Origin of the sequence: Bradyrhizobium sp. Ghvi (assembly GCF_900115265.1) — a bacterium.
GTDB lineage: Bacteria > Pseudomonadota > Alphaproteobacteria > Rhizobiales > Xanthobacteraceae > Bradyrhizobium.
Map to the genome: position 1 here is coordinate 55,386 of NZ_FOVU01000009.1, position 55,803 is coordinate 111,188.

General features: G+C 62.3%; 58 protein-coding genes (2 of these 58 running past the window's edge). 37 read left to right on the forward strand and 21 right to left on the reverse strand.

Annotation, left to right across the window (positions count from 1 at the left end):
• Positions 1-36, reverse strand: the 5' portion of a protein-coding gene (locus BM374_RS28350) for a mandelate racemase/muconate lactonizing enzyme family protein (protein WP_092300087.1). It extends 1,179 nt beyond the left edge of the window; 36 of the gene's 1,215 nt are visible here — the first part of the coding sequence; its start codon is at positions 34-36; the stop codon falls past the left edge of the window.
• A gap of 168 nt (positions 37-204) precedes the next feature.
• Here BM374_RS28350 and BM374_RS28355 point away from each other — a divergent pair, with 168 nt between their 5' ends.
• Positions 205-393 carry a hypothetical protein gene (locus BM374_RS28355; RefSeq protein WP_092300547.1) on the forward strand — a complete coding sequence of 63 codons (189 nt, stop codon included), beginning with the start codon at positions 205-207 and terminating at the stop codon, positions 391-393.
• Positions 394-530: 137 nt separating this feature from the next.
• Here the strand turns inward: BM374_RS28355 and BM374_RS28360 are convergent, their stop codons facing one another.
• Positions 531-1,778 (reverse strand): NRAMP family divalent metal transporter, encoded by a 1,248-nt coding sequence (locus BM374_RS28360; RefSeq protein WP_092300550.1) that lies wholly within the window; start codon positions 1,776-1,778, stop codon positions 531-533.
• 212 nt (positions 1,779-1,990) lie between these two features.
• Here BM374_RS28360 and BM374_RS28365 point away from each other — a divergent pair, with 212 nt between their 5' ends.
• Positions 1,991-2,164, forward strand: coding sequence for a DUF3606 domain-containing protein (locus tag BM374_RS28365; protein ID WP_092300553.1), 174 nt, complete (start codon positions 1,991-1,993; stop codon positions 2,162-2,164).
• Between the two features lie 50 nt (positions 2,165-2,214).
• Here BM374_RS28365 and BM374_RS28370 read toward each other — a convergent pair whose 3' ends face one another.
• Complete coding sequence (locus tag BM374_RS28370) at positions 2,215-2,400, reverse strand: hypothetical protein (RefSeq protein WP_092300090.1); 186 nt, start codon at positions 2,398-2,400, stop codon at positions 2,215-2,217.
• 334 nt (positions 2,401-2,734) lie between these two features.
• On the opposite strand from BM374_RS28370, the gene BM374_RS28375 reads away from it, so the two are divergent.
• Both BM374_RS28375 and BM374_RS28380 read left to right on the forward strand, forming a co-directional pair.
• Complete coding sequence (locus tag BM374_RS28375; RefSeq protein ID WP_092300093.1) at positions 2,735-2,983, forward strand: hypothetical protein; 249 nt, start codon at positions 2,735-2,737, stop codon at positions 2,981-2,983.
• Between the two features lie 108 nt (positions 2,984-3,091).
• Positions 3,092-3,349, forward strand: a complete 258-nt coding sequence (locus tag BM374_RS28380; protein WP_092300096.1) for a hypothetical protein — start codon at positions 3,092-3,094, stop codon at positions 3,347-3,349.
• A gap of 25 nt (positions 3,350-3,374) precedes the next feature.
• Here BM374_RS28380 and BM374_RS28385 read toward each other — a convergent pair whose 3' ends face one another.
• Both BM374_RS28385 and BM374_RS28390 read right to left on the reverse strand, forming a co-directional pair.
• Positions 3,375-3,566: a hypothetical protein gene (locus BM374_RS28385; protein ID WP_092300099.1), complete on the reverse strand. Its 192-nt coding sequence runs from the start codon at positions 3,564-3,566 to the stop codon at positions 3,375-3,377.
• Positions 3,563-3,763 (reverse strand): hypothetical protein, encoded by a 201-nt coding sequence (locus BM374_RS28390; protein WP_092300102.1) that lies wholly within the window; start codon positions 3,761-3,763, stop codon positions 3,563-3,565. The genes BM374_RS28385 and BM374_RS28390 overlap by 4 nt, the downstream gene beginning before the upstream one ends.
• A 343-nt stretch (positions 3,764-4,106) precedes the next feature.
• Between BM374_RS28390 and BM374_RS28395 the strand changes: the two genes are divergently transcribed.
• On the forward strand, positions 4,107-4,292 hold the full coding sequence (locus tag BM374_RS28395) for a hypothetical protein (protein ID WP_092300104.1): 186 nt from the start codon (positions 4,107-4,109) through the stop codon (positions 4,290-4,292).
• A gap of 144 nt (positions 4,293-4,436) precedes the next feature.
• Here the strand turns inward: BM374_RS28395 and BM374_RS28400 are convergent, their stop codons facing one another.
• Both BM374_RS28400 and BM374_RS28405 read right to left on the reverse strand, forming a co-directional pair.
• On the reverse strand, positions 4,437-5,954 hold the full coding sequence (locus BM374_RS28400; RefSeq protein ID WP_092300107.1) for an FAD-dependent monooxygenase: 1,518 nt from the start codon (positions 5,952-5,954) through the stop codon (positions 4,437-4,439).
• A gap of 171 nt (positions 5,955-6,125) precedes the next feature.
• A complete protein-coding gene (locus tag BM374_RS28405; protein ID WP_092300110.1) occupies positions 6,126-6,326 on the reverse strand; it encodes a hypothetical protein in 201 nt (66 codons plus the stop codon).
• 386 nt (positions 6,327-6,712) lie between these two features.
• Between BM374_RS28405 and BM374_RS28410 the strand changes: the two genes are divergently transcribed.
• The 13 genes from BM374_RS28410 (at position 6,713) to BM374_RS28470 (ending at position 18,564) form a co-directional block, all read left to right on the forward strand.
• Positions 6,713-6,973: a DUF6894 family protein gene (locus BM374_RS28410; protein WP_092300113.1), complete on the forward strand. Its 261-nt coding sequence runs from the start codon at positions 6,713-6,715 to the stop codon at positions 6,971-6,973.
• Between the two features lie 510 nt (positions 6,974-7,483).
• On the forward strand, positions 7,484-7,726 hold the full coding sequence (locus BM374_RS28415; protein WP_092300116.1) for a DUF6894 family protein: 243 nt from the start codon (positions 7,484-7,486) through the stop codon (positions 7,724-7,726).
• A 120-nt stretch (positions 7,727-7,846) separates the two neighbouring features.
• On the forward strand, positions 7,847-7,981 hold the full coding sequence (locus BM374_RS40000; protein ID WP_283807092.1) for a hypothetical protein: 135 nt from the start codon (positions 7,847-7,849) through the stop codon (positions 7,979-7,981).
• A gap of 1,005 nt (positions 7,982-8,986) precedes the next feature.
• The gene (locus BM374_RS28425) at positions 8,987-9,364 is read left to right on the forward strand and encodes a VOC family protein (protein WP_092300557.1); all 378 of its coding nucleotides are present in this window, start codon (positions 8,987-8,989) and stop codon (positions 9,362-9,364) included.
• A 298-nt stretch (positions 9,365-9,662) separates the two neighbouring features.
• A complete protein-coding gene (locus tag BM374_RS28430; RefSeq protein WP_244552713.1) occupies positions 9,663-10,388 on the forward strand; it encodes a DUF4261 domain-containing protein in 726 nt (241 codons plus the stop codon).
• A 76-nt stretch (positions 10,389-10,464) separates the two neighbouring features.
• Positions 10,465-11,088: an imm11 family protein gene (locus tag BM374_RS28435; RefSeq protein WP_092300124.1), complete on the forward strand. Its 624-nt coding sequence runs from the start codon at positions 10,465-10,467 to the stop codon at positions 11,086-11,088.
• 408 nt (positions 11,089-11,496) lie between these two features.
• Entirely contained in the window at positions 11,497-13,092 is a 1,596-nt protein-coding gene (locus BM374_RS28440; protein WP_244552714.1) for a hypothetical protein, read from the forward strand.
• A 440-nt stretch (positions 13,093-13,532) separates the two neighbouring features.
• Complete coding sequence (locus BM374_RS28445; protein ID WP_092300129.1) at positions 13,533-13,871, forward strand: hypothetical protein; 339 nt, start codon at positions 13,533-13,535, stop codon at positions 13,869-13,871.
• A gap of 458 nt (positions 13,872-14,329) precedes the next feature.
• Positions 14,330-14,656 (forward strand): hypothetical protein, encoded by a 327-nt coding sequence (locus BM374_RS28450; protein ID WP_092300132.1) that lies wholly within the window; start codon positions 14,330-14,332, stop codon positions 14,654-14,656.
• Between the two features lie 28 nt (positions 14,657-14,684).
• Positions 14,685-15,212: a phage terminase large subunit gene (locus BM374_RS39525; protein ID WP_092300135.1), complete on the forward strand. Its 528-nt coding sequence runs from the start codon at positions 14,685-14,687 to the stop codon at positions 15,210-15,212.
• A 219-nt stretch (positions 15,213-15,431) separates the two neighbouring features.
• Complete coding sequence (locus BM374_RS28460; protein ID WP_092300138.1) at positions 15,432-16,700, forward strand: CaiB/BaiF CoA transferase family protein; 1,269 nt, start codon at positions 15,432-15,434, stop codon at positions 16,698-16,700.
• A 61-nt stretch (positions 16,701-16,761) separates the two neighbouring features.
• The gene (locus BM374_RS28465) at positions 16,762-17,991 is read left to right on the forward strand and encodes an acyl-CoA dehydrogenase family protein (protein ID WP_092300141.1); all 1,230 of its coding nucleotides are present in this window, start codon (positions 16,762-16,764) and stop codon (positions 17,989-17,991) included.
• Positions 17,992-18,000: 9 nt separating this feature from the next.
• Positions 18,001-18,564, forward strand: coding sequence for a flavin reductase family protein (locus BM374_RS28470; protein WP_092300144.1), 564 nt, complete (start codon positions 18,001-18,003; stop codon positions 18,562-18,564).
• 20 nt (positions 18,565-18,584) lie between these two features.
• Here the strand turns inward: BM374_RS28470 and BM374_RS28475 are convergent, their stop codons facing one another.
• On the reverse strand, positions 18,585-19,493 hold the full coding sequence (locus BM374_RS28475; protein ID WP_177248584.1) for an NAD(P)-dependent oxidoreductase: 909 nt from the start codon (positions 19,491-19,493) through the stop codon (positions 18,585-18,587).
• Positions 19,494-19,714: 221 nt separating this feature from the next.
• Here BM374_RS28475 and BM374_RS28480 point away from each other — a divergent pair, with 221 nt between their 5' ends.
• From BM374_RS28480 to BM374_RS28505, 6 genes are all read left to right on the forward strand, one after another.
• Positions 19,715-20,650, forward strand: coding sequence for an ABC transporter substrate-binding protein (locus tag BM374_RS28480; protein ID WP_244552723.1), 936 nt, complete (start codon positions 19,715-19,717; stop codon positions 20,648-20,650).
• A 76-nt stretch (positions 20,651-20,726) separates the two neighbouring features.
• Positions 20,727-22,421 carry a dihydroxy-acid dehydratase gene (gene ilvD, locus BM374_RS28485; protein ID WP_092300153.1) on the forward strand — a complete coding sequence of 565 codons (1,695 nt, stop codon included), beginning with the start codon at positions 20,727-20,729 and terminating at the stop codon, positions 22,419-22,421.
• A gap of 124 nt (positions 22,422-22,545) precedes the next feature.
• The gene (locus BM374_RS28490; RefSeq protein ID WP_092300156.1) at positions 22,546-23,391 is read left to right on the forward strand and encodes an ABC transporter ATP-binding protein; all 846 of its coding nucleotides are present in this window, start codon (positions 22,546-22,548) and stop codon (positions 23,389-23,391) included.
• Positions 23,392-23,405: 14 nt separating this feature from the next.
• Positions 23,406-24,173, forward strand: coding sequence for an ABC transporter permease (locus BM374_RS28495; RefSeq protein ID WP_092300159.1), 768 nt, complete (start codon positions 23,406-23,408; stop codon positions 24,171-24,173).
• The gene (locus tag BM374_RS28500) at positions 24,170-24,937 is read left to right on the forward strand and encodes an ABC transporter permease (RefSeq protein ID WP_092300162.1); all 768 of its coding nucleotides are present in this window, start codon (positions 24,170-24,172) and stop codon (positions 24,935-24,937) included. Before BM374_RS28495 ends, BM374_RS28500 begins: the two co-directional genes overlap by 4 nt.
• 37 nt (positions 24,938-24,974) lie before the next feature.
• Positions 24,975-26,021 carry a 2,5-dihydroxypyridine 5,6-dioxygenase NicX family protein gene (locus BM374_RS28505; RefSeq protein WP_092300166.1) on the forward strand — a complete coding sequence of 349 codons (1,047 nt, stop codon included), beginning with the start codon at positions 24,975-24,977 and terminating at the stop codon, positions 26,019-26,021.
• On the opposite strand, the gene BM374_RS28510 is transcribed toward BM374_RS28505, so the two are convergent.
• The 5 genes from BM374_RS28510 to BM374_RS28530 are packed head-to-tail and all read right to left on the reverse strand — an operon-like array spanning position 26,018 to position 31,725.
• Positions 26,018-27,010, reverse strand: coding sequence for a 3-hydroxybutyryl-CoA dehydrogenase (locus BM374_RS28510; protein WP_092300169.1), 993 nt, complete (start codon positions 27,008-27,010; stop codon positions 26,018-26,020). The genes BM374_RS28505 and BM374_RS28510 overlap by 4 nt on opposite strands.
• A 3-nt stretch (positions 27,011-27,013) precedes the next feature.
• Positions 27,014-28,102: an NAD/NADP-dependent octopine/nopaline dehydrogenase family protein gene (locus BM374_RS28515; RefSeq protein WP_092300172.1), complete on the reverse strand. Its 1,089-nt coding sequence runs from the start codon at positions 28,100-28,102 to the stop codon at positions 27,014-27,016.
• Complete coding sequence (locus BM374_RS28520; RefSeq protein ID WP_092300175.1) at positions 28,099-29,625, reverse strand: class I adenylate-forming enzyme family protein; 1,527 nt, start codon at positions 29,623-29,625, stop codon at positions 28,099-28,101. The genes BM374_RS28515 and BM374_RS28520 overlap by 4 nt, the downstream gene beginning before the upstream one ends.
• Before the next feature lie 2 nt (positions 29,626-29,627).
• Positions 29,628-30,917, reverse strand: coding sequence for an acyl-CoA dehydrogenase family protein (locus BM374_RS28525; RefSeq protein ID WP_092300178.1), 1,290 nt, complete (start codon positions 30,915-30,917; stop codon positions 29,628-29,630).
• 7 nt (positions 30,918-30,924) lie between these two features.
• Positions 30,925-31,725: an alpha/beta fold hydrolase gene (locus BM374_RS28530; RefSeq protein ID WP_244552715.1), complete on the reverse strand. Its 801-nt coding sequence runs from the start codon at positions 31,723-31,725 to the stop codon at positions 30,925-30,927.
• Between the two features lie 212 nt (positions 31,726-31,937).
• Here BM374_RS28530 and BM374_RS28535 point away from each other — a divergent pair, with 212 nt between their 5' ends.
• From BM374_RS28535 to BM374_RS28550, 4 genes are all read left to right on the forward strand, one after another.
• The gene (locus BM374_RS28535) at positions 31,938-32,699 is read left to right on the forward strand and encodes an SDR family NAD(P)-dependent oxidoreductase (RefSeq protein ID WP_092300184.1); all 762 of its coding nucleotides are present in this window, start codon (positions 31,938-31,940) and stop codon (positions 32,697-32,699) included.
• 41 nt (positions 32,700-32,740) lie between these two features.
• Complete coding sequence (locus BM374_RS28540) at positions 32,741-33,577, forward strand: enoyl-CoA hydratase family protein (RefSeq protein ID WP_092300188.1); 837 nt, start codon at positions 32,741-32,743, stop codon at positions 33,575-33,577.
• 100 nt (positions 33,578-33,677) lie between these two features.
• Positions 33,678-36,029 carry a bifunctional salicylyl-CoA 5-hydroxylase/oxidoreductase gene (locus BM374_RS28545; RefSeq protein WP_092300192.1) on the forward strand — a complete coding sequence of 784 codons (2,352 nt, stop codon included), beginning with the start codon at positions 33,678-33,680 and terminating at the stop codon, positions 36,027-36,029.
• A 56-nt stretch (positions 36,030-36,085) separates the two neighbouring features.
• Complete coding sequence (locus BM374_RS28550; protein ID WP_092300195.1) at positions 36,086-37,336, forward strand: flavin-dependent oxidoreductase; 1,251 nt, start codon at positions 36,086-36,088, stop codon at positions 37,334-37,336.
• A 7-nt stretch (positions 37,337-37,343) separates the two neighbouring features.
• On the opposite strand, the gene BM374_RS28555 is transcribed toward BM374_RS28550, so the two are convergent.
• Both BM374_RS28555 and BM374_RS28560 read right to left on the reverse strand, forming a co-directional pair.
• On the reverse strand, positions 37,344-37,802 hold the full coding sequence (locus tag BM374_RS28555) for a cupin domain-containing protein (protein ID WP_092300198.1): 459 nt from the start codon (positions 37,800-37,802) through the stop codon (positions 37,344-37,346).
• Between the two features lie 30 nt (positions 37,803-37,832).
• Positions 37,833-39,005, reverse strand: coding sequence for an ABC transporter substrate-binding protein (locus BM374_RS28560; RefSeq protein ID WP_092300201.1), 1,173 nt, complete (start codon positions 39,003-39,005; stop codon positions 37,833-37,835).
• Positions 39,006-39,281: 276 nt separating this feature from the next.
• Here BM374_RS28560 and BM374_RS28565 point away from each other — a divergent pair, with 276 nt between their 5' ends.
• The 3 genes from BM374_RS28565 (at position 39,282) to BM374_RS28575 (ending at position 42,089) form a co-directional block, all read left to right on the forward strand.
• Positions 39,282-39,773 (forward strand): MarR family winged helix-turn-helix transcriptional regulator, encoded by a 492-nt coding sequence (locus BM374_RS28565; protein ID WP_092300560.1) that lies wholly within the window; start codon positions 39,282-39,284, stop codon positions 39,771-39,773.
• Positions 39,774-39,917: 144 nt separating this feature from the next.
• A complete protein-coding gene (locus BM374_RS28570) occupies positions 39,918-41,609 on the forward strand; it encodes a benzoate-CoA ligase family protein (RefSeq protein WP_092300205.1) in 1,692 nt (563 codons plus the stop codon).
• 21 nt (positions 41,610-41,630) lie between these two features.
• The gene (locus tag BM374_RS28575; RefSeq protein ID WP_092300563.1) at positions 41,631-42,089 is read left to right on the forward strand and encodes a RidA family protein; all 459 of its coding nucleotides are present in this window, start codon (positions 41,631-41,633) and stop codon (positions 42,087-42,089) included.
• A gap of 14 nt (positions 42,090-42,103) precedes the next feature.
• On the opposite strand, the gene BM374_RS28580 is transcribed toward BM374_RS28575, so the two are convergent.
• Positions 42,104-42,832, reverse strand: coding sequence for a CBS domain-containing protein (locus tag BM374_RS28580; RefSeq protein ID WP_092300208.1), 729 nt, complete (start codon positions 42,830-42,832; stop codon positions 42,104-42,106).
• Between the two features lie 202 nt (positions 42,833-43,034).
• Here BM374_RS28580 and BM374_RS28585 point away from each other — a divergent pair, with 202 nt between their 5' ends.
• On the forward strand, positions 43,035-44,867 hold the full coding sequence (locus tag BM374_RS28585) for a PHA/PHB synthase family protein (RefSeq protein WP_092300211.1): 1,833 nt from the start codon (positions 43,035-43,037) through the stop codon (positions 44,865-44,867).
• Here the strand turns inward: BM374_RS28585 and BM374_RS28590 are convergent.
• From BM374_RS28590 to BM374_RS28600, 3 genes are read right to left on the reverse strand one after another with little or no spacing between them, the layout of a single operon-like run.
• Entirely contained in the window at positions 44,864-45,838 is a 975-nt protein-coding gene (locus tag BM374_RS28590; protein WP_092300214.1) for a CHAD domain-containing protein, read from the reverse strand. The two genes, BM374_RS28585 and BM374_RS28590, sit on opposite strands and share 4 nt — an antisense overlap.
• A 25-nt stretch (positions 45,839-45,863) precedes the next feature.
• On the reverse strand, positions 45,864-47,399 hold the full coding sequence (locus tag BM374_RS28595; protein ID WP_092300217.1) for a bifunctional aminoglycoside phosphotransferase/ATP-binding protein: 1,536 nt from the start codon (positions 47,397-47,399) through the stop codon (positions 45,864-45,866).
• 10 nt (positions 47,400-47,409) lie between these two features.
• The gene (locus BM374_RS28600; protein ID WP_092300219.1) at positions 47,410-48,393 is read right to left on the reverse strand and encodes a zinc-dependent alcohol dehydrogenase family protein; all 984 of its coding nucleotides are present in this window, start codon (positions 48,391-48,393) and stop codon (positions 47,410-47,412) included.
• A gap of 172 nt (positions 48,394-48,565) precedes the next feature.
• Here BM374_RS28600 and BM374_RS28605 point away from each other — a divergent pair, with 172 nt between their 5' ends.
• Both BM374_RS28605 and BM374_RS28610 read left to right on the forward strand, forming a co-directional pair.
• Positions 48,566-49,405 (forward strand): universal stress protein, encoded by an 840-nt coding sequence (locus tag BM374_RS28605; protein WP_092300222.1) that lies wholly within the window; start codon positions 48,566-48,568, stop codon positions 49,403-49,405.
• Positions 49,406-49,472: 67 nt separating this feature from the next.
• Entirely contained in the window at positions 49,473-52,163 is a 2,691-nt protein-coding gene (locus BM374_RS28610; protein ID WP_092300225.1) for a bifunctional acetate--CoA ligase family protein/GNAT family N-acetyltransferase, read from the forward strand.
• A gap of 9 nt (positions 52,164-52,172) precedes the next feature.
• Here BM374_RS28610 and BM374_RS28615 read toward each other — a convergent pair whose 3' ends face one another.
• The gene (locus BM374_RS28615) at positions 52,173-52,661 is read right to left on the reverse strand and encodes a phage holin family protein (protein WP_092300228.1); all 489 of its coding nucleotides are present in this window, start codon (positions 52,659-52,661) and stop codon (positions 52,173-52,175) included.
• On the reverse strand, positions 52,662-52,937 hold the full coding sequence (locus BM374_RS28620; protein ID WP_092300231.1) for a hypothetical protein: 276 nt from the start codon (positions 52,935-52,937) through the stop codon (positions 52,662-52,664).
• Positions 52,938-53,070: 133 nt separating this feature from the next.
• Between BM374_RS28620 and BM374_RS28625 the strand changes: the two genes are divergently transcribed.
• The 3 genes in view from BM374_RS28625 to BM374_RS28635 are tightly spaced (at most 3 nt apart) and all read left to right on the forward strand, a layout consistent with a single transcriptional unit that may run on beyond the window.
• Positions 53,071-54,207, forward strand: coding sequence for an ABC transporter permease (locus tag BM374_RS28625; protein ID WP_092300566.1), 1,137 nt, complete (start codon positions 53,071-53,073; stop codon positions 54,205-54,207).
• Between the two features lie 2 nt (positions 54,208-54,209).
• Positions 54,210-54,980 carry an ABC transporter ATP-binding protein gene (locus BM374_RS28630; RefSeq protein ID WP_177248587.1) on the forward strand — a complete coding sequence of 257 codons (771 nt, stop codon included), beginning with the start codon at positions 54,210-54,212 and terminating at the stop codon, positions 54,978-54,980.
• A gap of 3 nt (positions 54,981-54,983) precedes the next feature.
• A protein-coding gene (locus tag BM374_RS28635; protein WP_092300237.1) for an ABC-type transport auxiliary lipoprotein family protein crosses the window boundary here: on the forward strand, positions 54,984-55,803 show its 5' portion. It continues 284 nt past the right edge of the window; the window shows 820 of its 1,104 coding nt (coding positions 1-820); the start codon lies at positions 54,984-54,986; its stop codon lies beyond the right edge, outside the window.

Below are 55,803 nucleotides of genomic sequence, written 5' to 3' on the forward strand. Positions count from 1 at the left end.
CATCTCCAGACTTGTTGCTTTTGATGATTTTGCCATGTCGCTCCCCTGTCGGCCCACGGCGCTTATTGATTTGTTTCCCGATCGCAAGCCTGGGCCCAGCCACAATTGTTAGGCTAACGACTGCGTAGCGTGAAGCCCGCAAACGTTTGGGCAGGCATCGATTTTTGGCTGTGCCGCCGAAGGCTCCGCAGAAGTCCGGGGATCATGATGTTTCTTGGGATCGTCCCGAAATCGCGCCAGGCCCAGACGTTTTTGGCCACAATCGGAACCGATCCTCCGCGCATGAAATTCATGGCAATCGTTTGGATTCTGGCGCTGCTCACGATGAGCGGGGCTGCCATTTCCGATCAGATTCTGACGGCCGATCAGCACGTCGCGCAAGGGGTGGAGTAGCGCGGCGGGCGAGGGCGCTTTGTCTTTGGGGAGACGACGATGCCTTCAGTAGATCAGTTCTTGCGGTTCATCAGCGTGCCCGCCGTGTTCGCGGCCTTCATCATCGCCTCGCAGATATCGGCGGCGCTGTCGCCGGTTTAGCCGAATACCGACGAGCCGAGCAAAGCGAGCACGGCCAGCGCCATCAGCGCAGTGCCGAGCCAACCGAGCACGATCAGCCATTGGCGGGCCCTGAAGCGGCCCATGATGGCGCGGCTCGAGACGATCAACATCATCATCACCATGATCGGAACGGCCACGACACCGTTGAGCACCGCGCTCCACACCAGCATGTGGATGGAATCGATCCCGGTGAAGCCGAGCCCGAAGCCGATGATGGTTGCGGCAGCGATGATAGTGTAGAAGCCGACTGCCTTCTCGGGCTTCGCCTCCAGCGTCGCGCGCCAGCCAAAGATCTCCGCGACACCGTAAGCCGCCGACCCCGCCAGCACCGGGATTGCCAGAAGGCCCGTGCCGATGATGCCGAGGGCGAACAGCGCGAAGGTGAAGTCGCCCGCGAGCGGCCGCAGCGCCTCGGCCGCTTGCGTCGCCGAACTGATGTTGGTGATGCCGTTGGCATTCAGCACTGAGGCCGTGGTCAGGATGATGAAGAACGCGATGCCGTTCGACAGCAGCATGCCGGAGGTCGTATCGACCCTGATGCGCGTGAGTTCGGGATCGGCGCCGCGCTTGCTCTCGTCGCGCAGCGGCTTGTCGCGCCTGCCGAGGTTCATTTCCTCGACTTCCTGGGAGGCCTGCCAGAAGAAGAGATAAGGGCTGATCGTGGTACCGAGCACCGCGACCACCATCATGAAATAGTCGGCGCTGATGTCAGCCTTCGGCCACACCGCCGCGAGCAGCGCAGTGCTCCACGGAATCTTCACGGTGAAGGCGGTCGCGACATAGGCAAACAGCGTCAATGTCAGGAATTTCAGCACCGGTGAGTAGCGGCGATAGGGTAGGAAGACCTGGAGCAGGGTCGAGCCGGCCGCGAAGATCAGTGCATGCTCGTGGTTGAGCCCGCCGATGACCAGTGAGAGTGCCTCCGCCATCGCGGCGATGTCGGCGGCGATGTTGAAAGTGTTCGCGACAACGAGCAGCGTCACCAGCCCCAGCACCAGCCATCGGGGCGCGAGCTCCATCACATTGGCGGCCAGCCCTTTGCCGGTGACCCGGCCGATCTGTGCACTGACGAGCTGAATCGCAATCATGAACGGCGTGGTCAGGAACACCGTCCAGAGCAGCCCGTAGCCGAACTGCGCCCCGGCCTGGGAATAGGTCGCGATGCCCGAGGGATCGTCGTCGGCCGCGCCCGTGATCAGGCCCGGCCCGAGCCGCCGCAACAGCGTCGATGCCGGCTCGGTGGGCGCAGCGACGCCGTCGCGCTTGGAGGCTTCAGGTTTGGATCGGTTCGACAGGGCTGGCCTTCGGGAAATTGTGAATTGAAGGCTTAAGCCTGAACATGGCCGGAAAGTTCCCAAGGCGAGGCCAGTGGCGGAGGCGCTTCGGAACGGCTCGCGCGATGCTGGCGTTCTCAAGCCGTGAGGAGGACGCCACGATGGACCATCTGACGAAGCGCGAACAACCGGACCGCAGCAAGATCAACATGAACGAGGCCTGGGAGGTCAAATACTGGACCCACGAGCTCGGTGTTTCCAGGGAGGAGCTGCAACAGGCTGTCGACAAGGTCGGCAATTCGGCGGCGGCTGTTCGCAAACAGCTGGCGATGTGAGCTGGCGATGCCATCTCGGTGCCGGTCGCGCTCGCCGCGTCTTGTGCGTCCTATTTGACGCTGACGAACATGCCCCAGGCCGCCGCGAGCGCGGCGCCGGTGAAGACGATCGCCGGGCTGTCGCAGAAGGCGCCGCCATAACTGCACACGTCGGAGCCGAACGAGCCAAGCTCGTGATGGCCCGCCGAATAGAACAGTCCCGAAAGCCCGAGCAGTGCGGCGGCGACGTAATACATTGGCTCTCTCGCGTGAAGACGGACATGTACCAGCATGGGGCGGAGAGATTTCATTCCGCCGAATCCGATGGGGTGCGTTCGATTAAAGTTTGATCCGATCTGCTCGATCGCCTGCTTGCGAGCCGCCATGACGAAACAGCTTTGAAACAGTCCTGAAACCAGATCGTCCTGAACTCGCACGCCGTTGGAACCGACCAACGGAGCGAAAAGGAGACAATCATGATCCAGATCGGTTCGAAGGAAGAAGTCGCGTTGCTGCTGGCACTGTTCGGGACGCATACCCAAGCCGTCCGGAAGCCGAAGCCGAGATCGCAGCAAGGCTGAGAGACCAACCATGGCGGGTTTGGCCGATTGCCTGAGCTTTCTGCGCTTGCTGATCGCGAGAGGGGATCCGAAAGGTATCCCGCTGGCGATGGGCGCCATCGACGACTATCTGGCGATGGCGCCGGTCAGCGCGCGCAGCCGCGGCTTGCGCGTGCTCCAGCAGGACGCGCTCGAGCTGCATGTCGCCTCAGTCGGCGTGCAGCGCTCATTCGCCGAGACAGTGGACGCCTACATCGAGCGGAAGCTGGCCCAGGAGTGAGGCGCTCAGGCTCGTTTTTCAGTTTTTCAAACAGCTGGCATCTGTCTTGCTAAATCACGTCTCAATCCCCACCAGGCCCATCGGGCCGTTTCAGATTGAGGCGATCACATGCCGTCACCGTCCCGTTTCGAAGCGACCGCGTCCTTGCAGCTCCACGCTTTGATCTCCGACCTTAACTGGCGGATCCAGATGCTGGAGAGCGACATTGCCGAGGAAGAGCGCAAGGCCGGCAATGCCGATCCCGGCAGCCCCACCTATCCCATGCTGGCGTTGACCTTGCGTGGGCGCCGCGACAATCTGCGGACCTCGGTCGCCTTGCTGGAAGCTCAGGTCGAGCGAGGGGCGGTGGTGTCGCGAGCAGCGTAGTCGCGCACTCGCTCTCGCGGGGCCGTCAGGCTTCGGGCGGCCGTGCGCTCTTCAACAAGCCGATCTTCCGGCCGAGCTGCCAGACCTCGACGTCGCCGCGGCGCACGAACTGCTGCGCATGAGCGAGGGCGGACGTATCGGACGGCGCCTCGAACGCTTCGGCGGAGCGGAAGACGCCGTTTTCTCCGACCAGATAGGCGCGATATTGCTGCGTCATGTCGGCGCCCTCAGGCCGGGCGAATGCAGCCAGGCGTCGATCTGCATCGCCAGCTCGTCCTGCCGGGCGCGGCGCAGCAGTATCTCGCGGCGGCGTCCCGGCGCGAGCGCGCGCGCCTGCTCACGCAATTGCGCGGCTTCCTCCTCGAGCCGTTGGTGAAGTGTCTTGGTCTGCTTGAAACGACGCCGCTTCAACATGGACCTGCTCCCTTTGTTCGAGGAGGGCGGGAGCGCAACTGGCGTTCTCATCACCGATGAATGCCGCGGGCCTTGCGGTGACGGTTAAGTGTACTACTCGTCTCGAAGAGAGTCTTCATCATTTGATATGTCGGCGCAGAAATTTCCGCGGTCTTTTCAATGAGATGGTTGCGCTTCCTGAGCCGCTTACTCACTTTGCGCACCGGGGCTTGTCTAAAGTTCACTATTGAACAAAGGTGCCTTCAGCTAGTTTATCTTCCATCACCGGCCAAGGCTCTGTCCGTAGGCGTCGGTGGCTGAGAGACCGAGCGTGCTCCCGCCTGCAAAGTCAGGGAGCATGTCCATGCCGGACGATCGCACGCCGATCCGTCGCGTCCACAATGAAGCATCCGCAATCGCCCAACAGAACGCGCACATGCGCGAGCAGATCGCAAAGGCGCTCGAGCTCTTGAAGGCGGCAGTGCCGGACACGTTTCTCGGCCGCAGGACGTACGAGCCGTTTCCCAGCGAGGGTGACGAGGAGTGCTGACGGCGACCGTCGCCGGGTTAGGAACTCCCGTCCCGAAGCCGAATTTGTCAGACGGCCGGTCTGCCGCCGATTGACTGGCCTGGAATGACGGCCCCGGCGCGCGTGCCCCCCGTCTGCGCCGGGGCCGTTGTCGTGACGATCCCTTCACGCCGCGCCGAACCAGGTCGTCAGCGCCTCCCCAACTCCGCTCGCGCGCTCATCACCCACCCAGGCCACGTGGCCGTCGGGCCGCACCAGCACGGCTCTCGGCGCCGGGACCCCGCCGACGGACGGAAGCTCCCATGCGCCATCGTAAACGGCATCGATGCGCGTGACCCGATCGGCGAAGGGCGAGATGTCGAACGTCTCGAGCCCGCCGAGATCGAGCAGCACGCCGCGCGCCTGATGCAGCAGCGTGAACAGCAGCAAGGGGCGGCCCGCAACCGTCAATGCAAGATCGGGCACGCGGCGGCCGAGCAGGGGGTGCCCGTCGCCGAGATCATAGTGGATGTCGAGCCCGCTCATCATCGCGCCATAGCGCCTCCGCGGCTCCTCCATCGAAAGCAGCTCGGACATCACTTCGCGCGCGGCCTTGCGGCCGTGGTCATCGCGGCGAAGCAGGGCGATCTGCGCACGCGTGTTGCGCAAGACGCGCGCGGCCACGCCATGCCGTTCGGCGTGATAGCTGTCGAGCAGGCTGTCGGGCGCAACGCCCCTTGCCACCAGCGCCAGCTTCCAGCCGAGATTGACGGCATCCTGCAGGCCGGTGTTGAGGCCCTGGCCGCCGACGGAGTGATGGATATGCGCGGCATCGCCGGCGAGCAGCACGCGCCCCTTGCGATAGGCGACGGCCTGCCGCGCCGCATCGGTGAAGCGGGAGATCCAGGCCGCACCGTGGACACCGAAATCGGTGCCGTACACCGCGATGAGCGCTTCGCTGAGATCGCTCAAATCCGGCTCGCCGCTGCGATCGAGCGTGGCTTCCGTCATCACCACCAGCACGCGCCCGCTCTCGGTCTTGCTGAGGCCGTGAAAGCCGAGCGCATCGTGACGCAGGCCCCATGCGGGCGTCTGCCGCATCTCGACCTCGGCCATGAGATTGCTGAGCGTCGGATCGGTGCCGGCGAAGTCGATGCCGGCCGCCTTGCGCACCCGGCTGCGGCCGCCGTCGCAGCCGACCAGGTACTCCGCGCGCATCTTCTTGCCGCCGGCGAGCGTCACGTCGACGCCGGTCTCGTCCTGCGCGATATCGCTTACCTCGTGGCCGCGATAGACGGGGACGCCGAGCTCGGCGACCCAGTCGCTCAGGATGCGTTCGATGTGGCTCTGCCGCAGCGCCAGCCCGTAGGGGTGACGGGTCGGCAGATCGCCGATGTCGAGCCGCGTCCAGGCGAAGCCCGCGAGCTGGGTGACCTTGCCTTCGCGCAGGAAGCGATCCGCGACGCCGCGCTGATCGAGGACCTCGATGCTGCGCGCGTGCAGGCCGCCGGCCCGCGTGCCCGTGAGATCCTGGCTGGCGCGGCGCTCGAGAACCGCGACATCGCAGTGTCCGAGCGCCAGCTCCGCCGCCAGCATCAACCCGGTCGGCCCGCCGCCGGCGATGATGACGGCATGGTCGACGTGCGCAGGCCGCGTCGGGAGGTTGCGGGCGCGCGCGCGCGAGTTCGGAAGCAGGACAGGCATGTGGTGACCCCTATCAGGTGATGTGAGGCGCGGGGGTGTACACCGAGGGCGGGCGCTTGAAGCAAGGGCGTTGCGCACCACATATTGAGCTGGGAGGAGGGGCTTTGTCCTTCTTGGGCGGCCTCTTCGAGGTGTCGGGCCAAAATCCGCGATGCGCGCCGTCAGTGGTGCCTAGTCGTCCTTCGAGAGATCGCCGCGCTTGGCCGGAACGTCAATCGTTCCACCCTCGCCGTGCACGAGATCGCGGCTGTTGTCTTCAGTCTCGCCCGCATCTGCGATCACAGCCTCTTGCGTCTCGCGCGCCTTGTCGATGCGGGGCTTTCGCCCTGGCAGGTCGCGCGACGTCTTGGGGGCAGTCGTCTTTGAAGTCATGGCCAATCCTCCTGATCGACCAACGCCCGAGGCGATCGGATCGTTCGTTTGACACGTCGGGCAAAACAGGGGCACGATGGCGTCATCGAAATTTTCGTTCAGCCCGCGCGGGAAACACCCGCCGCGGGCATTTGTTTGTCCAAAGTCATGATGGCAGCTCAAGACTCAAACCGGACCTCGTCAAAATTTCAATGCCGGCGGCGGCGGGTCTCCGATACGACATGGGATATAGTTACATTTCTTGATTGAGCTGCTTAACTCTAACCGACTAATGAATATTTCAAAAAAAATCGTAGGAGCCGCAATGTCCTCCCCGGAAGAAGACGATCGGCCCGAGTTTTGCCCCGCGTGCAACGAGACGAACGCGCTGCACTGAGCTGACTGCCATGCGGTTCTATTTCGACTATCAAGATCTCGCGCATACTTTTGTCGACGGTCAGGGAGAGGAGCTTCCGGGTCTCGTAGCCGCCCGCGATGCTGCGATGAGATATCTAGCCAAAGGTATTCGGGACCATAGCCCTTCCGGACTGATCGAAAAAATTTCGGTCCACGCAAGGACGAAAGATGCGTCGATCCTGACGGTATCCGCCACGATCGAAGTGGTCGTCGGAGCGATGCCCTCGGGTAAGAGGAGCTTTCTCTACTGAGGAAGTACGCGTGCGAGAGCCCTGAGAAACCACAAGTGCCAGAGCACGCTCTCATCTTGCGCCCCACCCTGATCGGCGGCGAGACTGCCGAGGGCGATTGCTCGTCCTCCGCGATGGCCGGCTGATCGGTCGCACCAGGCGCACCGAGGACCATGCTGAGTTCGGTATCCTGAAAGGAGTGAAAGCCAGTGAATGTCGGCTTGTGCCAGAACCGGTCTTGATGCTGCCTTCATACGCCGGCGAATTCATTGCTTTGACACGTCGGGCAAAACAGGGGCATCATGACATCGTCGAAATTTCGTTCAGCCCGCGCGGGAAACATCCGCCGCGGGCTTTTGTCTGTCCAAAGTCATGGCAGCTCATGAGCCGTCAGCAGACGTTTCACGGTCGGGAGCTTGAGTGCAGGTCTTGACCCGCAGCCGACCTGTTTCGAATTTCGGCAGTGTCCCAATTAGCTTAGGAACGAACGTAACATGGGCTAATTGACGGTCTAAAGCTTGGGCCGACCAAATGGCGCGCTATTACTTCGATCTGGTGGATCAAGACGGCCTTGTAGTTGACGAGGAGGGTTTAGAATTCGGGGACATGGAAGGCGTAGAGCGGGAGGCCACGCAAGCTATGGCCGATGCCGCTCGAGAAAGCTTGCAACGCCCTATTAAGCCCGGAGAAGCTGCCATTGAAGTCCGGGACGATGCCGGGCCTGTCATGCGAGTGCGGTTCACAGTTGAGATTGAGTACCTGAGGAAGCAGTAGGGGCCACTTAGGAACACTTGGACCGCAGGTCCATTAACCGGCATGAGGACGCCGCAGAATAGATCATTCCTCCCATGGTCTAGCGCAAGCGGCTGTCGGTTCGTGGAAGCCCATGGTGTCGTGACCGAGACCGAGAAACAGATGGAAGCAAAGGCACCCAAGCCGTCCCGGCTGGAGGAGGCGCGACGCATTGTCGAGGAATATGCGGCCGACCTCCGGGAGATCATCCGGCAGCTACGGTGCAAGATGAACTAAGGAACCCAAGGTCAACTTTGGGATTTGGGAACTCGATCATGTCGAGGATCGAGTTATGGAAGCAACGGAAGCCGAGCTGCCTCAGCAACAGCTGCAAGATCATGGGCCACGCTGCCCGACCTGCGCAGCGTTGTCCCGCCTGACTCAATCCTACTAGACACCCGGACCGGCAACACCGTCCGCCTCTACCAATGCCCTTGCGGCGAACGCATCTGGGACAATTGAGGTGTATGGTGTGGCATGGACCGCGCTACCCTTCGAGAGCACTTGAACCAAGCCCGACGACATGCCGCGTTGGGTAAGCACCATCTCGCGCGACAAGAAGCCCTGGTCGCGGAGCTGGACCGGAACGGCCATGACACTACCGCCGCCATGGGCGTGCTCGCTACTATGAGACGCACGCAAGAACTACATGAGCTGGATGTTGAGCGCCTGCTAAGTGAATTGGCAAAGTAAGACAGCCTCATTGATGGCCCTTTCAGATCGCTTATCCGCTTGCGGTACATGGCGGGCAAGCCGGGCTCGACCGGACAACGTCTGCTTCTGCGCCAGAACCGGCTTCGATGCTGCCTTCATACGCCCGCGAATTCATTGCTTTGACACGTCGGGCAAAACAGGGGCATGATGGCATCATCGAAATTTTCGTTCAGCCCGCGCGGGAAACACCTGCCGCGGGCTTTTCATCCAGATGTCATCTTCATGTAGATGTCACCAACGCGATGGCGCCTGCAGATCCATGACAATGCTTGCGCCTCCTGCAGAACCATCCGCGGGCCTATGGGTTGTGTCCGCATGAACAGGATCTGGTACGCAGCCGCTTTCATCGCCGTCACCGGCATCGTCTTCGGCGCTCTCGTCGGCTTCGACAGGCTGATCGGCGGCGCCGGCTGACAGGGCCTGGTCGGCACCCGTCGATCGTCTCGCGCTCCCGACCTTAAAGCTGACAAAGTCTCGGACCCCAAGAAGAGGCATTGTCGCCCGCTGCTTCCAATCGGAGTGAACGAGATGAGCCCGTCCGGTGCCCTGGTCGCGATCCTGCCATGTAACGATCTCGATGCGTCCGAGCGGTTCTACAACAGGCTCGGCTTTGCGCGCCCGGACAGCGAACGGCCGGCGCCGGGAGAGGCGGACACCTATCGCATGCTGTCGAACGGCAAGGGCGGCTCTCTGCATCTGACCGACGCGGTCGAGGGCTGGCTGATTCCGGGCAAAAATCCGTTCGCCCTCTATCTCTACCTCGAGGACGTCGACGCCGCCGCGCGCGAATTCGGGCAAACGCCCGAGGACAAGCCGTGGGGGATGTACGAATTCGCGCTGTCGGATCCGGATGAGACGCTGGTGCGGGTGGGGTGGGCGACGCGGCTGCATGGTGCGGCGAAATAATTGTTCGGCGACCGACGTTGCGGAGAATTCGGTTTAGCCAAAATGAAGCTTGACCCGTCGGGCAAAACACTGGCAGAATGGCATCATCGAAAAATTAGTTCAGCCCGCGCGGAGTAAATCCGGCGCGGGTTTTCTGTTTTCGGGGTTAGAGTCCTCATCTTGACTTTGTTCTTGTTATGTTCGAAAACAACCTCAGGGCGAGCGGAAATGGACATGGTTATGCTTGGTTCGTCGCGAGGCAGCAATGAGTGAATCGTTTCTTGGGCTTGTCTTGCTGGAGAGACCAGCAACGCCGAACATGGCCGCGCTTGCCGAGGCGCTTCGCACCCGGCACCCCGAGCTGGCGACGGAGATGGAGGCCGGTGCGGCTTCTATCCGCGAGGGTTCCGCGGGTGGATCGGTGCTCCGCTGCGGCGATCAACTCGTTGTGGTGATGTCAATGCCGACGCCCATTCCACGGGATCAAGGGTTGTGGTCGCGCGCGACGATGGCCTGGCCCGAGGCGAACACCGTCGCAGCGCGACACCGCGGTCATTTGATCGTCTCGGTGATCGGACAAGACCAGCCACTATTGCCCAAGGCTCGTCTGCTGACAGCTGTTATCGGCGCGTTGATAGCGACTGTTCCGGAATGCTGCGGCGTGGTCTGGGATGGCAAGGTCGCGCGACCGGCTGATCTTTGGCTGCAGCTGTCCAGGCAATCCTATGCGCCGTTCCCCGACTATCCTTTCCCGCTCTGGGTCGATGTCCTGCCTTTCCGCTCGCAAAAAGGCATCGGTGCGGTGACGATGGGGCTGACCGCTTTTGTCGATCGCGAGATTCAATTCGAGACCTCAAGCCTGCCGCTCGATGCGTTGATCGAGAAGGTGGCAGGCCTTGTCGTCTACCTCATCGAGCACGGACGCGTGCTCAAAGACGCCGATACCTTTGGCGGCGATGCGAACGAGCGCATCGCTGTGCGCTACAAGAATTCTGATCAATTCAATGGCATGCCGGTGTTTCTTTGTACGGACGGCTCGTCGTAACAGACTAATTAGTATTGCTCAGCGATCATGCACGAGAAAGCTGGGAAGCGGGACGCCCTCAGAGAGCAAACAAGTCATGACGGCATCATCTATCGACAAGCGTTTGCGCAAGCCAAAGCCGAAAAAATTCTATGACGTAGGTCCCGATTTTAGGTTTCAGACTACACCGGGTTGGCAAATGGAAAATATCCCCCTTCTGAACGGGCGGCGCATTCTGCTGTCGCCGCGGTACAGACGAAGCTTCCCGGCACTCTCTGAGCCGCTGCGGCTGCTCATCGACCGGTCTCTCGGTCGCGCCCCCGTCGATTGGGAGCTTTTTCACGATTTCTGGCTGGTCTCCGATCAGATGAAAGGCGTTCTCGAAGCCGTTGATCGAGAAAGCGTGGCGTTCCTGAAATGTGAAACGCGGTCTCCAGGGCAGAAGCCTGCGCCGCAGTACTGGCTTTGCGATGTCACTCGCATCCTCGATGCCATCGATGAGGAAAGGTCGTGTGGCGAAATCCTCGGTGATGGGACCGAGAATAGACGATATGACATTATGCGAACGTCCAGCCTTGTCTTCAAGGAAGAGGCCGTAGGTTCGACCCATATCTTCAGGCCGCGATTTTGGGGACAGATTATCTGTGATCAAGTCATGAAGGATGCCTGCAAGGCCGCCGGAATAAGGGGAATAGGCTTCCGAGATGCCTCCGACCTTTGATCGCACTTTGATGCGCTATGCCGCGCTCAAATCCAGCTTTGTTTTATTTGTTGATCTGCAGGTAAACGACCCTCTCTCTAGAGAGAGAAGACGGACCTTTCTCAGAACGTCGCGATAAAGAGGCGGCGCCCGATTGGGGTGCGGCCGCACGGATTCTGCCATTGTGGCGTCGCGCTAAGCCGCCGCCGTCAAAGATTACTAGCCGAGCAGCGATATCGGCTCGTGCGGCCGCGTCGACACGCGGCGCGCAAATCTAGAGCCAGCTCCATCGCTGGCCGCTCACAAATCATTTTTGATCAAACTGCCGGCTGAGCTCACGATCAGCTCGGATACCGGCGTGCGCCAGAAAGTAACGGTTGCATGTTTCCGATCCATCATGTGCTGCCTCGAAGTCTTGCAGGTCACATCGTGATTGAGTTTCTGGCCCACCGATTCGACATCAACGGGATCAGAAATCTCATGGCGTTGCCTGCCACGCAGGGCCTCGCCGTTGATCTCAAGTCGAGCCCGCACGCGGGGGGACATCTTGGGTCGTATTACGCTGGGTTCAAGGAGTACCTTAACGCAATCAAGGACTCTGACGAATTCCGGGCCGGCATCGCAGGCCGTGAGCGGCAGGTCGACAAGGTGGTGTCCGATCTGAATAGGCTTCTCGCCGCTGCCAAATACGCGCAGGCAAATGGCCATTTGTTTCCCACTACTCCAAACGGCATGACGCCCGAACAGGCGAACGATGCCAACAAAAATTGGTTCGAAAACTGGAGAAAGTATTCCGAGGACAATGAAGATCAGATTCGGGAGATGCTGGATACGATCAACCAGCTGAGTGCGTCTGGACAATGGAATGGTGCTCTCCACTGGCCCATTCTCTCTCCGAACAGCACGCTCGGCCTTAAAGAGCGTATCGAGATACTCAATCAATTTCTCAAAGACTCTCCTTTCTCCCGACAGTTTACCGCTATTGGTCCCGTTCCGGCGCTTCCAGGCCTGGTGCCATCTTTCGTAAACACCCAGCTGCCCGGCTTCATTCCCGTGTCACCCGACGACGTGAAACAGCCGGAAGGGTTTACACCGAGCAATCCGGCTCTGACTTATGGGCTGCGCGGCTTTCCTGCAGCCACTTCGGATTGGCAACGGTTCGGACAACAGCCTCCAAGCACTGCTGCACCATCGATACCTCAGGTTCTCCAATTCAATCCGGAAACCGGTCAGCAGATGTTCATGTCCGATGGATCGCCCATGTTGGGACCCAGTCCGTACAATGTGCCAGACGATCCGCGTGTACTTCTAGGTCTGGGAATATCCGCCGCCGCGTTGGCTGCGCCCGCGCTGCTACCCTCATTGCCGGCGTGGGTATGGACGTTGGGTGCTCTGGGCTCTGCAGGTGCTATGGCGGGCTCAACTGCCAATGCGACACCAAGCAATCATTCCAGCGGAGGGGTCTTTGCCACTGGTGCGCCTCCGTACGATCCGTTCAGCACTGGCGTCGCATCGAACTATACCAGCAACGGCTCTCCGCTCCTCGGAACTCAATCCGGCGCACAGCCGCGGACTGACAACGCTCTTGATCAGGAGCCGGCGCGCTCCAGCACTTTCGACGATCGCTTCGGCACCTGGCCGGGATCTGCGGCCGCCGCCCCGCAGTCCCAGCCATTGAACAAACCAGAGGCGCCGACGGTTACGGCTGACGGAGTCGCCGCGCCCGTAGACGTCCGCCGCCTCACTCGCGTGAATGCCACGAACGCTGGCAGCGTGTTCGAGTCGGGTAGCGCGCCGGTGCCATATCTGCCTCCTCCTGAGTTCGACGCCCGATTTGGCAATTGGCGAGAGCAAGGAAGGCACCCCCAGCTGGTAAGCAGCCCGCTCAGCGCATTCGCTGATGAGCCGGGCTATGCCATTCCACCGCCGATCTGGGGATTGGGCGCCGCGAGCAATCAGCGAAATGATGCAGAAGAATGGTTCTCTCGCTGGATACAGCCGCTGCTCGACCAGGACCAAAGGTGACATTCGGAGTCCTGTAATTACGATTGAATCTCGTTTGACACGTCGGGCAAAACACCGGCATGATGGCAGCATCGAAACAAGTTTGTGAGGCCCGCGCGGGACATCCGCTGCGGGCCTTTTCGTTTCGATTTCGGAATCGGACGGCGTCCGGCGCATCGCGGCCTCGCCCTCGTTGAAACGCGTTCATCGAGCGCCGAACGGCGCGCCGCCGTCCGAACACTCTATTGGCCGTGCACGCGCGAACGTGCCGGTCCGCGGCGCGAGCCTTTGCTTGTGCCGCCGCGGTCCCCGCAAGATGGGGATAAGGTTCGCGCCGAAACGATCGCGCCTCGTGTCGCGATCTGCCGCACTGTTGTCTTTGGTGGAGAAAACATGACGGTCTATCTGATATCGCTCGCCCTGGCGGGCCTGGTCGCTGTTGTCGTGTGGGAGGCGTCTGCATGAGTGATGGACTTGAATACGAGCCCAAGATTGCGGATGTTTACCGGCCTGTCGCGAAGCGGCCGTCGAAAGCGCGCACGTTGACCGAGATCCGCTCGCTCGCGCGCAGCCATACCAAGACAGCCATCAGAGTTCTCGTCGGCATCATGCGCAGCAGCGATGCGACGCCGGCCGCCCGGGTCTCGGCTGCCAACGCGATCCTCGATCGTGGCTGGGGCAAGGTGACGCAGCCGATCGAGAATGGCGAAGACGGCGTACTGGAGTTGACCCACCGGATCGAGCGCATCATCGTGCATCCAGATCGTGCTGGCGGAGCTGAGAGCAGTGCCGACCTTTGAGTTACCTGAGTTCTGAATTTGAAACTGCACGATTGATCGTTTGACACGTCGGGCAAAACACCGGCATAATGGCATCATCGAGACGAGTTTGTGAGGCCCGCGCGGGACATCCGCTGCGGGCTTTTTCGTTTCGGTCTCAGGAATCGGACGGCGTCCGGCGCATCGCGGCCTCGCCCTCGTTGAAAGGCCTTCATGGAGCGCCGATCAGCGCGCCGCCGTCCGAACCAGTTTATTGGCCGTGCACGCGCGAACGTGCCGGCCCGCGGCGCGAGATTTTGCTTGCGCCGCCGCGGCCTCCGCAAGACGGGGATAAGGTTCGCGCCGAAACGATCGCGCCTGGTGTCGCGATCTGCCGCACTGTTGTTTTCGCGTATTTCTCTTTGAGAAACGATGACGGTCTATCTGATATCGTTCGCGCTGGCGGGCCTGGTCGCTGTTGTCGTGTGGGAGGCGTTCGCATGAGTGACGGACTTGAATACGAGCCCAAGTTCGCGGACGAGTCCCGGCCTGTCGCAAAGCGACGATCGAAAGCGCGAACGTTGACCGAGATCCGCTCGCTCGCGCGCAGCCATGCCGGGACGGCCATCAAGGTGCTCGTCGGTATCATGCGCGATGGCGATGCGACGCCGGCCGCTCGCGCCTCGGCCGCCAACGCGATCCTCGAGCGCGGCTACGGCAAGGCGGCGCAACCGATCGAGAACGGCGAAGACGGCGTGCTGGAATTGATCCACCGGATCGAACGCATCATCGTGCATCCCCACAAATCCGGCGCCGAGGTGTCCTAGCGCCATCGCTGGAGAACAGGCGCTCGCTATGTCCACCTTGAAAATTCCCACGGCCAAGATCTTCGAGCCGCTGCTGAAACCTGCGCGCTACAAGGGGGTTTACGGCGGGCGCGGCTCGGGCAAATCGCATTTCTTCGGCGAGCTCCTGGTCGAGACCTGCCAGGCCGAGCGCGGCACGCTCGCGGTGTGCATCCGCGAGGCGCAGCGGACGCTGGCGCAATCGTCCAAGCGGCTGATCGAGGGCAAGATCGCGAGCCTCGGGCTCGGTCACGGTTTCAAGCTGTTCAGCGACAAGATCGAGACGCCCGGCGACGGGCTGATCATTTTTCGCGGGTTGCAGGTCGTGCAGCGGCATTGGGGCAGGGGACTTCAGCTCAGGTTGATGCGCGCGATCGAAGCGCGAGGGCGGCGCATGGGATGGAATGGTATCGTTTCTGATACAACGGATAACCTCGTCTCCGCGAATAATTTTATCAAGGCCGGCTATCGACTCTACGAACCCGAGATCCCTTGGGCCTGGTCGCACACGCTCTATTGGCGAAGGTCACTTCGCTGACCGGAATTTTTCCGCGATGCGGAAGGTGCTTTTTCGCGCCCTCCAGGTGCGACCATGTTCGTCTGAAATCTTTGTGGACCCGGCAGCTTGACCGCTGCCGGGTCCTTTTTGCGTAGTGGAGCGCTCTTGCTGAAGCACTTGCGAAGTCGGCTCCGTAAGGCTTTAAGTTTGCTTGCAGATAATTCGGCGAGCACAAGCCGATGTAAGGGAGCACCAGGGATGTCCACGAAGCCTCAATTGCCGGAGCGGCCGTCGCGGACGGCGGGAGGGCCGACCGCACTTGACGGTCTGCTGGTGATTGATTTCACACGCGTTGTCGCGGGGCCCGCCTGCACCCAGACGCTCGCCGATTTCGGCGCGCGCGTCATCAAGATCGAGAATCCGGATGGCGGCGACGACACCCGCGCCTACGAGCACGCCGAGATTGGCGGCGAAAGTGCGGCCTATCTCAGCCTGAACCGCAACAAAACCGGTATCGCGCTCGATCTCTCGGTTGTGGAGGCGCGCGAGATCGCGTTGGATCTGATCCGCAAGGCGGACGTTGTCGTCGAGAACTTTTCCAGCGGGGTCATGAAGAAGTTCGGCCTCGATTACGAGGCCGTGGCGCCGCTCAATCCGCGGCTGGTTTATTGCTCGATCTCCGCATACGGGCGCACCGGACCGTTCGCCTCGCGCCCTGGCTTTGATCCGATCACGCAGGCTGAGAGCGGCTTCATGTCGCTCAACGGCTTCGCCGATGGCCCGGCGGTTCGTACCGGCCCGCCAATCGTCGACATGGCGACGGGGATGTCGGCCTGCAATGCCATCCTGTTGGCGCTCCTGGCGCGGGATCGGCTCGGCCGCGGACAACATGTCGAGGTCGCGCTGTTCGACGTTGCCATGGGGATGACCGGCTTCTACGGCATGGCCTATCTCATCAACGGCGAGAACCCCGGGCGATTCGGTAACTCGCCGAGCGGCTCTCCTACTGTGGGTGTCTACGAGGCCTCGGATGGTCCGCTTTACATGGCTTGCGCCAATGACCGGTTGTATCGACGGCTGGCGGTCGAAGTGCTGAATCGCCCGGATCTCATCATTGATCCGAAATTTGCGACGCGGAAAGCGCGGTCCGAGAACAAGGAGCTCCTGCGTGCGGCCATCGCGGAGGTGTTCGCGAGCGACACTCTCGAGAACTGGATGACGAAGATGAAGCTGGCCAATATCCCCGTCGGTTACCTCCGAACCGTCGAGGAGGGGTTCAATGCGCCAGAAGCACGGGAACGCGGGCGGCTGAGCCGGATCCCGCATCGCACGGCGCGGTGGGTGCCGAACATCGAGCCGCCGATCACCATGAGCCTGACCGCGACCGTTGATCCCGTGGCCGCGCCGTTATTGGGAGAGCATACTGAACGTGTCATGAGCGAGACGCTTGGTTACGACGACAAGCGGATTGCAGCGTTGGCCGAAAAAGGCGCATTTGGGCCGCGCAAGGCCCCAAGGTCGGACTGAACGCCGCTCCAGCTTGATTTGGTAAGGTTCCCGCCGCATAAATATATGAGAGCGAGGGACAATGGCGCCTGATCAAGAGCTGAGTAAGGGGCAGTCGGTAGCACCGGTCTCTGGCGATCGAGCCTATGCGGCGATGATCGCCAAAGCCCGGTCTCTCGTACCGCAATTCCGGGAGCGTGCGGCTCGCACTGAAGAGCTGCGGCAGCTGCCCCATGAGACTGAGCGGGACCTGCATGAAGCCGGTCTGTTCCGGATGCTCCAGCCGAAACGCGTGGGCGGCTCGGAACTCGATTACGTCGCCCTGGTCGATTGCGCGGAGCTGCTGGGACGTGCCGACGCGTCGGTGGCGTGGAATCTTGCCAATCTAGCAAGCCATCACTGGATGCTCGGCATGTTCGAGCCGAGTGCACAGGACCTGGTCTGGGGTCGAGATCCGGACGTGCTGATCGCCTCATCGTTCATTTTCCCGGCCGGCCGCGCAAGCAAGGTGGAGGGTGGATACCGGCTGCACGGAAGCTGGCCATTTTCGTCGGGCGTCGGCTCCTGCGCGTGGAACATGCTCGCAAGCGTCGTTTCGTCCGATGACGAAGCCGACGGTATCGAGTACCGCATCTTCCTGCTGCCGAAGGCCGACTACAAAATCCTCGACACCTGGAATGTCGCCGGACTGCGCGGCACGGGCTCATCGGATGTCGAAGTCAGGGATGCCTTCGTCCCCGAGCATATGACTGTCGCGGTAGGGGATCTTGCAGGCGGCGCGACGCCCGGCAGCAAGGTCAACCCCAATCCGTTGTATGCTCTGCCCGTGTTCTCCCTGTTTCCTTATGTTCTCTCCGGCGTCGCCCTGGGCAATGCGCAGGCGTGCCTGGACGATTATGCGGAGGTGGCGCGTCATCGCATATCGACGTACAACCGCGCCAAGCTGAGTGATTTCCAAAGCACGCAAATCAAGATCGCGGAGGCCTCTGCCAAGATCGATGCTGGGCGCCTGATCATGCGCTCGGCCTGCATCGAGGCGATGGAGGACGCCCGGCGCGGCCACACGCCCGACATGGCGACCAAAACCAGATATCGGCGCGACGGAGCATTCTCGGTCAATCTGTGCACGGATGCCGTCTCGATGCTATTTGCCGCAAGCGGAGCGCGCGGCCTGTTCACGACGGGCGTGCTGCAGCGGCAGTTCCGCGATGCGCACGCGATCAATTCGCACCTTGCATTCAATTTCGATGCGGCCGGAACCAACTATGGACGCGTGGCGCTCGGCCTACCGTCCGAGAATCTCACGCTGTGAGGCCGGCTGATGAATGATCTGCCAAAGCAGCCTGCCGCTCCTGATCCAGCCAATGAGTTCGCGAGCGACAGCTCGCGGATTGATCCGCGTGATTTTCGTAACGCACTCGGCACCTATGGCACCGGTGTAACAATCATCACAGCTACCGCCGCTGATGGAAAGCCGTACGGAATCACCTGCAATTCTTTTGCGTCGGTCTCCTTGAATCCACCCCTGGTCCTCTGGAGCCTCGGGGTCTATTCATCGAGCCTGGCTGTGTTTCAGAACACCAGCCATTTCACCGTGCACGTGCTAGGCGCCTCACAGCAGGCGCTTGCAAACAGATTCGCAAAGTCATCTGACGACAAATTCACTGGCGTGACTTGGACGCCTGGCCTCGGCAATGCGCCGGTGCTCGCCGACAGCGTAGCGAATTTTCAGTGCCGATCCGTCAATCGCTATTATGGTGGCGATCATGTGATCTTTCTCGGTGCGGTCGAGGCCTATGCCTATAGCCCCAAAGAGCCGCTGCTGTTTGCGCGGGGGACATATGGCCGGTTTCTGGCCGACGACGAGCGCAAGAAGTCGCCGTAGGCGCAACTCGAGCCGTCAATTCAGCGGTCGGTGCCGGAGAGCTTGTAGATCTCCAAAGCGTCCGCCTCTGCACCGCGTGCAGCCTTGGCCAGCCTGAAGATCTGGCCCGCAAGCGTCGCCATCGGCACCGGCGTCGATGTCGCCTGGGCGACGTCAGCGACCGTGTCGAGGTCCTTCAGCATCGTCGCGATGTGGCCGAGCGGCGGCGAATGGATACCGTGGACCATGCGCGGGACAAAGAGCTGGAGCGGGATCGAATCTGCAAAACCGCCAGCGAGTGCCTCCGGTAGTCGGCTTGCGTCGATTCCCGCATTCGAGGCAAGGCGCGTCGCCTCCGCAAGCACGGCCATTGCGCACCCAACGATCACCTGGTTGCAGAGTTTTGTCGTCTGTCCCGCACCGGTCGGACCCATATGGGTGAACCTGTGCGCCATGGTCAGCGCATAAGGCCGCACCCTCTCGATATCAGCTGCTTCTCCACCGGCCATGATGGCCAACGTGCCTTCTTCGGCGCCCTTGGTGCCGCCGGACACCGGCGCATCGATCCAGCCCATCCCGTTCGCCGCTTTCAATCGTGCCGCAAGCTCGCGCGCGGCGTCTGGGTGGATCGACGAGAAATCGACTACGAGCTTGCCTGCGCCGGGAGCGGCTGCAAGACCCTCCGGCCCGAAGACCACCTGTTCGATGGCGGCGGCATCGGTTAGGCACATGAAGGCGATGTCGCAGTTTGCCAAGAGGTCGCGAGGCGTGTGAGCGCGCTTGGCGCCGGCCTCGACGAGCGGAGCGACCTTGTTTTCCGAACGGTTCCAGACGTTGACGTGATAACCGGCCTTGAGCAGCCGACGGGTCATCGGCGTTCCCATCAGCCCCAGGCCGAGATATCCGAGCCTCTCGCCGCCTTGCGGGTTTGTCTTGCTCGCATCAGCCATGGGTTGCCTCCTTCTGTCGCGGCGCAGCGCCGCGCGACCGCTTCGCACCATACAGAACGCATCCCGCAGCGAAACCAGCCGGCACGCATGGCTTGCCTGACTGTTTGAACCATGAAACATTTGAGCCGGTCGGGTTGGTGGCGTCGGTCGGCGCCGGAGCAACGGAGCGGGCGATGCGGGCAGTTTCGCGGTGGATACTGGTAGGAGGGGCCGTGGCGGCCATGATCGCTGGCGCAAGCCCCTCACTGGCGCAGCAGACTATCCGCGTGGGCTGGACCATCCCGGCCGAGGAATCCAAATACTGGATGATGCGCAGGCCGGCCGAATTTCCCGATATCGGTAAGACCTACAAAATCGAATGGACCCAATTTCAGGGCACTGCGCCGATGACGCAGGCACTGGCGGCCGGCGCTCTGGATTGCGCGACGCAGGCGCCGCTGTCGCTTGCCAACGGCGTGGTCGGCGGCAATCTCAAGGCCTACATCGTGGCGCAGCACGTCTTCGAGAAGCCCGGTGGCTTCTCGGTCTACTGGGCGGTCATGGATGACTCCCCAATCAAGGCGATTGCCGATCTCAAGGGCAAGACAGTCGGCATTTCCGTGATCGGCGGCGGCACGCAAGGCCCGTTCAACCTGCTGCTGAAGCAGAACGGTGTCGATCCCGCCAAAGACATCAAGCTGGTCGAGGTCGGCTTTGCCGTCTCCGAGGATGCGTTGCGCCAGGGCCGGGTCGATGCTGTCAATATGAACCAGCCTTTTGCGGCCCGGGCGGAAGCCAAGGGCGGTACTCGCAAATTGTTCTCGCTGTCGCAGGCGATGCCGAACATAGTGCACATCCTGGAGGCCTGTCGCGCAGATTTCGTCGACAAGAATCCTGAGGTGGTCAAGGCCTATGTCCGCGACATCACATCGGGCATGAAGAAGGCGCTGGCGAACCGTGAAGAGACGCTGAAGGTGGTCAATGAAGTTCTGAAAGCACCCATTCCAGTGCTCGACACCTACCTGCTCAAGGATAATGATTTCGGCCGCGATCCCGGTGCTGCGCCGAATTTCCCGGCGATCCAGAAGATGCTCGACATTTATGCGGATACGGGGATGCTGCCGAAGCTGGATGTCGCGCAGTTCAAGCATCCGACGATCGTCGCGCCCCTGCAATAGGCGATCGGGCGGTTCGTAGATCCACGGAGCGCCATGTCCCGTCAGGTGCGGGACATGGCATGAAGATGATGCGCTCATGAAGAAGTTGCGATCACGAATAACGACGGACGGGCTCGACCGGGCTCCGCACCGCGCCTTCATGCGCGCCATGGGGCTTGATGATGCGGCCATCGCCAAGCCGATGGTGGGCATTGTCAGCATGAAGGGCGAACAGACGCCCTGCAACATGACGCATGATTTCCAGGTGGCCGCGGCCAAGATCGGAATCGAGGAGGCCGGTGGCACGCCGCGCGAATTTTCGACCATCTCGGTCTCGGACGGCATCAGCATGAATCACGAGGGGATGAAGTTCTCCCTGTTCTCGCGTGAGTTGATCGCCGACTCCATCGAAGCCGTCGTTCACGGCCTCGCCTATGATGCGCTGATTGGATATGGCGGATGCGACAAGACGCTGCCCGGCGTGATGATGGGCATGGTTCGTTGCAACGTGCCATCGATCTTCATCTATGGTGGCAGCTCGCTTCCGGGTCGCGTGGACGGGCGAACGCTGACGGTGCTCGACTCCTACGAGGCTGTCGGCAGCTTCATGACCGGAGAGATCGACGCCGCGACACTCGAGCGGATCGAGCGCGCCTGCCTGCCGACCATCGGCGCCTGCGCCGGCCAGTTCACCGCGAACACCATGGGAATGGTTTCGGAGGCGATGGGCCTGACCATCCCCAACGTGTCGATGGTGCCCGGCGTCTATGCCGAGCGCGCGCAGATCTCGCGTCGCGCCGGACGGCTGGTCATGGAGATGCTGGCGAGTGGGGGGCCGCTGCCGCGCGATATCGTGACACGACGATCACTGGAAAACGGTGCGGCGATCGTTGCTGCGACGGGCGGCTCGACCAATGCCGCACTGCATCTGCCGGCGCTTGCGAACGAGGCCGGCATCGCATTCACGATCGACGATGTCGGCGAGGTCTTCGCCCGGACCCCGTTGATCGGCAACTTGCGTCCCGGGGGGAAGTACACGGCAAAAGACGTCTACGACGTTGGCGGCGCGGCCGTCGTGATCCGTGAACTGATCCAGAGTGGGCATATCGATGGCAGCTGCCTCACCATCACAGGTCGTACGCTTGCGGAAGAATACGGCGCGGCCAACGCGCCCGATGGTGAGGTTGTTTACGCTGCCCGCGCGCCGATCATGCCTGACGGTGGTGTTGCGGTGTTGAAGGGCAATCTCTGTCCCGACGGCGCGGTCATCAAGGTTGCTGGTCTGAAGAGCCAACTTTTCGAGGGCGTGGCCCGGGTGTTCGAGGACGAGGAGGCCTGCGTCGCAGCTGTTCGCGACCGCAGTTACAAGGCCGGCGAAGTCTTGGTGATCCGCAATGAAGGGCCGGTGGGTGGTCCCGGCATGCGTGAGATGCTCGGCGTCACCGCGCTGATCTATGGACAGGGCATGGGTGAGAAGGTGGCTCTCGTCACTGATGGTCGATTCTCAGGCGCCACGCGCGGCATGTGTATCGGCTACGTATCGCCGGAAGCATTCGTCGGCGGTCCCTTGGCGCTCGTCCGCAATGGCGACAGGATCCGGATTGATGCTGCCGGCCGTCGCATGGACCTGCTGGTCGACGAACCAGAGATCGCTGCACGCCGCCGCGATTGGAAGCAGCGTTCGCCGCGTCATCGCGCCGGAGCTTTGGCGAAATATGCGCGTCTGGTCGGTCAAGCACCCGGCGGAGCCGTCACGCATGAAGGGCCCGCGGAGTGGCCGTGGTTTGATTGAGGGACCGCGCGCGTAACAAGATGGCGGAGTGTTTGGCAGGTTTCTTGCTAAGATCGTGCTCTGAGTGAGGACGTTCAGCTGAGCCGTTGCGTGACATTCGGCCGTAGGTGACGCGAGAGACGGGATGAAGGTAGTGCCTTCGAGATCGAGTGAATGGGTGAGACCGGTGACATCACAAAGGCCGGCTTCTACGATCATCGGGATCGATCGCGTCTCGCAGGTCTTCCAGACCTCGACGCGCAAAGACCACGTGGCCCTCTCGGATATCTCCCTGACGATTGACGAGGGCGCATTCGTCTCCATTCTCGGCCCCTCCGGCTGTGGCAAGTCGACGCTGCTTTACATCGTCGGAGGATTTGTCAGCCCAACCAGGGGCACGGCGAGGATGAAGGGACAGCCGATCACGGGTCCCGGTCCGGATCGCGGTCCGGTGTTCCAGGAATTCGCGCTGTTCCCATGGAAGACCGTGCTCGGCAACGTGATGTATGGCCCGCGCCAGCAAGGCGTGCGAGCAACGGAAGCAGAAGCGCAGAGCCGCATGCTGATCCAGATGGTCGGCCTCAAAGGCTACGAGAATTTCTACCCGAAGGAACTGTCGGGCGGCATGAAGCAGCGCGTCGCGCTGGCCCGGACGCTCGCCTATCATCCCGAAGTCCTGCTGATGGACGAGCCGTTCGGTGCGCTCGATGCTCATACCCGGACGCGTCTCCAGAACGATCTCTTGAATATCTGGGAGCGTGACCGCAAGACGGTGCTGTTCGTCACCCACTCAGTTGATGAAGCCGTCTTCCTGTCCGATAAGGTCGTGATGATGTCGAAATCCCCCGGTCGCATCCGGGAAGTCATCGATATCGATCTGCCGCGACCGCGGCGCCGCAACGAACTGTTACTGGATCCGCGGTACCAGAAGTACGTCGTCGAGATCGAGCGCATGTTCGATGAAAGCGACGAAGTGGGGTCGGCATCTTGATCTCGGCAGATGTCATGACCAGACGTGCTGCACCCGTGCTGGCTTGCGTGGGTTTGTTGGCGGTGTGGCAGATCGCCTCGCTCGCGTTGGAGAGCGATAGTTTCCCAACTGCGCTTGAAGCGATCCGGACGATACCGGACATCCTCGGCGACAAGGAATCCCTGATCAATATCCTGGCGTCACTCCGTCGCATGACGATCGGGTTCGGCATCGCGGTACTGGTTTCGATTCCGCTCGGCCTGTCGATGGGCCGCAGCCGGGCTGTCGCGGCCTTCTTCAACCCGCTGCTCATGGTAGTCTACCCGGTGCCGAAGGCGGCATTGATGCCGATCATCATGCTGTGGCTCGGTGTCGGGGACATTACTAAGACGCTGGTGATCTTCCTCGGCGTCAGCCTTCCCGTAATCTATCACAGCTTTGAGGGTGCCAAGGCCGTCGAGGAGAAGATGCTATGGTCGGGCGCGGCGATGGGACTCTCGCCTTTGCAGCGCCTGGTCCGGATTGTGTTGCCTGCCGCGCTTCCGGAAATCCTGACCGGATGCCGCACCGGGCTGGTGCTGGCACTGATCACGATGATCACAAGCGAGATGATTGCGCGCCAGTCGGGAGCGGGGAACATCCTGTTCAACGCGCTTGATATGGGCCAGTACGACACGGTCTACGCAATGATCATCATCGTCGGTGCGATGGGCATTTGCCTCGATGCGGCGTTCGAGCGCATTCGTGCAAGGCTCGTGCGCTGGTCTGAACCGCAGTTCGACATGCCGCTCAGTTTCTCATGATGCCGCGTTCTCTCTCAGCAAACCTCATCTTCGGGCTGACGCCAATCACACTGGTGATCGCGCTGTGGCAAGGCCTCGTCTCGCTCGGCTTCGCGCCTGTAGTCCTGCTGCCGCCGCCGGGGGTCGTCTTCGGCCGGCTGCTCCAGCAACTCGTGACCTGGACGTTCCAGCAGGAAATCGCGGCGACGCTGATCCGGCTGTTTGCGGGCTTCGCGATTGCGGTCGTGCTTGGCGTCAGTGTCGGTATTGCGGCCGCCGCCAGTCCTGCCATCAACGCCGTGGTTCGGCCGATCGTGCGGGTTTTGGCGCCATTGCCGAAGGTCGCCCTCTATCCGGCACTGCTGCTGTTGCTTGGTTTCGGCCACGGGTCGAAGATCACTCTGGTGAGCGCGGATGCGCTCTTTCCCATCCTGCTCTCTACCTATTACGGGGCTTCGACCGTGGAGCAGAAGCTGATCTGGTCGGCGATGGCGGCGGGAACGCCGCGGTATGACATCCTGTTCAAGGTCGTGTTGCCTGCAGCGATGCCGTCGATCCTGACCGGATGTCGCATCGGCCTTGTCATTTCCTGCATCGTGGTGTTTCTGGCCGAGATGATCACGTCGACGGACGGCCTCGGCCATGCGCTCGTGACGGCGGCTCGGACGTTCCAGGCGGTCGACATGTTCGTGCCGCTGATTACGATCTCGCTGCTCGGATTGATCCTGAATGCCTTGTTGGGAGCCGTGCGATCGTACCTCCTGCGGGGCTTTCCAGAGGCATGAGCTGACGAACAAGAAACCAGAAGACCGGGAGTGAACCATGCTGGCTGATCGCATCGAGGCAAAATGGATTGACGCGTTTTGCGAAATCTTTGAGCGTTGCGCCGTCAACGCCGGCGATACTGCGGCGATACTTTCGGAAACCCAGTCGCGCGCGCTCAACGTACATCTGGCGGAGCTCGCGCTGCTGCGCATGGGCGCGCGGCCGTTTCACGTCGTGATGCCGACGCCGCGCAACCGGAACATCGTTCCCGTTCGCTCGACAGGGGCCAGCGAGGCGATCCAGAAGCTCGGTCCCGTGATCAGCGCGCTTCAGCAGGCGGGGTTTGTGGTCGATTGCACCATCGAGGGCCTGATGCATGCGGCGGAGACGCCCGAGATCCTGAAGGCCGGTGCGCGTATCCTGGTGATCTCCAACGAGCATCCCGAGGCGCTGGAGCGGATGGTGCCGGATCCGATGCTCGAGAAGCGCGTGCGCGCCGCGGCGAAGATGCTGCGCGGGACCAAACGAATGCGGGTCACTTCGAAGGCCGGCACGGCGCTCGATGTGGACATGGTCGGCGCTTCGACGGTCGGTGTGTGGGGCTGGACCGACAAGCCGGGTACGCTGGCACATTGGCCGGGGGGTATCGTCGTCAGCTTCCCAAAGAGTGGGACGATCAATGGCACGCTGGTGATGGCGCCCGGCGATATTAATCTCACGTTCAAGCGCTACCTGGCGTCGCCCGTGAAGATGACCTTGAAAGACGATTACATCGTCGAGCTGGAAGGCGAGGGCACGGACGCGGCGATGATGCGCGCTTATCTCGCCGCCTGGGGGGACCGCGAGGCTTATGCCGTGTCGCATGTCGGCTTCGGCATGAATCCGGGTGCTCGCTATGAGGCGCTGTCGATGTATGACCAGCGCGACACCAACGGGACTGAGATTCGTGCGGTCTCCGGCAACTTCCTGTTTTCGACCGGCGCCAATGAATTCGCCGGCCGCTACACCGCGGGGCATTTCGACCTGCCGATGATGGGAACGACCATCGAGCTCGATGGCGTCGCGGTGGTCCGCGAAGGTGTCCTCCAGGATATCTTCGGCTAGCCGCGGTCGGTAACCGGCGGGCGGGCAAGGTCGAAGTGCCGAAGCAGGTCGACCATGGCCTGGAGCCGTTTCGCGCGATAGGCGTCGACGTCCATGCCCGAGTAATCGAGGAAGCCTGCGCCGGTGCGCAAGCCGATCCGGCCTTCGTGCATGTTGCGAGAGATGACGTCTGGCGCCCGGTAGCGGTCGCTGCCGAGTGCGCGCTCGAGGTAGCGGCTGGCGTAGTACAGAATGTCCCCTCCGCCCCAATCGATGAACTCGAGCAGTCCGAGCACGGCATAGCGGAAGCCGAACCCGTAGCGGATCGCTTTGTCTATCTCTTCCGCGCTGGCGACGCCTTCCTCGACCATGCGCGCGGCCTCATTCATGGCGAGGGCCTGGATTCGCGGGACAATGAAGCCGGGCGTCGCCGCACAGACCACCGGCACCTTGCCGATGCCTTCAAGCAGGGCCTTCACTTCATCGACGACGGTTGGGTCCGTGGCTTTGCCAGGTGACACTTCCACGAGCGGAATCAGATAGGCCGGGTTGAGCCAGTGCACATTGAGGAAGCGGCAAGGATTCAGGATTGCGCCGGAGAGATCGTCGACCAGGATGGTTGACGTCGTCGATGCAATGACCGTGTTGGGGCCGACCTGTCTCGAAGCCGCCGCGAGCACCTCGCGCTTGAGCTCGACGATCTCAGGAACGCCCTCGAACACAATTCCGGCTCCGGACAGCGCGGCGCCGCTTTGGTTCGCCGGCACCACCGAAACCCGAGCGATGAGCGGATCGACGTCTGCCTCAGCCAGCAGCCCCAGCTTCGAGAGGCTGACAAAAGTCTTCCTGACTTCGCCGAGCGCGTCCGCCTCCAGTCTGGCGAAATCTTCCTCCGCGCGCGCCTTGATGTCGATCATCGTGACCGTATGCCCCGCATAGGCGAACGCGACGGCGATGCCGCGGCCCATGCGACCAGCCCCGAGGCAGGCAATGTTGGCGCGTCGGGCCATCAGTCAGAATCCTTCGCGAAGCAGTGTTTGCAATTCAGCCTTGTGAAGCTTGCCAAGCCCCAAGGTCTCCAACGTGCGGCCGCCTTGCGCAAAATCCTCGCCACAGATTGCGCTGCCGATGGCGAGGAACGCCTTGGCGAGCGGCGTGCCCACGCCCGCCAGCCCGGCGACGGACACCAGCAGCGATAGTCCCAGCCTCAAATCCTCGCGCATGTAGCGGTGCTCGGTCAGCACGATCCGCTCCCGCCAGTCGCCGGAGTCCGTCAGGCGATCATGCGAGCCGCGGCCGTACATCCAGATCTCGCCTTCATTGGCGTAGTGATGAGCGAGCGGAAAGTGTGGAGCGCCATATCCAAGCGCTTCGCGCACCGCGATCCGCTCTGCATCCAGTGCATCCGTCACCCGCCGGATCGAAGGCTGCGTGCCCTCCTTGTGAATGTCCCATCGCTCAAAGTGCTCGATCGGGCCAGCGTTCATTACGATCAGCGGTGGATGAATGATGGGTCCTGCGTTCATCAGCGCACCGGATAGCGCGTCACCGCACGGCTCGATCACATCCGGGAAAGCGCGTCCGATCACCTCCAGGGCGTGAGGTGCCTGGTGGAGCGGGAAAACGCCGACCGGTAGCCGCTTGGCGCGGATGGTGATCGCGACCTCGAACGAGCCATGCTTGCGGGTCAGCCATGGCAGCGTGCCAGTTTCAGCGAAGCTTGCTTTGGCAGGGTTGCCGGCGTTCCGTACAGCTTGCGCGAAGATCATCGAGCCGAAGGTGGCGGGCGGCAGAAACACGACTTGGCCGTCCCGGAGGTGAGGGGCAAGCTGGCGGGCGATATGCGGCTGAGCAAAGGCAGGAGCAGGACACAGGACCAGCTCGACCCCGCTCACGGCTTCGGCGATGTCGGTGGTCACCAATGCTAGCTTCACGTCGTGACGCCCGTTGTGATCCTTCACAACGATGCGTGAGCCGGCGGCACGGTGTGCATCGACCTGTCCTGCGTCGCGGCGCCAAAGCCTGATCTCATGCCCCGACAGCGCAAAATCGCCGGCGGCCGCGAAGGAACCGTTTCCCCCACCCAGAACCGCAATCCTCAAGATACTTCTCCTTGCGCGCGCGATTGCGCATCAAGCTGCTTCAGCAGGAAGTGCTGGACCTTGCCGAGCGCGGTGCGCGGCAAGTCGGCGACGAAAACGATGTCGCGCGGAACCTTGTAGCGGGCGAGCTGGGCCTGAACGTGCGCTCTCAGCTCGTCCGCTTCGAGCCGGCAGCCAGATCGCCGGATGACATAGGCGACCGGGACCTCTTCCCAGCGGGGGTCCGGCCTTCCGATCACGGCGCATTCGCTGACGTCTGGATGTTCCAGCAGGACGCGCTCGACCTCGGCCGGGTAGATGTTCTCGCCGCCTGAAATGATCATGTTCTTCTTGCGATCGCGAACCCAGAAATAGCCGTCGGCATCGCACAGGCCGATATCGCCGGTGCGATACCAGCCGTCGTGCAGCGCGTCGCGCGTCGCATCCGCATTGCCCCAATATTCGAAGAATACGTTCGGGCCACGTACCGCGATTTCGCCGGGCGTGCCCGCGGGCACTTCATGGCCGGCCTGATCGATCACCTTCGCTTCGCAGCAGAGGCCGGAGAGTCCGGTCGATCCCGTGCGCGACAGGTCGCCGCCGAGGCGGGTATAGACGGCGATAGGGCAGGTTTCCGTCGAGCCGTAAACCTGGAGCACAGGCACGCCGCGCGCGACGAAGCGGTCGATCAGGTGCGGCGGCACGATGGTCGAGCCGGTGGCGACGGCTTTCAGCGAAGAGAGATCAGTCGTTGCCCAAGCGGGGTGCTCGCTGACGGCCTGGATGATCGCCGGCACCATCACCGTAAGCGTCGGGCGTTCTCGCTCGATGGTCGCGAGCGCCGTATCAGGCGCGAAGCGGGCATGGATCGTGACGGTCGCGCCAAGCTGGAGCGCCGCCGTTGTCTGAATGTTGAGACCGCCGACGTGGAAGAACGGCAGCACCGTCAGCACGTGATCGTCAGACGTCATGTTGTGCATGTGCTGGCTCATGACGCCGTTCCACAACAGCGCCTCCTGGCGCAGCACTGCTCCTTTCGGCCGACCAGTCGTGCCTGACGTGTAGACGATGAGCAGCGGACAGGACAGATCGGTGTGCGGGTTGCGGCCGCTGCTTTCCTTGTGTGCCAGCAAGCTTTCGAAGGCCGTGCCGAGCGGTGGTACGAAATCAAGGCCGACAACAGCAGTCCCCAACGCAAGTTTAGGAAGAACTCCAGCAAAGGCCTGCTCGAGCACGAGCACCTTGGCGCCGGCGTCGTTGAGAATGAACAGCTGCTCGGCGACCGCCAGTCGCCAGTTCAGCGGCACCAGCATCGCGCCGAGCCGCGCGCAGGCATAGAGCAGGACCAGATAGTCCGGCCGGTTCAGGCTCAGGACCGCGACGCGGTCACCACGGCCGACGCCGAGTTCCTGCTTCAAGGCTGAGGCGGTCCGTTCGATGCGCTCCGCAAACGCCGCGTAGCTTAGCCGTTCGCCTTCGAAGGCAATGGCCGTCTTGTCTGGCGCAAATGCCGCGTTGCGATCGATCAGACTGCAGAGATCCACGGTCAATCGTCCGTTTCGCCGGCCTCGTATAGCGCCTCGCGACCGATCCGGTCGAGGCAGAGCTCCGCCGTCCAGGGCAGCATCAGCGAGCCGCAGCGGCTGTCGCGATAGATGCGCTCGAGCGGCAGGGAGCGGAGCATCGCCTGTCCGCCGCAGGTGCGGATCGCAAGTGCGGCGAGCTCATTGGCGCCTTCCATCACCGAATATTGCGCAGCATAGGCGCGCAGCACTTGCTCCTTGCTCGGATTGGCGCGCGCCTCGGTGACGGCCTGGAACCAGATCGCCTTGATCTGCTCCAGCTTGATCTGCATCTGCGCCACCGCGATCTGCTTGGTCGGGTACATTCGGCGCTTAACCGGTGGCATGCCCGGCACCTCCCCGCGCAGATAACGCACCGTGAAGTCGTAAGCGGCTTGTGCGAGGCCCATATAGGTTGGCGACAGGGTCAGGAACATGTGTGGCCAGCGCATTGCGGCCTGGAAATAAACCCCGCGCGGCATCAGCGCGGAATCCTCAGGCACGAACACGTCCTTGAACAGTAGCGTTCGCGAGACCGTTCCGCGCATGCCGAGCGGATCCCAATCGCCGACGACGGAAACGCCTTGCGACTTCGCTGATATCGCGAGGTAAAGCGTATTGCGGCGCGAGGCCTTCTCGCCTTCCTCGATCTCGGTGCAGAGCACCCCGTAATAGTCGGCGTGGCCGGACAGCGATGCAAAGATCTTCTTGCCGTTGACGATCCAGCCGCCGTCGACAGGCTTTGCCTCCGTGCCGAAGGCAGCGCCGCCGGCCGCTGCCGCGCCGCCCTCGGAAAAGGGCTGCGAGTAGATTGCGCCATCTGCGACGATGCGCTTGCAATGGATGGCACGCCGCCGCTCATGCTCGGCGCGACTCTTCGCGTCCATATCGAGGTCATCGGCCAGAGGCCCGGACCACAGCGTCGAGCAGACATGCATGTTCCATGTCAGCGCGGTTGCGCCGCAATAGCGGCCGATCTCCGCGGCGGCCAGCGCATAGGTCTGGTAATTCGCGCCCAGCCCGCCGTGCTTCTTGGGGACAGCGATGCCGAGCAGACCGGCGCGATGAAGGTCACGATAGTTCTCGGTCGGGAACACGGCCTCGCGATCGTAAGCCGCGGCGCGGCCGGCGAAGACGCTCTGACCGATCTCGCGCGCCCGCGCGATGATGTTGGCTTGCTCCTCGCTCAGGCGGAAGGCCACGGGATCGAAGATCGGCGCATCGAGCACGACCTTGTCGGTTGCGCCGATGGTCTTGCTGACTTGCATGGTCATGGCGCAGTCATCCGTGTTTTGCGACGATGGAATCGAGGAAGCTGCCGAGCGCTTTGTCGAAGGCATCTGGTCGTTCAAGGTTGGCAAGATGGCCGACGCCGGGGAGTTCGACATATTCGGCCGCGGGAATATAGGTCGCCATCTTCGCCATCATTGGCGCAGGCGCATTATTGTCCTTGGAACCGGACAGCAGCAGGGTCGGCACGGAAATGTCCTTGAGCGTGCTGCGCTGATCGAAGCCGATCAAGGCGAGCATCATGGCGCGATAGCTTGCTTCGGGCACGCTTGCCATGCACTCGCGCGCAAGCTCCATTCCCTTGGGATCCGGATCATCGCCGACGAGCTCCTTCACCAGGGAAGGTGCGAGCGACTTCATCGTCTCGCCGCGATTGAGCGGGCCAAGCCGCGCTTCAATGAACGATTTCTGCCACTCGCCATCGGCCTTCCCGAACGCCGGGCTGGTTTGCGCGAGGACAACGGCGCGGACGAGTTTCGGCGATTGCGTCAACCATTTCTGGACGATCATCCCGCCAATGGAATGGCCGACCAGAATGGGCTTTGCCGCGCCGATCTGTTCGATGAATTGCTGGAGTGCATCTGCCAAGGCAGCGATGCTCACACGTGCGAGCGGCGCCGAGCGGCCATAGCCGGGCATGTCCCACGCAATCGCGTGGAAACGGTCGCCAAATGTAGCGAGCTGCAGCCGCCAGGCCCGTGCTGCGCCGCCAATCCCATGCAGGAAAATCAAGGGTGCTGCGCCCGGCTTGCCCGCGGCTTCATAGGCGAAACGCCCGTCTTTTGTTGTCATTGGCGCAGGCTGCGACACGCGACATCCTTTTGCTTGGCCAGGCGATGCTAACAGGCCTGCAGGGGATGAAAAGGCATAATTTTATACTTAAAGCAATTTTCGGGCCGGTCTCCCGCATACGGCATTCGCAGCGTCGAACGGCGCTTTCGTTGCAAAAACTTGAAGGTTAAAATATATCGAGGGAACGATCAGCAGAACCAGGGAGCAGGCGCATGTCCGGGTTGCCGCATTCGGCGCACGCGCTGGTGACCGGGGGAGGCCGCGGCATCGGCCGCGCGATTGCGACGTCCCTTGTCGGGGCTGGTGCCACTGTGACAGTGCTCGGCCGCAGCGCTGCTCCTCTCAAAGAGGCTGTCAACGCGGGCGGCGCGCACTATGCAGCTGTTGCCGATGTTTCGGACGAAACTGCGCTGAACGCAGCGGTCGCCGAAGCCCACGCACGAAAGCCGGTCGATATCCTGATCGCCAACGCCGGCACCGCCGAGTCCGCCCCATTTGCGAAATCGGACAGTGCTCTTTTTGCGCGCATGATGGACGTCAATTTCATGGGTGTTGTCCATGCCGCCCGCGCTGTGCTGCCCGGGATGAAGGATCGCCCGTATGGGCGCGTCGTCGCCATTGCATCGACGGCCGGGCTCAAAGGCTATGCCTATGTAAGCGCGTACGCGGCGGCGAAGCACGCCGTGATCGGTCTCGTGCGTTCGCTGGCTCTCGAGATGGCCGGCAGTAACGTCACCGTGAATGCGGTGTGCCCCGGCTTCACCGACACTGATCTGGTTGCCGGCAGCATCGACAACATCATGAAGAAGACCGGACGAACCCGCGAGCAGGCGATCGCCGAGCTCGCCAAGCACAATCCGCAAGGCCGCCTGATCACGCCACGAGAGGTAGCGAATGCGGTCCTCTGGCTGTGCAGCGAGGACGCTGGAGCGATCACTGGTCAGGCGATTGCAGTCGCCGGTGGCGAAATCTAGCGCGTTGCGCAGGCGCGGACCAAGGAAGCTAAGGAGATCGTATGAGCAGACCAGCCAATCCAGTCACCGTGCCGCTCGCGGATTATTCGCCGCAACACTTCCTGCTGGCCGTGGTCGATGGCATTGCGACCATAACGCTCAATCGTCCGGAACGGAAGAATCCGCTGACGTTCGAGAGCTATCGCGAGCTGACGGATTTCTTCCGCGCTTGCGCCTTCGACGATGCAGTCAAGTCGATCGTGGTCACCGGTGCCGGCGGCAATTTTTCATCCGGCGGCGATGTGTTCGAGATCATCGGCCCGCTGGTGAAGATGGATACCAAGGGGCTGACGGCGTTCACACGTATGACCGGCGACCTCGTCAAAGCGATGCGGGCCTGTCCGCAGCCGATCATGGCGGCGGTCGAGGGCATCTGCGCCGGCGCCGGCGCGATCATCGCCATGGCGTCCGACATGCGGCTCGCCGCGAGCGGAGCCAAGGTGGCGTTCCTGTTCAACAAGGTAGGGCTTGCCGGCTGCGACATGGGCGCCTGCGCAATCCTGCCGCGGATCATCGGCCAGTCCCGCGCATCCGAGCTCCTGTACACGGGTCGGTTCATGACAGCCGAGGAGGGCGAGCGGTGGGGATTCTTCAGCCGCATCGTGACGCCGGAGCAGGTGCTGCCTCAAGCGCAACTGCTCGCTAAACAGGTGGCGGAAGGGCCGAATTTCGCCAACACCATGACCAAGCGGATGCTGGCGATGGAATGGGCGATGTCGGTCGAGGAGGCAATCGAAGCGGAGGCGGTTGCTCAGGCCTTGTGCATGACGACAGCCGATTTCGAGCGCGCCTTCGAGGCTTTCGCCAACAAGGTCAAGCCGGACTTCAGGGGCGATTGAAGGGCGGCTTGTGGCCGCCGCCGCGGCAAAAGGGGGGCTTGCCAGAAATTATTTTAGGCTTAAAATAGTTTTCATGGCCGGGTGAATTGACGAGGCTCCAATGAAAGTCGCGATCATCGGCGGTGGACCTGCAGGTCTTTACGCAGCGATCCTGCTGAAGAAGCAGCGCCCGAGCGCCGACATCACCGTGTATGAGCGCAACCGCGCGGATGACACGTTTGGCTTTGGTGTGGTGTTCTCGGACGCTACGCTCGACAATTTCGAGAAGCACGATCTTCCGAGCTACCATCGCATCACCCAGGAATTCGCGTACTGGGACGATATCGCGGTCCATTTTCGCGGCACGGTGCACCGAGTCGGCGGCAATGGCTTTTGCGGTTGCTCGCGGCAAAAATTGCTCCTGATCCTGCAGGAGCGTGCACGCGAGCTGGGTGTCGGCCTGCATTTCGAAGTGGACATTGAGGAGGAGTCGCGCTTTGCCGATGCCGATCTCATCCTGCTCGCCGATGGCGTCAACAGCCGTTTCCGCGACAAATATGCCGAGCACTTCCAGCCGGAAGTCGACCTCCGCGCCAACAAGTTCGCATGGATGGGCTCGACCAGGCCGCTCGATGCTTTCACTTTCGTCTTCCAGGAGACGGAGTGGGGACCCTTCATCGCTCACGCCTACCAATATGAAGCCGGCCATTCGACCTGGATCTTTGAGACCGATCCAGACACGTTCGAACGCGCAGGATTGACGGGGCTGAACGAGACCCAGTCCGCCGCACGGATGGCCGAGATCTTCGGCTGGTTCCTTGATGGACACAAGCTGCTCACCAATCGCTCGATGTGGCGCAACTTTCCGATGATCCGCAGCAAGCGGTGGGTCAAGGACAACATGGTGCTGCTCGGCGACGCCAAGGCGAGCGCGCATTTCTCGATCGGTTCCGGGACCAAGCTCGCGATGGAGGATGCGATCGCGCTGGCCGAGGCAATGGCGAAGGCTCCCAGCATCGAAGCCGCGCTGGATATCTACGAGCACGGCCGCCGCGAGGAGGTCGAGAAGACCCAGCACGCTGCCGACGTCTCGCTGGTCTGGTTCGAGCACGTCGACCGTTTCTGGGATTTCGATCCCGTGCAATTCGCCTTTGGCGTGATGACGCGGTCGAAGGCGATCACCTACGACAATCTGAAGCTCCGTGCGCCCGATTTCGTGGCCGAGGTCGAAAAGTCGTTTGCCAAGCAACTTCAAGCCAACGGCTTCGACGTCAGCACAGACAAGCCGATGGTGCCGCTGTTCCAGCCGTTCCGCCTGCGTGCGATGGAAATTGCCAACCGCGCCGTGATGTCGCCGATGTGCATGTACTCGGCAAAGGAAGGCGTGCCGACCGACTTCCATCTGGTGCATTACGGCTCGCGTGCGATAGGTGGCGCCGGCCTGATCTTCACAGAGATGACCTGCGTCAGTCGCGACGCGCGAATTACACCCGGATGCGCCGGCTTGTGGAACGACGAGCAGGAGACGGCATGGCGCCGCATCGTCGATTTCGTCCATGCTAACTCCGCTGCGAAGATCTGCCTGCAACTCGGGCACGCCGGCCGCAAGGGCGCGACCAAGCTGATGTGGGACGGCATCGACCGCCCGCTGGACGAAGGCGGCTGGGACGTGGTCTCGGCATCGCCGCTGCCCTATTTCCCTGACAGCCGGGTGCCGCGCGAGCTTGATCGCGCCGGCATGAACGCGGTGAGAAACTCTTTCGTCGCGGCGGCCGAGCGCGGCGAGCGCTGTGGCTTTGACATGCTCGAGCTGCATTGCGCCCACGGCTATTTGCTCGCGAGCTTCATCTCGCCACTGACGAACACGCGTACCGACGAATATGGCGGCTCTCTCGAAAGCCGGCTGCGCTTCCCGCTCGAGATTTTCGAGGCGCTGCGGGCCGTGTGGCCCAAGCACAAGCCGATGTCGGTGCGCATTTCCGCGACTGACTGGGCGGATGGCGGCATTACTGGTGACGACGCAGTTGCCATTGCGCGGGCCTTCGCCGAGGCCGGCGTCGATCTGGTCGACGTGTCGACCGGCCAGACGGTACGCGATGCGCAGCCGGTCTACGGGCGCATGTTCCAGACGCCCTTTGCTGATCAGGTCCGCAATGAGGCGCGAGTGGCGACCATGTGTGTCGGCAACATCACAACAGCGGATCAGGCCAACACCATTCTGGCGGCCGGCCGGGCCGACCTGGTTGCGCTCGGGCGGCCACATCTGGTCGACCCTTTCTTCACCATGAAGGCGGCGGCCTGGTACGGCGCAGACGAGGCGTTCTGCCCGCCGCAATATCTGCCCGGAAAGGAGCAGATTTTCCGCAATAGCGTCCGCGACCGGCAGGATCTCGAGGAGCTACGCATTAAGGCTAAGCCCAAGACCCGGGCCGAGCTCAAGGCGGAGGCGACAAAGCCGCTTGCGGCGGAGTGACCGCCCGTGCGACCCTAACCCCATTGCCTGGCGTGTATCGAGTGGAGTTGAGGGCGATGAAGGCGATTATCGTCGGCGGTGGTATCGGTGGTCTCACCACGGCTTTGATGCTGCGAGCCCGTGGCCTCGGATGCGAGATTTTCGAGCAGTCCGATACGATCCGCGAGCTCGGCGTCGGCATCAACACGCTTCCGCACGCCATGCGCGAGCTTGCCAGTCTCGGCCTGCTGCAGAGGCTCGACGAGGTCGCGATCCGCACCGACCAGCTCTACTATCTCAACCGCCACGGCCAAGAGGTCTGGCGCGAAGCCCGCGGCATCGACGCCGGCCACGACGTGCCGCAATTCTCGATTCACCGCGGCCGTCTTCAGGGGGTCATCCATCGCGCCGTCGAGGAGCGGCTTGGGGCGGATACCATCCACACCGGTTGCCGCCTCGGCGCCTTCACGCAGGACGAGGGTGGTGTCACCGCCTATTTCTTCGACCGCACCGGCGCCCACATCCACACCGCGCGCGGCGACCTGCTGATCGGCGCCGACGGAATCCATTCACGTGTCCGCGAAACGCTGTTTCCGAACGAGGGGCCGCCGTGCTGGAACGGCCTGATGCTGTGGCGCGGCGCGCGTGACTGGCCGCTGTTTCTTACGGGCAAGTCGATGATCGTCGCCGGTGGCCTCAATGCCAAGGTGGTGATCTATCCGATCGCGGAGGGTTCGAGCTCAGCCAGCCGTCTCACCAATTGGGCGGTGCTGGTGAAAGTGGGCGAGGGCAACGCGCCGCCCCCACGGAAAGAAGACTGGTCGCGCCCGGGTCGGCGCGAGGAGCTGATGCCGCATGTCGCGCGCTTCTCCGTGCCTTACATCGACGTGAGGAGCCTGATCTCGGCCACGCCCGAATTCTACGAATATCCGACCTGCGATCGCGATCCCTTGCCCTATTGGTCGTCGGGTCGCGTCACGCTGCTCGGGGATGCCGCACATCCCATGTATCCGGTGGGTTCCAATGGAGCCTCGCAGGCGATCCTGGATGCGCGCTGCCTCGCCGACGCGCTGGTGCGCGCCGAGCATCCGCGACAGGCGCTAATGGAATACGAAAAGAAGCGACTGCCGATGACAGCGGATATCGTCCGCTCCAACAGGCGCGGCGGCCCGGAGGGCGTCATCGACGCCGTCGAGCAGCTCGCGCCCGATGGTTTTGACAATGTCGATAACGTGCTGAGCTATTCGCAGCGCGAGGCCATCGTGCGTGGCTACGCGACGAAGGCGGGATTCGCCGCAGTCCCAGGGCTCGCAGCAGTACGCGCTTAAATGGTCGCTAGCCGGCACCGGGCGGCGGCGGCAGGAAGTGGATGTTGAACTCGGCAGCCATGGCCACCACGTCCTCCGGCTTCTGCTCCTTCATGTTGTGAAGGCCCCAGAACAGGTCGAACAGCTTTTTGGTCGGCGAGACCCAGAACAGCACCTTTGCGGTCTGGTCCGACTTGTTGAAGATGCCGTGTGGCACGCCCATGCCGAGCCGGATCAGATCGCCGGGGGTCGCCTGCGCCTCCGAATTGCCGAGCACGAAGTCAAGCTTGCCCTCCAGCATGTAGAGATACTCATCCTGATCGGGGTGGATGTGCGGCGGCACGAACGTACCTGGCGGCAGCGTGGCGTGCCAGGAGAAGCTGTTCTCGGCGCAACTCTTAGGCACATAGGTCTGGCCGAGGATGTTCCAGGAGATGCCTTGGATCCCCTCATTGGCCCGCGTGATGCCCGTGATTTCGCTCTTCATTGCAGTTCTCCATTAACGCGACCCGCGATCTTAGTTCGCCTTGCAATCCTTGGCATAGCGGTCGCCGTAATTCTCAAAAACCTTCTGGACGATCTCGGTCTGGAACTTGCCGTCCGGACGCTTGGCGACTTTGGTCAGATAGAAGTCCTGGATCGGATAGCCGTTGGTGTTGAATTTGAACGATCCGCGCAGGGACGTGAAGTTTGCCTTCTTCAGCGCAGCCGCGACGGCGTCCTTGTTGGAGAGATCGCCCTTTACATTCTTGACGGCGCTGTCGATCAGCATTGCGGCGTCATAACCCTGCATGGCGTAAGTCCCGGGTACGCTATTATAGGCGGCCTCATAGGCCGCAACGAATTTCTTGTTCTGGGGATTGTCGAGATTGGGCGCCCAGTTCGCGCCGCCGAACATGCCGACGGCCGCGTCCTGTTGGGCGGGCAGGGTCGATTCATCCACCGTGAAGGCCGACAGCACTGGAATACTGTCGGCGAGGCCTGCCTGCTTGTACTGTTTGACGAGATTGACGCCGAGGCCGCCCGGCATGAACGTGAACAGTGCGTCGGGCTTCTGCGAGGCGATCTTGGAAAGCTCCGGCTGGAAATCCAGCGTGTTCAGGGGCATGTAGGACTCTTCGACGATCTCGCCCTTGTAGTCGAGCTTGAAGCCGGCGACCGAATCCTTGCCAGCCTGATAGTTCGGCACCATCAGGTACATCCGCTTGTAGCCGCGATCCTGCGCGACTTTGCCGAGGATTTCGTGCACCTGATCGTTCTGATACGACGTCACATAGAAGAATGGGTTGCAATCCTTGCCCGCGAAGGTCGACGGGCCGGCATTGGGACTGATCAGGAATGTCTTGGATTCCGTGACCGGCCGGTGGATTGCCTGCAGGACGTTGGAGAAGATCGGTCCGACGACGAAGTCGACCTTGTCGCGCTCGAGCAGGCCCTTGACCTTGGTCACGGCAGCGTCGGGCTTCAACTCATCATCGACAACGACCACTTCGATATCACGACCGCCCATCTTGCTGCCGAGATCTTTGACCGCGAGCGAAAAGCCATCGCGGACCTGCTGGCCAAGCGCGGCGGCAGGTCCCGATAGCGTTACGATCACTCCGAGCTTGATCTTTTCCTCGGCTAGGGCAGGGCTCGTCACGGTGCCGAGCAGCAAGGCGGCTGCAGCCAAGGTCATTTGCGTCTTCATGATCTGTCCCCCGTAGATCGGGCCTGCGCTACAAGCCCCGTACTTCGAACCGAGCTTATGCCGATGATGGCTGCCGCGGCAAGCAAGCTTAGGGCATCACCATCTTGCGGGCAGCGGTGCATGCAAGCCGCGCGCCAATTGTTTTAAGCCTAAAGAAATACGCGTGCAGTCGATTGTTGCAGCTTTGGGCTTGCGGCCGGCCTGGATTTATTTGAAGCTCAAAACGTTGGGGAATCCGTGCCGGCGCCACTGCCGGCCGTGAATGACTGCATCGAGATGCTCGATTCCGAGACCAAGGCTGTCGAAACGCCGGAGGACCATGCCGATGAGCTGCGGCTGTGGTTGCGCCTGCTGACCTGCACCACCCTGATCGAGGGGGAGGTTCGCGGCCGCCTGCGGCAGCGCTTTGACGTCACGCTGCCCCGTTTCGACTTGATGGCGCAGCTCGACAAGGCGCCGGACGGCATGACGCTGTCGGACGTCTCCAAGCGCATGATGGTGTCCAACGGCAACGTCACCGGGCTCGTTGAGCGCCTCGTGGAATCCGGCCATCTTGACCGCCGCACCTCGGAGACCGACCGCCGCGTCCAGGTCATCCGCCTCACAAAGCTCGGTCGCGCCGAATTCCGCCGAATGGCTGCGGAACATGAGACCTGGATCGCCGATCTCTTCGCCGATCTGACGCCAAAAGAGGTGCGCGAGCTGATGCGGCTCCTGGCCAGGACCAAGGCCTCGGCGCAGAAATCGGCCGCGCGTCGCCGGCCCTAGGCGCGCGCCGAGGTCGCCAATCCCACTTTGCCGCACGAAATGCATGGGCACGCCCAAAATCCGCTATTGCGCGGAATTGTTTTAAGCCTAAAATGTTTTTCAGTGAGTGCTGCCGGGTGCTTTCCATGCGCAAAGGAGCGTGCGATGGCCAACGCCGCCAAGGTTCAAGTCTCGGGCTCGCATGACGCAAACGCTGCGACCGCCCATGTCGACACGTTCGCGCGGCAGCATCTGCCGCCGCCCGAGCTCTGGCCGGAATTCATCTTCACGCGGCCGGAGCTGCAATATCCGTCGCGACTGAACTGCGTCAGCTATTTTCTCGACCGCTGGGTCGAGCAGGGGGATGGCGAGGCGCCCTGCGTCATCAGTCCGACTGTCAGCTACACTTATCGCGAACTGCAGGCGTTGGTGAACCGTATAGCCAATGTGTTGGTCGACAAGCTCGGCCTTGTAACCGGGGGACGCGTGCTCCTGCGCTCAGCCAACAGCCCAATGATGGTCGCGACTTATCTTGCGGTGATCAAGGCCGGCGGCATTTGCGTGGCGACGATGCCCTTGCTGCGCGCAAAGGAACTGTCCTATCCAATCCAGAAGGCGGAGATTACGCTTGCGCTCTGCGATGGAAAACTCTCCGACGAGATGGAGAAGGCGAAGGAGGCTGCGCCCGGACTCAAGCGCGTGGTCTATTGGGGCAATGGCGCTCCCGACTCGCTCGAAGCACTGATTGCGGATGCGGGCCCCGAGTTTAGGGCAGTCGATACGGCCTCCGACGATATCTGCCTGATCGCATTCACGTCCGGCACAACCGGCGATCCCAAGGGTACCATGCATTTCCATCGGGACATGCTGGCTGTGTGCGACGCCTACGCGCGCAACATCTTGCGGGCCGAGCAGAAGGACCGTTTCGTCGGCTCGGCGCCGCTCGCCTTCACCTTCGGCTTCGGCGGCGTGCTGTTTCCAATGCACATCGGCGCCTCCTTCGTCGTTCTCGAGAAGACGACGCCCGATGACATGCTGACGGCAATCGAGCAATACAAGACCACAGTCTGCTTCACCGCGCCGACCGCATACCGTGCGATGATCAGCAAGCTCCCCGGCCGCGACATTTCATCGTTGCGAAAGTGCGTCTCCGCGGGTGAAACGTTGCCCAAGCCGACCTTCGATGCCTGGCTGAAGGCTACCGGCATCAAGCTGATGGACGGCATTGGCTCGACGGAGCTCCTGCACATCTTCATCAGCGCGACCGAGGAGGAAATTCGCCCCGGCGCGACAGGCAAGCCTGTGCCGGGCTACGAGGCCAAGATCGTCGATGACGACGGCAATGATTTGCCGCCGGGCACGATGGGGAAGCTCGCCGTGCGCGGACCGACCGGATGCCGCTATCTCGCCGACGAACGTCAGCGCAAATACGTCCAGAATGGCTGGAATATCACTGGCGACACCTATCTGATGGATAGCGACGGCTATTTCTGGTATCAGTCTCGCTCCGACGACATGATCGTTTCCGCCGGCTACAACATTGCAGGCACTGACGTCGAGGCGGCGCTGCTCACGCATCCGTCCGTCGTCGAGTGCGGCGTCGTCGGCGCACCCGACGAGGCGCGCGGGATGATTGTGAAGGCCTATGTCATTGCAGCGCCCGGCGTGACACCGGACGCAAAACTGGCAGCCGAGTTGCAGGAGCATGTCAAACGCGAGATCGCACCATACAAATATCCGCGCGCGATCGAGTTCGTGACGCAGCTGCCGAAGACCGAGACCGGTAAACTGAAGCGCTTTGCCCTGCGCCAATTGGCGCAGGCAGCTGCGACGTCCTCAGGCGTCGCGGCTGAATGAGATGAGGATCGAGAATTGTCCGTGACAACGCCGAAAGGTCCACAGCTTGCGAGGCTGCCGACCGTCGCCGCCGATGACGCCAGCCCGAGAGCGAAGGTGCTCCAGCCCTCCGGCTGGCCGATGCCGAAGGGCTACGCCAATGGCATGGCTTCCGACGGGCGCCTTGTCGTCACGGGCGGCGTGATCGGCTGGGATGCGCAAGAGCGCCTTGCGGACGGCTTTGTCGCTCAAGTGCGCCAGACGCTGCTAAATATCGCTGAGATTTTGGCGGAGGGCGGTGCGCGGCCCGAGCACCTGGTGCGTCTGACCTGGTACGTCGTCGACATGGACGAATATCTGACAAACCTGAAGGAACTCGGCCAGATCTATCGCGCCATCTTCGGTGCGCATTATCCCGCGATGGCGCTGGTCCAGGTCGTCCGTCTCGTCGAGAAGGCGGCGCGCGTCGAGATCGAAGCCACCGCCGTCATCCCTCGCTAAGTCGCTTCTGGCGCTCAGCTTGCTTTGGCGAGCTCATCGTCCTCGGGCGAATTCAGGTAGACGCCCGACATGGTGTCGACCCAGCACAGATGGTCGTGCACCTTCTTCACGCCCTCGACATTCTCCGCTGCCACGACCGCAGCCTGCCGCGAGCGTTCCTCGGTAATGACGCCGCTGAGATGAACGATGCCATCGCGCACGATCACGTTCAGCCCGAACGGGCACCAGTCGTTCTTCTCCATCGCGTCGATGATGCGACTGCGGATGTGATCATCGTCAGCGGTCGGGTCGGGCACCTCGCGCGCGAGGCCCGCAACGGCTTGCAGCAGGTTGGCGCGTGACACGATGCCAACCACCTTGTCGCCGCGAACCACCGGCAAGCGTTTCACGTTGTTCCGTTCCATGAGCTCGACGATCTCGGCGAGCGCGGTGTCCTCCGTGATGGTGACAAGCGATGTGGTCATCACCTCGGCAACCTTGCGACCGTGCTCGTGGACGAAGTCGCTGGCCGATGTGCCGGGGCCGAGGATGAACCTCAGCCAACGACCGCGCTTGCGCCCGGTGCCGATCTCGCTGCGGCGGATGAAGTCGCCTTCCGAGACCACGCCGACCAGCTTGCCTCGATCGTCGACTACGGTGAGACCGCTGACGTGACGCTTCAGCATGATGTTTGCGGCCTCGACGATGCTGGTGTCGGGCGTGACCGAGATAACCGACCGGGTCATGATCTGGTGGGCGCGCATGGAATGCTCCGCTGGCTTGTCGAATTTCGATGGCGCAATCTAAATCAGGCCCCGAGGGGGCGTTTGACGCAGGTCAAGCGGACGAAGCCGGTTCTTGCGATTAAGCGATTGTGACCGGCCTCAGAATTGATGCAGCTCAACGTCTCCAAAGGAGGCTGCCATATGCTGCTGCCACATGCGATCAGCAGCGCACGGGAATTCCATGAACGTTGTGCAAATCCTTCCTCTGCCCGAACAGCCGGCGGCCTCCATCGACCCGGTTGTGGACGTCGCCCGGTCAGTCACGAAAATCGAGCCAAGCGCGGAGAAATTGGCCGTCACGCTGGAGCCGGAGCCGTACTTGCTCGACCGCACGTTCCACGCTTTGCTCGCTCGGTTCACGGGTGGAGTCTCGCCGACAGCCTTGCTGCTCGCCTGGCTCGATTGGAGCTGCCATCTTGCAGGAGCGCCGCAGCGTCGAATGGAGATTGCCGAGAGCGCCGTTCGTGACACCGGCCGTTTGCTGGAAGCTGCCGCGCACGCGACCTCGCCCGTGCAAAAGCCCTGGTCGGTGATCCGGCCGGAGGGACGGGATCGCCGCTTCAGGGCGCCGCAATGGGAGACCCCGCCGTTCAATATCCTTGCGCAGGCGTTTCTGCTCGGAGAGCGCTGGTGGCACGATGCCACGACGGGCGTGCGCGGCGTCTCGCGCGCGAACGAGGCCATCGTCGAATTCTCCGTGCGTCAGATGCTCGACATGCTGGCACCGTCGAATTTCGCGATGACCAACCCGCAGGTGCTGGAGAAGGCGTTTCAGAGCGGCGGCGAGAATTTCGTCTTCGGCGGACAGAACTGGTGCGGCGACTTGATGCGGATGCTTTCGGCCGCGAAACCCGGAGACGAGCAGTTCGTCGTCGGCAAGACGGTTGCGGTGTCGCCCGGCAAGGTCATCTACCGCAACGAGCTCATCGAGCTGATCCAGTATCATCCCACCACGACGCAGGTGCGCCCCGAGCCGATCCTGATCGTGCCGGCCTGGATCATGAAATACTATATCCTCGATCTGTCGCCGCAGAACTCGCTGGTCAAATATCTCACCGATCAGGGCTTTACAGTCTTCGCGATCTCCTGGCGCAATCCGGACGCGAGAGATCGGGATGTTGCGTTCGACGACTATCGCAAGCTGGGCGTGGTGGCCGCGCTGGATGTGATCGCCCGGATCGTGCCGGCACAGAAGATTCACGCGCTCGGCTATTGTCTCGGCGGCACCTTGCTGTCGATCGCTGCCGCCGCAATGGCGCGCGACGGCGATGATCGTCTCGGCACTGTCAATCTACTGGCCGCGCAAACTGACTTCACCGAGGCAGGCGAGCTGACACTCTTCATCAACGAAAGCCAGGTTGCGTTTCTCGAAGACGTGATGTGGCAGCGAGGCTACCTCGATACGGCTCAGATGGCGGGCGCGTTCGCGCTGCTGCGTTCGAATGATCTGATCTGGTCGCGGTTGTCGCATGACTACCTGATGGGCGAGGCCTCTGCGCCGAACGACCTGATGGCCTGGAACGCCGACGCGACGCGGCTGCCGTATCGGATGCATTCGGAATACCTGCGAAAGCTATTCCTCAACAATGATCTGGCCGAGGGACGTTATCGTGTTGAAGGCAGAAACATTTCTCTGTCCGACATTCACATCCCGATGTTCGTGGTCGGCACGCTCACCGATCACGTGGCGCCGTGGCGCTCAGTGCACAAGCTCCACTACCAGGTCGATGCCGATCTGACCTTCCTGTTGACCAGTGGCGGCCACAATGCGGGCGTCGTCGCGCCGCCCAACGAGGCCGGGCACAGCTATCAGGTTATGACCAAGGCTGCTGACGCACCCTATGTCGGCCCGGATGAATGGCTGAAGCTGGCGCCGCATGTCGAGGGATCGTGGTGGCCGGAATGGACCCGCTGGCTCATTTCGAAATCCGGCGAGCCTTGCGATCCGCCGCCGATCGGGCTTGGCGACATTGATGGCCTTCCCGATGCGCCGGGCGACTACGTCCGCACTTAATTCTCCGGCTCGGGATCCGGACTGAGGTCGGAGAGGCGGAGGGGCTTGGTCTTGTCGAGTTTGCGATAGGACGTCGAAGCCGTTCGCAGCAGCTTCTTTTCTCGTTTGGGGTCGAGAAAACGAATGGTTGCCGTGGGAACAGCCTCATTCAACGACGCGGCCAGCGTCTGACCGCGTGCATCATCGTTCAGCCGGCCAAGGGACTTTTGCGCTCTGCGCAATTGCTTCAGGATCGCCTTCTGCTTCTTCAGCGACTTCTCGGCGAACAGATCCTCCAGCGACTCGATCGAATAGGTCAGTCGTTTGTTGAGAATCCGCAGCTTGTGCCGTTTCTCGTAATCGAGCCTGCGCAGTTTTCGGGCCTTCCTCAGCAGCGTCGTTTCCCAATCGGTCAGTTGCGCCATGGCGTGGTCGGCGAGCGGACAGCGGCGAAGTGTGATGGCCTGTTTGCTGCGCCTGGTTGACCAGGGTCCGCTCTCGATCCAGCTCGAGGTCTGCTCGACCAGACGGCGATAGCGCGCCGATTGCAGCGTGCGGGCCAGCAGGCGATGACTTTCGGCACGCTTTTCTTCCCAGTGTTGGAGCTCGGCGACCAAGGCCAGTTCGTCGCCAGTCTCGGCGACCACGCGTTCGATGGCGACGTCGAGGTCTCGCACCAGGCCGAGTTGGCTGTTCAGCCATTTCAATTCGGCCCAGACTTTGGGGCGTAGTGCATCGTCGACCATGGGCGAAAAGAAGCGAATCGCGGTCCGCAGATGGGTCAAGGCGATCCGGATCTGGTGCAAGGCTTCCGGATCGCCACGGCATGTGCCGTCGTGCTGGGCGAGGACGGCGGCGAGATGACGGCGGGCGATGATCCGAAAGGCCGTATCGCAGGCCATACCGGCGCTAAGACGGCCCGGCCGCGCATTGCGGCTCCCCCCGGGCGTGACAGGGCTGGCCGCCGTCGAATTCGTGGTGGGTCGCGCCATCCTAGCCCGCGCCAATCAGATTGCCCTAGTTGCTTTCAGCGATCTCGTCCTGGCAGCTCTGGAGCGTCTGCGCTTGTGTCCCGGATGCATCGATGCGTGCCCACTCGACAAGGCCGATCTTATAACGCTCTTGCAATGCGGCAACCTCTTGCGTGGCATCGGAGGCGTCGCCGTGGCGACCACCGATTCGGGCCTGCCGGGTTGCTAAATCCGCGACCAGGAAGAGTCCCGTGAGAGGCACGTTGCAATCTTGAGCCAGTGTGGCGACGGCGTCTCGCTCGACATCGCGGGCGAACACGCCGTCAATGATTACCGAATGGCGTTGGACCAGCACATGGCGGGCGCGCTCGGCCAACGTGGTGTAGACCCGCTCTGCCAACTCGGGCGTGTAGGCCGATGGTGGCAGCCGGTCCGTGTCGGCCACCCCAAATATCTGCTTGCGAATGACGTCGCTGCGCAACACAACGGCCCCCGGCTGCGGCGCGACTGATGGCGCGAGCGCCGCTGCCAAAACCGTCTTGCCGGTGCCTGACAGGCCGCCCACCGCGATCAGTCGAGGAGCGGCAGGCTGGATCAGCGTCCGGGCAAGGTCAAAATAGCGGCGCGCCGCGTCAAGGATGCCGGCATCATCGGAATGTGGTGCCTTCAGCCGTGCCAAGGCCACCTGGGCGCGGACCGCGGCGCGAATCGACATGAACAGCGGCAGTGCGCCTAGTGCATCGAGGTTTTCGGACGGCGTCGCGGCAAGATACCGGTTCAGGACAACGTTTGCGGCGAGCGACTGATCGTACCGCAGCAGATCCATCAGCGTGAAGGCGAGATCGTAGAGCACGTCAGTCGTCGCCATCTGTGCATCGAATTCGATGGCATCGAACAACACCGGCCGCTGATCAATCAACACGATATTCGCGAGGTGCAGATCGCCGTGGCATCGGCGTACGAAGCCTTGGCGGCCGCGTTCGTCAAGCAACGGACGGGCGCGCAGGAATGCTGCGTGCGATGCCTGCGCGAGTTGTTCGATGTCCGCGCCCTGGAGGTGATTGCCATTCCGCAAGCCCGCGCTGTTGCCGTCGATCAGGACAGGAATCGAGGAAATCCAAGCCTTGCCGTCGCCAGGCGTCGCCGCCGCGTGCGATGCCGCGATTGCGCCGGCAATGGCTGATGCAAGATCCGCATCGAACTTTCGCGCCTGCGCCAGATGGTCCAGCGTTTGGCTCTCGTCGAAACGCGACATGTCGACGGCGTATTCGATCGGACGGCCGCGGCCGTTGACCTTCACCGATCCGTCCAACTCCTCGGTGATCGCGACAACACCGTGATAGATCTGCGGCGCCAATGGCCGGTTGATCCGGATTTCATCTTCGCAGGCTGCCTTGCGCTTCTCAAGGTTGGAATAGTCGAGGAAAGGAAACCGCACGGCTCGCTTGATCTTCAATGCGCGATCGCCGTCGAGAAAAACCGAGGCGCCGTGCGTATCGATCCGCGTCACGCCCGGATGTCCAGCCAGTGTCTGAAAGATCCGTTCCTGGATCGTTGTTTGATTTTCCAACGAAGCAGACATTCGAAGCACCTCAGGGGGTCAGGACGGCCGCGCCCAGGATCTGACCGTTCCGCAGCATGCCCAGAACCTCGTTGGCTTGATCCAGCGGAAATGCCTTCGTCTCGGTGCGTACACCCGCTTGTGGTGCCACCTTGAGAAAATCCAGGCCGTCCTGCCGGGTCAGATTGGCGACCGAGACCAACTGCCGCTCCTCCCAGAGCAGATCGTAGGGAAAGCTCGGGATGTCAGTCATGTGGATGCCGGCGCACACCACGCGACCGCCTTTTCGGACGGCGCGCAACGCAGCCGGAACGAGTTCGCCGGCTGGTGCGTAGATAATGGCGGCGTCGAGCGGCTCGGCAGGCATTTCGTCGGAAGCTCCCGCCCAGACGGCACCGAGACGTCGCGCGAGGTCTTGAGCGGCGTGATCGCCGCGCCGCGTGAATGCATAGACAGATCGTCGCTGCCAGATTGCGACTTGTGCGACGATATGGCCGGCCGCACCAAAACCGTAGAGGCCGAGTCTCTCCGCGGGACCAGCCAGCACCAGCGAGCGCCATCCAATCAGTCCCGCGCACAGCAAAGGAGCGATCTCCACGTCATCGTCGCCTTCCTCGAGTGGAAATGCATAGCGGGCGTCGGCGATGGTGTGCGTTGCGTAGCCGCCGTCACGCGTATAGCCGGTGAACAGCGGTGCGTCGCACAGATTTTCCATGCCTTGCCGGCAGAATCGGCATTCTCCGCATGTGAAGCCAAGCCAGGGAATGCCGATCCGGTCGCCAAGCGCGTGGGTTGCAACATTAGGACCAACGAGGTCGACCCTTCCAATGATCTCATGGCCAGGCACGATCGGATAGCGAATATCAGGTAACTCGGCGTCGACGACATGCAGGTCGGTCCGGCATACCCCGCAAGCGCTTATCTTCACCCGGATCTGGCCATCGCCGGGAACTGGGTCGGGCCGCTCCTCCATTCGGAGCCGCGCTCGTGGGGCCGGTAACACCATCGCACGCATAAGTCTCTCCGGGGCGAACCGCTCCGACTGAATACCCATAGAGTGACCGAGCAGCCAGTCCTTGACTTTGCTCAACGCCTGACGTCGCTGCGCCGGGTGGCGTTCCCCGCCTTGACGAGAATCAAGGGACCTGACGAAAAGCGGCCTATTTTGGCTGGCGAGGAGAATCCCGATGGCCATCAAGGACGTCTTTTTGCCGCTTGTCGGCCAGCCGAGTGGGCCAGCGCTCGCCGCAATTGAGAAATGTGTCGCCGTTGCCGCTGACCTCGGCGCCAGAATCACCGGGCTTGCGCTGGAGGACGACGTTTTCGTGCGCCCGAAGGTGGTGCTTCCTGATGACCCGCAGTCCACCGAACTCGGCGTGGTGTGCGAGGCCGAGGATATGCAGCAGCTCCTGGATGCATTCACCAACGCGGCCTCGCGCACCGGTACGCGTGCTCAAAGCCGATCGGGCAAGGTGCCGGCGGACCAGATCGCATCGACGCTGGCGGAGCACGCACGCTTCAGCGATCTCAGCCTGATCCCGGTAAAGGCTCACGACAGCCGAACCGAAAGCATCGTTGAATCATTCCTGTTTGAATCCGGCCGGCCGCTGCTGCTCTGTCCGGAGCAGCATGCGGAGGCGCTGCGTGCGGAATTCGAGCATGTCGTGATCGCCTGGGACCATTCGGCGCGCGCCGCGCGCGCGGTTGGCGACGCTCTGCCGATTATTCAGGCAGCTGCTACGGTCCGTGTGGTGACCGTGGCGGAGGACAAGACCGAGGCGATCGCACAATCGGGCCTCAGTCTCGTCCACCACCTCAGGGAACATGGGGTTTATGCGTCGTTCGAAACTGTGAAGAGCAGCGGAAGCTCGATCGGCAAGGTGTTGGGAGCTTGGGCGCAGTCCCACGCCGTCGACGCCATCGTCATGGGCGCCTATCATCACTCGCGCATGAATGAGATCGTCTGGGGCGGTGTGACCAAGACCGTCATTGGCCAGCCACCGTGCTGGGTGATGATGTCGCACTAGGTGCGTTTCCAACTGCTATCCGGGTTGGTTTCTGCCGGACCCGTTGCCCGATCGGACGATTGTGACCATGTCGACCTACCGCCTGAAAAACCTGTTATCGCCACAGTCAGTAGCACTCGTCGGGGCGAGCCCCCGCCAAGCGTCCGTGGGACGCGCGGTCCTGGAAAACGTTCGCAAGTCCGCCTTCAAAGGGCAGTTCGGCCTGGTGAACGCGCGTCATGCCGAAATCGGCGGGATGGCCGCGGTGAGCAGCCTGGCTCAATTGCCCTTCGTACCTGAACTCGTTGTCATTACGGCGCCGGCGGGTCAGGTTCCCGATATCATCGATCAGGCCGGGCGTCGCGGCTCGGCCGGCGCTCTGATCGTCTCGGCAGGACTCGGTCATGGACCGGAATCGCTCGAGGAAACCGCCATCGCAACCGCGCGCAAATACGGCATGCGGCTGATCGGTCCCAATTGCCTTGGCATCATGATGCCAAGTGTAAGCCTCAATGCCAGTTTCGCCGCGCACATGCCGGGAGCGGGAACCCTCGCGCTGATCTCGCAATCGGGCGCGATCGCGGCCGGCATGGTGGATTGGGCCGCGCAGCGTGGCGTCGGCTTCTCGGGCATCGTTACGATCGGCGACCAGATCGACGTCGACATCGCGGACTTGCTCGACTATTTCGCGATGGACCACAAGACGCGTGCCATCCTGCTCTACATCGAGGCCGTCAAGGACGCGCGCAAGTTCATGTCGGCGGCGCGCGCGGCTGCGCGGGTGAAGCCCGTCGTCGTCGTGAAGTCCGGCCGGCTGGCGCAGGGTGCGAAGGCTGCCGCCACACATACGGGCGCGCTGGCGGGCGCGGACGCGGTCTATGATGCCGCCTTCCGCCGCGCCGGCGTCCTTCGGGTGTCTGATCTACGTGAGCTGTTCGATTGTGCCGAGACGCTCGGCCGCATCGGATCGCCGGCGGGAAAGCGCCTGGCAATTCTGACCAATGGTGGCGGCATCGGTGTCCTGGCGATCGACCGGCTGGCGGACCTCGGCGGAATCCCCGCTCCCATGACACCGGATACGCGCCAGAAGCTGGACGCAGTGCTGCCACCGACCTGGTCCGGCGCAAATCCTGTCGACATCGTCGGCGACGCCGACGCCTCGCGTTATGCGGCTGCCCTGGAAGTGCTGCTCGAGGATCCCGGCAATGACGCAGTCCTCGTGCTCAACGTGCAGACCGCGATCGCTTCGGCCGCCCAGATCGCGACGACCGTGACCGAGCTCGTCGGCAAGTATCGCGAGAAGCACCGCAGCTGGGCCAAGCCGGTGCTGGCAGCCTGGGTCGGAGCCGATCAGGAGATCATTGCGATGCTGTCCGGCGCCGGCATTCCGAATTACCCAACCGAGGACGACGCGGTGCGTGGCTTCATGCATTTGGTCCGGCATCGCGAGGTGGTCGACGAACTGAGCCAGGTTCCGCCGGCGATGCCCGACACCTTCGTGCCGGACGTTGCGGCTGCGAAGCAAATCGTCGCGACGGCTATCGCCGACGGCCGGAAATGGCTCGAGCCCGTCGAGATCAAGCATCTGCTTGGGTGCTACGACATTGCGATGGTGCCGACCTATGCGGCTAATGATGTCGAGCAAGCGGTCGCCTACGCGGAGGAGATATTCGCACAAGGTGCCACCGTCGTGCTCAAGATCCTGTCGCGCGATATCGTGCACAAGTCCGATGTCGGCGGGGTCGTGCTCAACCTGATCACGCCGGCTGCGGTGCGCGGGGCCGCTGCCAATATTCTTGCGCGGGCAAAGAAGTTGCGGCCTGAGGCCCGCATTGACGGCGTCATCGTGCAAGCGATGGTCGTCAAGGCAAAGGCGCGCGAGCTGATCCTGGGCCTCGCCGACGATCCCACTTTCGGCACGGTGGTCGTGTTCGGCCGAGGCGGCACGGCGGTGGAGATCATCAACGACAAGGCGCTGGCGCTGCCGCCGCTCGATTTGCAGCTCGCCCGGGATCTGATCGATCGTACCCGCGTGTCGCGGTTGCTACGTGCCTATCGTGACGTGCCGGCCGTCAAGGAAGACGCTGTCGCCTTGGTTCTGGTCAAGTTGGCGCAAATGGCAACGGACATCCCCGAAATCCGCGAACTCGATATCAACCCGCTGCTCGCGGACGAAACCGGTGTGACGGCCGTCGATGCGCGCGTCGCGGTGGGGCTGCCGGAACGGAAATTCGCAGGCACGGGCCCCGCCAATTTCGCCGTCCGCGCCTATCCGTCACAGTGGGAGCGCCATTTTACCCTCAAAGATGGCTGGCGCATTTCGGTGCGTCCCCTGCGCCCGGAGGACGAGCCGACCATTCACGAGTTCCTGCGTCACGTCACGGCCCACGATCTCCGCCTGCGCTTCTTTGCGCCGATGAAGGAGTTTACTCACGAGTTCATCGCCCGGCTCACCCAGCTCGACTATGCGCGCGCCATGGCGTTCATCGCATTCGACGAGAGGAACGAGATGGTCGGCGTGGTACGGATTCACTCGGATTCGGTCTACGAGTGTGGTGAATACGCGATCCTGCTGCGATCCGACCTCAAGGGCAGGGGGCTCGGCTGGGCTCTGATGCAGTTGATCATCGATTATGCAAAGTCGGAAGGGCTCAAGACCATCTCGGGCGACGTGCTCAAGGAGAACGTCGTGATGCTCGAGATGTGCCGCCAGCTCGGCTTCGACGTGAAGCCGGACCCGACCGAGCCCGATATTTGCGACGTCCGGCTGAAGCTCTGACGCTCGCGACTACGAGCGGACTTCGGACGCGGTGGCTGCGGCCGGCGCTCTGGCCGGCTTTCGCATGTTCTTGACGATGATGGCGATCAGCGGCACCAGCACAGGAACGATCGTGCCGAGCGGATGATGGACTGCGCCAGTAAATTCGGCCTGGAAAGCGCGAGCTTCGACTTGAAGTGCCTCGATCGATGTGTCGTGGATTTCATTGGCGAGCTCTATGTCGCGGCCTGACGGCGGACGGCCCGCGATGATGAAGAGGAGCGCCGCGATGACAAAATTGATGGCCCCGAGAACGGCCGCTGCAGCGATCGCGCTCCAGATCTGGACCAGCGCGAAATAGGCGGACAGCTCCAGCATCAGGAGCCCGAATGCGGCGATCAGCGCCGCGAAGGCTCGCAGGCCGAGCCCGATCAGCAGGTGGCGGAGCCTGATATCGGCGATGATCCTGTCCGTACGCCACAGGGCGCGCAGATGTTTGACTACATTCTCGGTATTCACCTAGTGTCTCCTCAGCATGAAGCCGACGACTACGCCGAGCGCAAAGGCGGAAGCGAGTGAGGCCATCGGGCGTTCGGTGATGAGATCGTGCAACTGCTCCTGCTCCTCGTTGACGGTTTCGCCGAGCTCGGCCAGAGCGGCCTTGATCTGATCGGCGAGCGCTTCGGCACGGTCCCTTGACGTCTCGAACATGTCCTCCCCGGCGGTGCTCAGCAGACGTGTGACGTCGACCTTCAGGGCCTTTAGCTCATCGCTCATTCTGCCGGTATCGAACATTGGTGGTCTCCCATTGCATGGCGGAAGCCTATGCGAGCGGACCCAATGGCCATTGATTTGCGTCAATCGGGCCGCTTCATGCCGGCCTAGAACATCAATCATCGGGGACCGGTCGTCTCGTGAGGATATGCGTGTGAATTCGGAACCTCTGCTGCTCGCAGCGCCATCTGGCAATAGGCTGGAATTGCGACCCGAGGGGCCGTGGATTGCAGCAAATGTAGCGGCGCTCGAAACGCTGTCCCGATCGATCGGACCGGAGCTCTCTCAATCGAGAGCCGTAACGCTGGACATGTCCGGCATCAGCGCGCTCGATACTCTCGGCGCCTGGGTCTTGGAGAAGCTGTCGCGCCAGGCCGCAGCATCCGGCCGGCCGGCCGATATCGTCGGCGTGGCCGATCAGTTCAGTGGTCTGCTGGAGGAGGTGCGGCAGGTCAATCGCTACACGCCGGCACAGGTAGTAGCGCTCAACCCGATTCTGCTCAGGCTTAACGATCTCGGCAAGGCCACGATCGGTGCCCGCGAAGATGTCACGATCTTTCTGCAAATGCTGGGCGCCTTGTTCATGGCCTTGCTTGGCGTTCTGCGCCGGCCCCGCTCACTGCGGCTGACGTCGCTGGTCTATCAGCTCAACCGCATCGGGTTCCAGGCGATCCCCATCGTCGTGCTGATCACGTTCCTGATTGGCGCCATCATTGCCCAGCAGGGCTTTTTCCATTTTCGCAGGTTCGGCGCGGAGTCCTACACCGTCGACATGGTCGGCATTCTCGTCCTGCGTGAGCTCGGCGTGTTGATCGTTGCCATCATGGTCGCTGGACGTTCTGGAAGCGCCTATACCGCGGAGCTCGGCTCGATGAAGATGCGCGAGGAGATCGATGCGCTCTCGACCATGGGGCTCGATCCCGTCGACGTTCTGATCCTGCCGCGGGTGGCCGCGCTCGTCATCGCACTGCCAATCCTCACCTTCATCGGATCGATTGCCGCGCTCTATGGCGGCGGCCTCGTCGCCCAGTTCTACGGTGACATGGGGCCGGCAATCTACGTCGCCCGGCTGCACGAAGCCATCTCGGTCACTCACTTCGAGGTCGGCATCCTGAAAGCGCCGTTCATGGCGCTAGTGATCGGAATCGTCGCCTGCAGCGAAGGATTGCGGGTGAAGGGCAGCGCGGAGTCGCTCGGCCGGCAGACGACAACGTCGGTGGTCAAGTCGATCTTCCTGGTGATCGTGCTCGACGGCCTGTTTGCGATCTTCTTCGCCTCGATCGGAATGTGACGATGCCCGAGCCGCATGCAGAGATTGCGATCGGGGTTCGTGACCTCGTAGTCGGCTTCGGCCGCCAAACCGTGCTCGATCACCTGTCACTCGACGTCCGCCGCGGCGAAATCCTGGGGCTGGTAGGGGCATCCGGGGGTGGCAAGTCGGTGTTGATGCGCACCATCATCGGCCTGATCCCGCGCCGTAGCGGCACCATCGAGATCATGGGGCAGCCGATCAGTGGTACGCATGACCGAAGCACGGCCACGATATGGGGCATCCTGTTTCAGCAGGGCGCACTCTTCTCTTCGTTGACGGTCCGCCAGAACGTGCAATTCCCACTTCGCGAAAATCTCATGCTGTCGCAGGAGCTGATGGACGAGATCGCGATCGCCAAGCTCGAGATGGTCGGGCTACGTCCGGAGGATGGCGACAAATATCCCTCAGAACTGTCCGGTGGCATGACCAAGCGCGTCGCGCTGGCGCGCGCGCTTGCGCTCGATCCTCCGATCCTGTTTCTCGACGAGCCGACATCCGGCCTGGATCCGATCGCCGCCGGCGATTTCGATGCGCTGATCAGGACGCTGCAAAAGACCCTGGGGCTGACCGTGTTCATGGTCACCCATGACCTCGCCAGCCTCACCACTGTCTGCGACCGTGTCGCCGCGCTTGCCGACGGCAAGATCGTCGCGATCGGCCCGATGCGCGAATTGCTGCAATCCGAGCATCCCTGGGTGCGCGCCTATTTCCACGGCAAGCGCTCGCAGATGCTGCAACACGAGATGAGATGAAACATGGAAACCCGCGCTCCCTATGTGCTGATCGGCACCTTCGTGCTGGCTGCGATCCTCGCGGTGTTCGGCTTCGTCTATTGGCTGAATAACACCGGCGGCATCGGACCGCGGACGAGCTATCACGTCCAGTTCCAGGGACCGGTGCCGGGCCTGCTGGTCGGCGCAGGGGTGCTGTTCAACGGCATCCGGGTCGGCGAAGTGACCCAGCTCGGGCTCGCGCCGGACAATCCGCGCTTCGTCAATGCCACGATTTCGGTTGCCTCGACGACACCCGTCCGCACCGACACCAAAGTCGGGCTCGAGTTTCAGGGACTGACTGGCGTGCCGGTGGTGACGCTGGAGGGCGGCATGATCGTCGCCAAATCCGGCGAGCCGCTGACGCTGGTGGCAGAAGCTGGTGCGGGCCAAAGCATGACGCAAGCGGCGCGCGATGCCCTGCGGCGTGTCGATACCGTGCTCGAGGACAATTCCGGACCGCTCAGGGACACCATTGCCAATCTCAAGACGTTCTCCGACGGGCTGGCGCGCAACACCGGCAAGATTGACGGTATCCTGGCTGGCCTTGAGAAGATGACCGGCGGCGGCACGCCTGCGCAGAAGGTCACCTACGATCTCCGCACGCCGCAGAATCTCGGATCGGCCGGCAAGACGCTGTCGGCGTCACTGGCGATTCCCGAGCCGACCGCTGTCGCCATGCTCCAGACGCAGCGGATGCTGTTCTCGCCGGTCGGCGACAGCAATGGCTTCGCCGAATTCCTGTGGGCTGACAGCATTCCAAAGCTGGTGCAGGCGCGGTTGATCGACAGTTTCGAAAATTACG

Bases quoted from the DNA above. Each gene is read 5' to 3' on its own strand.
- BM374_RS28580 (WP_092300208.1), bottom strand. From the start codon at position 42,832: ATGCGCGCCCACCAGATCATGACCCGGTCGGTTATCTCGGTCACGCCC.
- BM374_RS28355 (WP_092300547.1), top strand. From the start codon at position 205: ATGATGTTTCTTGGGATCGTCCCGAAATCGCGCCAGGCCCAGACGTTT.
- BM374_RS28480 (WP_244552723.1), top strand. From the start codon at position 19,715: ATGATCGCTGGCGCAAGCCCCTCACTGGCGCAGCAGACTATCCGCGTG.
- BM374_RS28410 (WP_092300113.1), top strand. From the start codon at position 6,713: ATGCGGTTCTATTTCGACTATCAAGATCTCGCGCATACTTTTGTCGAC.
- BM374_RS28555 (WP_092300198.1), bottom strand. From the start codon at position 37,802: ATGAAGAGCGAAATCACGGGCATCACGCGGGCCAATGAGGGGATCCAA.
- BM374_RS28405 (WP_092300110.1), bottom strand. From the start codon at position 6,326: ATGACTTCAAAGACGACTGCCCCCAAGACGTCGCGCGACCTGCCAGGG.
- BM374_RS28590 (WP_092300214.1), bottom strand. From the start codon at position 45,838: ATGGCGCGACCCACCACGAATTCGACGGCGGCCAGCCCTGTCACGCCC.
- BM374_RS28465 (WP_092300141.1), top strand. From the start codon at position 16,762: ATGGCGCCTGATCAAGAGCTGAGTAAGGGGCAGTCGGTAGCACCGGTC.
- BM374_RS28530 (WP_244552715.1), bottom strand. From the start codon at position 31,725: ATGACAACAAAAGACGGGCGTTTCGCCTATGAAGCCGCGGGCAAGCCG.
- BM374_RS28595 (WP_092300217.1), bottom strand. From the start codon at position 47,399: ATGTCTGCTTCGTTGGAAAATCAAACAACGATCCAGGAACGGATCTTT.
- BM374_RS28605 (WP_092300222.1), top strand. From the start codon at position 48,566: ATGGCCATCAAGGACGTCTTTTTGCCGCTTGTCGGCCAGCCGAGTGGG.
- BM374_RS28460 (WP_092300138.1), top strand. From the start codon at position 15,432: ATGTCCACGAAGCCTCAATTGCCGGAGCGGCCGTCGCGGACGGCGGGA.
- BM374_RS28370 (WP_092300090.1), bottom strand. From the start codon at position 2,400: ATGTATTACGTCGCCGCCGCACTGCTCGGGCTTTCGGGACTGTTCTAT.
- BM374_RS28385 (WP_092300099.1), bottom strand. From the start codon at position 3,566: ATGACGCAGCAATATCGCGCCTATCTGGTCGGAGAAAACGGCGTCTTC.
- BM374_RS28445 (WP_092300129.1), top strand. From the start codon at position 13,533: ATGAGTGATGGACTTGAATACGAGCCCAAGATTGCGGATGTTTACCGG.
- BM374_RS28545 (WP_092300192.1), top strand. From the start codon at position 33,678: ATGAAAGTCGCGATCATCGGCGGTGGACCTGCAGGTCTTTACGCAGCG.
- BM374_RS28470 (WP_092300144.1), top strand. From the start codon at position 18,001: ATGAATGATCTGCCAAAGCAGCCTGCCGCTCCTGATCCAGCCAATGAG.
- BM374_RS28490 (WP_092300156.1), top strand. From the start codon at position 22,546: ATGAAGGTAGTGCCTTCGAGATCGAGTGAATGGGTGAGACCGGTGACA.
- BM374_RS28500 (WP_092300162.1), top strand. From the start codon at position 24,170: ATGATGCCGCGTTCTCTCTCAGCAAACCTCATCTTCGGGCTGACGCCA.
- BM374_RS28585 (WP_092300211.1), top strand. From the start codon at position 43,035: ATGAACGTTGTGCAAATCCTTCCTCTGCCCGAACAGCCGGCGGCCTCC.
- BM374_RS28540 (WP_092300188.1), top strand. From the start codon at position 32,741: ATGAGCAGACCAGCCAATCCAGTCACCGTGCCGCTCGCGGATTATTCG.
- BM374_RS28630 (WP_177248587.1), top strand. From the start codon at position 54,210: ATGCCCGAGCCGCATGCAGAGATTGCGATCGGGGTTCGTGACCTCGTA.
- BM374_RS28395 (WP_092300104.1), top strand. From the start codon at position 4,107: ATGCCGGACGATCGCACGCCGATCCGTCGCGTCCACAATGAAGCATCC.
- BM374_RS28535 (WP_092300184.1), top strand. From the start codon at position 31,938: ATGTCCGGGTTGCCGCATTCGGCGCACGCGCTGGTGACCGGGGGAGGC.
- BM374_RS28400 (WP_092300107.1), bottom strand. From the start codon at position 5,954: ATGCCTGTCCTGCTTCCGAACTCGCGCGCGCGCGCCCGCAACCTCCCG.
- BM374_RS28475 (WP_177248584.1), bottom strand. From the start codon at position 19,493: ATGGCTGATGCGAGCAAGACAAACCCGCAAGGCGGCGAGAGGCTCGGA.
- BM374_RS28425 (WP_092300557.1), top strand. From the start codon at position 8,987: ATGAGCCCGTCCGGTGCCCTGGTCGCGATCCTGCCATGTAACGATCTC.
- BM374_RS28375 (WP_092300093.1), top strand. From the start codon at position 2,735: ATGGCGGGTTTGGCCGATTGCCTGAGCTTTCTGCGCTTGCTGATCGCG.
- BM374_RS28550 (WP_092300195.1), top strand. From the start codon at position 36,086: ATGAAGGCGATTATCGTCGGCGGTGGTATCGGTGGTCTCACCACGGCT.
- BM374_RS28390 (WP_092300102.1), bottom strand. From the start codon at position 3,763: ATGTTGAAGCGGCGTCGTTTCAAGCAGACCAAGACACTTCACCAACGG.
- BM374_RS28600 (WP_092300219.1), bottom strand. From the start codon at position 48,393: ATGCGTGCGATGGTGTTACCGGCCCCACGAGCGCGGCTCCGAATGGAG.
- BM374_RS28435 (WP_092300124.1), top strand. From the start codon at position 10,465: ATGACGGCATCATCTATCGACAAGCGTTTGCGCAAGCCAAAGCCGAAA.
- BM374_RS28380 (WP_092300096.1), top strand. From the start codon at position 3,092: ATGCCGTCACCGTCCCGTTTCGAAGCGACCGCGTCCTTGCAGCTCCAC.
- BM374_RS28415 (WP_092300116.1), top strand. From the start codon at position 7,484: ATGGCGCGCTATTACTTCGATCTGGTGGATCAAGACGGCCTTGTAGTT.
- BM374_RS28430 (WP_244552713.1), top strand. From the start codon at position 9,663: ATGGCCGCGCTTGCCGAGGCGCTTCGCACCCGGCACCCCGAGCTGGCG.
- BM374_RS28560 (WP_092300201.1), bottom strand. From the start codon at position 39,005: ATGAAGACGCAAATGACCTTGGCTGCAGCCGCCTTGCTGCTCGGCACC.
- BM374_RS28620 (WP_092300231.1), bottom strand. From the start codon at position 52,937: ATGTTCGATACCGGCAGAATGAGCGATGAGCTAAAGGCCCTGAAGGTC.
- BM374_RS28365 (WP_092300553.1), top strand. From the start codon at position 1,991: ATGGACCATCTGACGAAGCGCGAACAACCGGACCGCAGCAAGATCAAC.
- BM374_RS28610 (WP_092300225.1), top strand. From the start codon at position 49,473: ATGTCGACCTACCGCCTGAAAAACCTGTTATCGCCACAGTCAGTAGCA.
- BM374_RS28510 (WP_092300169.1), bottom strand. From the start codon at position 27,010: ATGGCCCGACGCGCCAACATTGCCTGCCTCGGGGCTGGTCGCATGGGC.
- ilvD (WP_092300153.1), top strand. From the start codon at position 20,727: ATGAAGAAGTTGCGATCACGAATAACGACGGACGGGCTCGACCGGGCT.
- BM374_RS28495 (WP_092300159.1), top strand. From the start codon at position 23,406: ATGACCAGACGTGCTGCACCCGTGCTGGCTTGCGTGGGTTTGTTGGCG.
- BM374_RS39525 (WP_092300135.1), top strand. From the start codon at position 14,685: ATGTCCACCTTGAAAATTCCCACGGCCAAGATCTTCGAGCCGCTGCTG.
- BM374_RS28570 (WP_092300205.1), top strand. From the start codon at position 39,918: ATGGCCAACGCCGCCAAGGTTCAAGTCTCGGGCTCGCATGACGCAAAC.
- BM374_RS28450 (WP_092300132.1), top strand. From the start codon at position 14,330: ATGAGTGACGGACTTGAATACGAGCCCAAGTTCGCGGACGAGTCCCGG.
- BM374_RS28565 (WP_092300560.1), top strand. From the start codon at position 39,282: ATGCTCGATTCCGAGACCAAGGCTGTCGAAACGCCGGAGGACCATGCC.
- BM374_RS28525 (WP_092300178.1), bottom strand. From the start codon at position 30,917: ATGACCATGCAAGTCAGCAAGACCATCGGCGCAACCGACAAGGTCGTG.
- BM374_RS28505 (WP_092300166.1), top strand. From the start codon at position 24,975: ATGCTGGCTGATCGCATCGAGGCAAAATGGATTGACGCGTTTTGCGAA.